Below are 53829 nucleotides of genomic sequence, written 5' to 3' on the forward strand. Positions count from 1 at the left end.
TGTCGTTCCCAGCGCCGGTCGAGATGTCGCCGGCCACGATCTCCTCGGCGACGCGGCCGCCCATCAACATCGCGAGCTCGTCGCGGAGCTGCTCCCGGGTCATCATGAACCGGTCCTGCTCCGGCAGGGTCAGGGTGTACCCGAGCGCCCGGCCCCGCGGGATCACGGTGATCTTGTGGACCTCGTCGGTGTTCGGGAGGACGTGCGCCACCAGCGCGTGCCCGCCCTCGTGGTACGCGATCAGCCGGCGCTCCTCCTCGCTCATCACGCGGCTCTTCCGCTCCGGTCCCGCCACCACGCGGTCGACCGCCTCCTCGACCTCCTTCATCGAGATGCCGGTCCTCGATCGCCGGGCCGCGAGCAGCGCCGCCTCGTTGATCACGTTCGCGAGGTCCGCGCCCGTGAACCCGGGCGTCCGGCGGGCGAGGATGCCAAGGTCGACTTCGGGCTCGAGCGGCTTGCCCTTCGCGTGGACCGCGAGGATCGCCTTGCGACCCTCGATGTCGGGCCGGTCGATCACGATCTGCCGGTCGAACCGTCCGGGCCGCAACAGCGCCGGGTCGAGGATGTCGGGACGGTTCGTGGCCGCCATCAGGATCACGGTGGAGCGCTGGTCGAAGCCGTCCATCTCCACCAGGAGCTGGTTCAGCGTCTGCTCCCGCTCGTCGTGGCCGCCGCCGAGCCCGGCGCCGCGGTGCCGTCCGACCGCGTCGATCTCGTCGACGAAGACGATCGCGGGGGCGCTCGCCTTCGCCTGCTCGAACAGGTCGCGGACCCGTGCGGCGCCGACGCCGACGAACATCTCGACGAAGTCGGACCCGGAGATCGAGAAGAACGGCACGTTCGCCTCGCCCGAGATCGCCCTCGCGAGGAGGGTCTTGCCGGTCCCCGGCGGGCCCATCAGCAGGACGCCCTTCGGAATCTTCCCTCCGAGCTTCTGGAACTTCTGGGGCTCCTTCAGGAACTCGATGATCTCCTCCAGCTCTTCCTTGGCCTCCTCGACGCCCGCGACGTCCTTGAACGTGACCTTCTTGGCCTGGCTCGACGACAGCCGGGCCTTGGACTTGCCGAAGGACAGGGCCTTGTTGCCCCCGCTCTGCATCTGCCGCATGAAGAAGATCCAGACGCCCAGCATCAACAAGATGGGCAGCCAGCCCAGGAGGGTGACCACGTAGGACGAGTCCTTGGGCTTGCGCGCGTCGATGGCAATGTTCGACTTGCGCAGGTCCTTGACCAGATCGTCGTAATCGGGAGCGTACGTGGTGAACCGCTTCTGCAGGCCGTCCGGGCCGGTTCCGGCGTACTCGCCGGCAATCTCGTTGCCCGTGATCGTGACCTTGCTGACCCGGCCGGCCTCGACGTCCGCCATGAACTGGCTGAACGAGATCTCGACCTGGTCCGGGCGGTTGGCGCTCAGGAACTTATAGAAGAAGAGGACCGCCAGGATGATGAGGGTCCAGAAGGCGATGTTCTTCAAAAGCGTATTCAACGGCTGGGGCTCCTTTGCAAGGCTTCAATATAGACCGAAACCGTCCGCCTTTCAATCCATGGATCGGGGGTCCACCCCCGCCGAGCGGGCACGGGACGCGGCGCGCCCGGGGCCGGCAGCCGGTCCAAAGGCTCCTAGTCGACGTACGTCAGGTACGGGAGGTTCCTGTACTTTCCCTGGTAGTCGAGCCCGTATCCGACCACGTGCCGATCGGGGACCTTGAAACCGACGAAATCCGGGCTGAAATCGACCTTGCGGCGGTGCGGCTTGTCGAGCAGCGTGCAGACCCGCAGCGATCGGGGACCGTAGAGCTGGATCTGCTCGCACAGGTAGGCCAGGGTCACGCCGGTGTCGAGGATGTCCTCCACGAGCAGGAGGTGCATCCCCTCGATGCGGAAGGACGAGGTGAACCGCAGGGACGTCGAGAAGACGATCTCGGTCAAGCTGTCGGAGCGGCGGGAGGCGACGCTCTCGACGAAGCCGACCTCCATCGGCAGCTGGATCTGGCGCGTCAGATCGGCCAGGAAGACGAACGCTCCCTTGAGGACGCCGAGGACGGAGATCTCCTGGCCCGCATAGGCCTCGGTGATCTCCTTGCCGATCTGCTGGACGCGCTCGGCGATCTCGGCCTCGGAACGCAGGATCTCTCGTGACAGCTTCATCCGGATGTCTTCTCCAGGACCAGGACGCGCCTGGTCGTCTCGGTGATCTTGAAGCGATCGTCGATTTCGTGTTCCATGACCCAGGCGATGCGATCGCCCGACAGCACCAGGGGGATGCGGCCGCGCTCGTCCACCGGCACCTTGCGATCGATCAGGAACGCCTTGACCTTGCGCGTCCCCGGCGACCCCAGCGGCACGAACCGATCGCCCGGGCGCCGCGGCCGGATGAGGAGCGGCCCGGGCATCAGATCGGCGTCCAGGTAGGCGCGCTCGCGGCCGGCGGTCCGGAAGTCCAGGCGCAACTGCTCGCGCGGCACGACCGAGGCCTTGAGCCCCAGGCCGAAGCCGGGCAGGACCACCTCGCCGGGCACCGGACAGAGAGCCTCGCGGGGGGAGGCCCCCCCGCCCGAAGGCGTGTCGCCGCTTTCCGCAGGGCGCCGGGCGATGCGCAGCTGGTCCCCTTGCATGTCGACGGCGGTGCCGCCGGGCAACGACACGTGGCCGCGCCGCCGTCTTTCCTCGAGAAGGCTCAGCGACCGCTCGACGTGCTGCAGGGCGATCCGGCGCAGATCGCCTCGGGCCTCGGCGAGGGCCAGCCTCAGGATGCGCCGCCTGATGGGCACCGGCAGCTCCTGCAGGGCCCGGCCCTCCAGGACCACGCTCTCGCCCCGCCGCGTGGCGATCTCGCGGTACTTGTTCGCGGCCAGCTCTCCCAGGAAGCCATCCTCGTCGCGCAGGAGATCGGCGGCGTGCGCCAGCGCTTCGACGACGTTCGGGTTGAATTCCCGCTCCAGGAGCGGGATCAGGCGCCGCCGCGCGCGGTTGCGCGCCAGGGACAGGTCGCGGTTGGTGGCATCCACGCGGTAGGACAGGCGCCGTTCCCGAAGGTAGGCGAGAATATCCCGGCGCCTGACGTCGATGAGCGGCCGGACGATCACGCCATCGACGACCGGGTACGTCCCGGCGAGTCCCCGCGGCCCCGATCCGCGCAGCAGGCGCAGCAGCAGGCTTTCCGCCTGATCGTCGCGGGTGTGGCCCAGCGCCACCTTTTGCGCCCCGATCTCGCGCGCCGTCTCGAGCAGGAAGCTCTGCCGCAGCTCGCGAGCCCGCGCCTCGCGCGACGACTGCCGTCCCTCGCGCGTCTGCCAGACCCGGGTCCCCAGGTGGCCGACGGTCACCGGCAGGCGCATGCGGGTCGCCATGCGCCGGACGAATTCGGCGTCCCGCGCCGACGCGCGTCCGCGCCAGCCGTGGTCCAGATGGGCGACGTGCAGATCGAGCTTCATCTCGGGCGCCAGGCGGCGCAGCACCGACAGCAGGGCCGTCGAGTCGGGGCCGCCCGACACGGCGACCAGCACCCGCTCGCGCGGGCGCAGCATGTCGTAGCGGGCGATGGTCCGGCGTGCCTGGCGCTCGACCGTACCGGTGACGTTCTTCATCGTGTCCCGATCATAGAGCGGCTCTCCGTCGCCGGCCAGGAGTACGCGAAGCCCGCGGGAGATCCATCAAGGGGCGTCTGGTAGCGGTGCAGGGATTCGAACCCCGGACTCCGCGGATATGAGCCGCGTGCTCTAACCATCTGAGCTACACCGCCTTGCAGCGTGACCGATGATTCTAGGGGAGGGTCACAACCCTGTCAACTGCGGCAAAAGCCAACCCCTCTCCAGTCGCGGGTGGCGGGGCGCAGCGCGGCGCGCCTCATGCTCACTCGCGAAGGCTGCTGACAGGCCATGCGCATTGGAAGGATATCGAATGCGCTTCGCGTGCGAGCATGAGGCACACCCCGGCACCCCGCCCCGTCCCGCAACTCGATGCAGGTGTTTCCCGTACGGTGGATCGAGGGGTGGCCTATAATTAGTTCGGTCTGCGAGGGGCTGCGGCGTGAAGCAATGCAAGGAGTGCTCCGTCGGCGAGGACGACGCCTACCTGCACAAGTGTCCCATCTGTCACAAGATGATCTGCGACGAGCACAAGTTCATGCGCAGCGGGCGGATCTTCTGCAGCGACTTCTGCGCCGCCTATTTTTTCCACGAGGGGGACGATGACGACTGACGGCCGCCCGGAGCGCGTCGCGCCACCCCGCCGAATTCTCGGGCGGGCTCCCGGGCAGGAAGCCGGCTGATGGCGTTCCCCGCGCAGCGCCCGAGGCGCCTGAGGCGGACCGGGGCGATCCGGTCGCTGGTCCGCGAGACCGACCTGTCGGCCGGGGACCTCATCCATCCGCTGTTCGTCTGCCCGGGGAAGCGGGTGCGGCGGGAGATCGGCTCGATGCCGGGGCAGTTCAATCTCTCGGTGGACGAGGCGGTGGCCGAGGCGCAGGAGGCGCGGTCGCTCGGAGTGCCGGCGGTCATCCTGTTCGGCATCCCGCCGTCGAAGGACGCGAAGGCCTCCGGGGCCTACGATCCGCACGGCGTGGTCCAGGAGGCGACCGCGGCGATCAGGAAAGGCGCCGAAGGGATGCTGGTGATCGCCGACGTCTGCCTCTGCGAGTACACGGACCACGGGCACTGCGGCGTCGTGCAGGGGGACGACATCCTCAACGACCCGTCGCTCGAGCTGCTGGCGAAAACCGCGGTTTCCCAGGCGCGCGCCGGCGCCGATATCGTGGCCCCGTCGGACATGATGGACGGCCGGGTGGCGGCGATCCGCCGGGCGCTCGACGCCGCGGGGTTCGACCAGGTGCCGATCCTGTCGTATGCCGCGAAGTACGCTTCGGCGTTCTATGGACCCTTCCGCGAGGCGGCGCAATCGACGCCGAAATTCGGCGATCGCCGCAGCCACCAGATGGACCCGGCGAACGTGCGCGAGGCCCTGAGGGAAGTGCGGCTCGACATCGAGGAAGGCGCCGACATGGTCATGGTGAAGCCGGCCCTTCCGTACCTCGACGTCATCCACCGCGTGCGGCAGGCGGTCGACGTGCCTGTGGCGGCGTATCACGTCTCGGGCGAGTACGCGATGCTGGTCGCCGCGGCGCGGAACGGCTGGATCGATCACGATCGCGCCGTCCTGGAATCGCTCGTCGCCATCCGGCGTGCGGGGGCCGACCTGATCGTCACCTACTTCGCCAAGGAGGCCGCGCGCCTGCTCGCGAAATGAACGCCCGTCCGGGCGCTCCCTTCAGGCCGTCACAAGGATCATGGGCAACGTCTCCCGCAGCCTCTTCGAGAAGGCCCGCCAGGTCATCCCGGGCGGGGTGAACTCGCCGGTGCGCGCCTTCAAGGCGGTGGGCGGCGACCCGCTGTTTTTCGCGCGGGGCCACGGCGCCATCCTTCAGGACGTGGACGGCAACGAGTACATCGACTTCGTCGGATCCTGGGGCCCCCTGATCCTGGGCCACGCGCACCCGGACATCGTGCGCGAGGTGCAGGAGGCGGCGACGCACGGCACATCGTTCGGCGCGCCGAACCCGCACGAGGTCGAGCTGGCGCGGCTGGTGGTCGAGACGGTCCCGGGCATCGAGAAGGTCCGCATGGTCAACTCGGGGACCGAGGCGACGCTGTCGGCGCTTCGGCTGGCCCGCGCGTTCACCGGGCGCGACCTGATCGTCAAGATGGATGGCTGCTACCACGGCCACGTGGACGCGCTCCTCGTGAAGGCGGGCTCGGGCGTCGCGACCCTCGGCCTCCCGGGGACGCCGGGAGTGCCGGCGCGGGTGGCGGAGCAGACGCTCGTCGTCCCCTACAACGACCTGGACGGGTTCGCGGCGCTGGCGAAGGAGCGCGGCAGGGAGATCGCCTGCGTCATCGTCGAGCCGGTGGCGGCCAACATGGGGGTCATCGCTCCCAAGCCCGGCTACCTGGAAGGCCTGCGCGAGATCTCCTCCCGGCACGGCATCCTCCTGATCTTCGACGAGGTGATCACCGGCTTCCGGCTGGCGCCCGGCGGAGCGCAGGAGCTGTACCGCATCGCTCCCGACCTGACGACCCTGGGGAAGATCCTGGGCGGCGGGCTGCCGATCGGCGCCTACGGAGGGCGCGAGGAGATCATGGACCGCGTGGCGCCGGAGGGGGACGTCTACCAGGCCGGAACGCTGGCCGGGAACCCGCTGGCGATGCGCGCCGGCATCGCCATGCTCAAGGGACTGCGCGCGCCGGGGGTGTACGCCGCCCTGGAGCGGCTGTCCGCCCGCCTGGCACGGGGCCTCGAGGCGGCGGCCGAGGAGTCGGGAACGCCGGCGCGCGTGACCCGCGTCGGTTCGCTCCTGACCCTGTTCTTCACGTCGCACGATCCGGTCGACTGGGAGAGCGCCTCCCGATCGGACACGCGCCGCTATGCGGCCTACTTCCGCCGCATGCTCGAGCGCGGCATCTACATGGCCCCCTCCCAGTACGAGGCGCTGTTCGTCTCCCTGGCCCACACGGACGAGCAGATCGAGACGACCATTGCCACGGCCCGCGACAGCCTGAAGGGCATGCGCTGGGGACCGCAGGCCTAGGAGCCTGTCCGAGTATTCGTGCGCGCTCCTGATCCGCGGCCGCAGGCGGCTATAATCCCGCGCGTGCTGGAGCTCTATCAGTTCGAAGGATGCCCGTTCTGCGAGAGGGTCCGCGTCGTCCTCGACGACCTGGGACTCGACTACGTCGTGCGGACCGTTCCCAGCCGCCATGCCCGGCGCGACCGGGTGGTCGCCGTCTCGGGCCAGACGCTCGTTCCGGTCCTGGTGGACGCGGATCGGGGCCAGGTCGTGGTCGAGTCGGACGCCATCGTGGACTACCTTAGAGAACACTACGGTCGAAAGGACGGTTGATGCCCGAGTTCATTTTCACGATGAAAGACCTGCGCAAGGTGGTCCCTCCGAAGCGCGAGATCCTCAAGGGGATCTGGCTGTCGTTCTACTTCGGCGCCAAGATCGGCGTCATCGGCCCGAACGGCTCGGGGAAGAGCTCGCTCCTGCGCGTGATGGCCGGCGAGGACCACGAGTTCATGGGAGAGGCGTTCCCGGCGAAAGGGATCCGGATCGGGTTCCTGTCCCAGGAGCCGCGCCTCGATCCGAAGAAGACGGTGCTCGGCAACGTCGAGGAAGGGGTCGCCGGGACGCGGGCGCTCCTCGACCGCTTCAACGCCATCAGCGACCGGCTCGGCCAGCCGCTCGAGGGGGACGAGATGGAGAGCCTGCTCGAGGAGCAGGCGAAGGTGCAGGACCAGATCGACCACGCCAACGCCTGGGAACTCGACCGCACGCTCGAGATCGCCATGGACGCGCTGCGCTGCCCGCCCCCCGACGCCGACGTCACCGCCATCTCGGGCGGCGAGAGGCGGCGCGTGGCGCTCTGCCGGCTGCTCCTGCAGCGCCCCGACCTCCTGCTGCTGGACGAGCCCACGAACCACCTGGACGCCGAATCGGTCGCCTGGCTCGAGCGCTTCCTCAAGGACTATCCCGGCACCGTCGTGGCGGTCACGCACGACCGGTACTTCCTGGACAACGTCGCCGGCTGGATCCTCGAGCTCGATCGCGGGGCGGGGATTCCCTGGGAGGGGAATTACTCCTCGTGGCTCGACCAGAAGAAGACCCGCCTGGCGCAGGAGGAGAAGGCGGCGGGCGCCCGCCAGCGGACGCTGGCCCGCGAGCTGGAATGGGTGCGCATGGCGCCGCGCGCCCGCCAGGCCAAGAGCAAGGCGCGCGTGAACGCCTACGAGCAGCTCCTGGCTCAGGAGATGGACAAGCTCCCGGAGACGGTGGAGATCTACATCCCGCCCGGCCCGCGGCTTGGTGGCGTCGTCGTCGAGGCGGACCGCCTGCGCAAGGGCTACGGCGATCTCCTGCTGTTCGACGATCTGTCGTTCAGATTGCCCCCCGGGGGGATCGTCGGCGTCATCGGGCCGAACGGGGCCGGCAAGACGACGCTGTTCCGGATGATCACCGGGCAGGAGACGCCGGACTCCGGCAGCCTGCGCGTCGGCGAGACCGTGAAGCTGGCCTACGTCGACCAGAGCCGGGACGTCCTCAAGGGCAGTCAGAACGTCTGGGAGGCGATCGCCGAAGGGAACGAGGTGCTGCAGCTCGGCAAGCGCTCGCTGAACTCGCGCTCCTACGTGGCGTCCTTCAACTTCAAGGGGCCGGACCAGCAGAAGCGGGTGCAGGACCTTTCAGGGGGGGAGCGGAACCGGGTCCACCTGGCCCGCATGCTGAAGAGCGGCGCCAACCTGCTGCTCCTGGACGAGCCGACCAACGACCTCGACGTCGACACGCTGCGGGCGCTCGAGGAGGCGCTCCTGGAGTTCGCCGGCTGCGCCGTGGTGATCAGCCACGACCGCTGGTTCCTCGACCGCATCGCCACGCACATCCTGGCGTTCGAGGGGGACAGCCGGGTCGTCTGGTTCGAGGGGAACTACCAGGACTACCAGGCGGACCACCGGCGGCGCCTCGGCGTCGACGCGGACCAGCCGCACCGCATCAAGTACCGCAGGCTGACGCACGACTGATCCGGGTCCCGGCCCCCCCGCGCCGCGCGGACCTCCCTGGGCTACTGCGTCGGCGCCGGATGCCCCAGGACGACGCCCACCACCACGAGGGCCAGCCCGGCGACCTGGATGAAGAACGACTTCTTGTTCTCCTGCCAGTTCTTCACCAGGAAGACCAGGCCGACCGGCGCCAGGAAGAGCACGCCCAGGCCCCAGACGACGCTCACCTTGAAGGCGTTGATGATGAGCATCACGCCCCCGACCAGCATCAGCACCCCTCCGAGCAGCAACAGGACGGCCGTCAGCATGGCGATTCCCCCATTCGAGCCTGCGATCACTGCCTGTGCGCGAACCACCCCCCGCGCGGAGGCTCAATCTTGTGATGGGGGAAGGGGAAGGCAACCGCCTGACGATCTTGTAACCTGCAAGTCGGCGTACGCCGGAACGCAGGGGTCGTGCGGGCAGGTCATGACGGCCGACGGGAGGTGTTCAGGGCTCCGTCCCCGGCCCGGTTCTCAGCTCAACGGCTCCAGCTCGACGCGGCGGTTCTCGGCACGGCCCGCCCGCGTGTCGTTGTCCGCTATCGGCTGCCTCGATCCATACGCCCTGGTCTCGAGGCGGGAGGCCGACACGCCCTTGCTGATCAGGTAGGCGCGCACCGCGTCGGCGCGCGCCTTCGAGAGCTGCCGGTTGAAGGCGGCCGCGCCGGTCGAGTCGGAATGGCCGGAGATCCCGATCACGACGCGGGGATTCGCCTTGAGAGATCGGGCGACCTGGTCGAGAACCCGCAAGGACTCGCCGTCCAGCCGGGCGCTGCCGGTGTCGAAATAGACCCCCTTCAGGACGAGAGCCCCGCCGCCGGTCGCCCGCCCGTGCTGCAGGAGCTGCGTCAGGGTCTCGCCGTCGACCCGCCCCGTCGGCCTCAAGGTGTGAGTGCGCTGAAACTCCATGAGGGCATCGCGCGTCGAGGCATCGACGACTCCACGCTCGTACGCCCCCGCCCTGAGGTGCCCGAGGCGCTTCAGAATCCCCTGCGCCTCCTCGATCGTCGCGGGCGAGGTGTAGACAAAGTCCGGCTCCACGGTGCTCGCGGCCGTGGCCCGGGCCGTCGCCCCGATGAAGCCGGCCGCCATGAAGCACAGGATGGTGCCGAGCAGCGCGCCTGGATTTTTCGGGTTCACCGGCGATCTCCTTGGTGTTGAGCCACGGCCCGGTGGCGCCTTGCGGCCCCTCGTCGCCACGTCGCCCGGGAGAACGAATTATAGACCGATCACCCCCGGCTCAGAGCTTCTCGAGCTGGGCGTAGCGCGGCAGGAGCTTCTTGGAGCCGTAGATCGAGAACGACACGGTCAGCTTCAGGCGCTCGCCGCTCCCCTCGACCCCGATCACCGTGCCGACACCGTATTCGGGGTGCTGCACCCGCGATCCCAGGCTGAACTGCGAGGCGGTCCCGGCCGCCGGAGCGGCTCCGGCGTCCTCCGGCAGAAGCTGCGACTCGTCGTCGCGGGTCCGCGCCGCGGCGCGGCGCCTGCCGATCGCCTCGGCGGCCCCCAGGATGCGGGCGGCATAGGGGGCGGCCTGGGCGTCCTCGTCCAGGGCGCTCTCGCGGAGCAGGCGGGACGGGATCTCCCGGAGGAAGCGGGACGCTTCGGCGGGCTTCGGCTCGCCGTACAAGCGGCGGGTGAGCGCCCGGGTCAGGATGAGGCGCGTCCGGGCGCGCGTCATGCCGACGTAGAACAGGCGGCGCTCCTCCTCGATGTCGTCGTGCTCCTCGCCGGATCGCGCGTGCGGGAAGAGGTTCTCCTGCAGGCCCGCGATGAACACGACGGGGAACTCGAGCCCCTTGGCCGAATGCAGCGTCATCAGCCGCACGCCCGAGGTTCCCTGCACGTTCTCGGTCTCGGACAGGAGCGCGGTGCGATCGAGGAAGGCCTTGAGGCCATCCTCGACACCGTCCCAGGCGGAGACGGCGGTGACCAGCTCCCGCAGGTTCTCGACGCGCGAGGCGGCGTCCCCGGGCGCGGTCTTCTCGAGATACGCCTCGAACCCGGTGCGCTCGATGATCGCCGCCGCCAGGCGCCCAGGGGTGTTCGTGGCGATCGAGGCGCGCAGGCCGCCCATCAGGTCCAGGAACGATTGAAGCGCCCTGGCGGCGCGCCCCGCGACGCGTCCCGCCTCCAGCGTCCTGCGCATCGCCCCCTCGAACGGCGCCGACGCCTCCCGGGCCACCTCGGCGACCACGTCGAGCGTCGTCCGGCCGATGTCCCGAGCCGGCACGTTGGCGATGCGGCGCAGGCTGACGTCGTCGCGCGGGTTCAGGAGGGCGCGCAGGTAGGCCAGGACGTCCTTCACCTCCTTGCGATCGTAGAAGCGCGTGCCGCCGACGATGATGTAGGGCACGCGGTGGCGCGCCAGGGTCTCTTCCAGCGCGCGCGACTGGGCGTTCGTCCGGTACAGCACGGCGATCTCCTCCAGTCCGTGCTCGCGCCGCAGCCCCTGGATCCGGCCGACGATGCGCTCCGCCTCGTGCCGTTCGTCCACGGCAGCCAGGAGCTCGAGCGGCGCGCCGGCGGGCGCGTCGCACCACAGGGCCTTGTCGATGCGGCTCCGGTTGTGGCGCACCACGGCGGTCGCCGCCTCGAGGATGTTGCCGGTGGAGCGGTAGTTCTGCTCCAGCCTGATGATGCGGGTGCCGTGGAAGTCCTCCTCGAACGACAGGATGTTGTTGATGTCGGCGAAGCGGAAACGGTAGATCGACTGGTCGGGATCGCCCACGGCGCACACGTTGCCGTGCGCCGCGGCCAGGTGGCGGATCAGCCGGTACTGGGGCCGGTTGGTGTCCTGGTATTCGTCCACCATCAGGTAGCGCACCTGCTCGGCGGCGGCGCGCGCCAGGTCGTCGCGCGCGGCGAACAGCTCGAGGGCCTTGCCGATCAGGTCGTCGAAGTCCATGGCGTCGCAGGCCTTGAGCCGCTTCTGGTAGAGCGCGTAGACCTTCGAGACCAGGTCGTCCTGCAGCCCCTCCTTGGCGCGCTCGAACGCCTCGGGGTCGAGCCCCTGGTTCTTGGCGCTGCTGATGCGGTTGCGGAACATCCGCGGGGTGAACGAGGCGTCGTCGATCGACAGCTCGGCCAGGCATTCCTTGACGAGCGCCGCCTGGTCGGACTCGTCGTAGACCAGGAAATCGTTCGAGAAGCCGAGCCGATCGGCGTGCCGGCGCAGGTACCGCAGGCACCAGGAATGGAAGGTGGACACCTGCGCGCCCCCCCGGTCGGCGCCGACCAGGCGCTCGACGCGCTCCTTCATCTCGCCGGCCGCCTTGTTGGTGAAGGTCACCGCCACGACCTGGTGCGGCGGGGCGAGGCCCCGGGCCAGGATATGGGCGAGGCGGTGCACGATGACCCGGGTCTTGCCCGACCCGGCCCCGGCCACGATGAGCAGCGGCCCCTCGGCGTGCTCCACCGCCTCCCGCTGCTGCGGGTTGAGCGGATCGAGAAGTGGATCCATGCGCGGATTATCGCACACCGCCGGGACGCGCCTGCGGCGTCCCCGGGGCGGCTCGCGCGCCTGACGCCTCCGTAAGCGAATGCGGGTTGACTGGTGTCGGGTCCGCGGATAGCCTCCGGGTGGACGGGTCCTCCCGGGAGACACGAGGTGACCATGCGCCGGATCGGGCTGCCATCGCTGGTGCTGCTGTCGCTGTTCTCCCTCGGGCTCCCGTCGGACGTTCCTCCCGGACGGGCGCAGCCGACCCTGAGAAAGCTGACCTATCCCGGACGATCATGGTCCCTGGTCGTCGATCTGCCCGGATTCGAGTTCGAGGAGCGGGCCACCCGAAAGGATCTGACGGGGATCCGCGTTTTCGGCGAGAACAAGCGAACGGGTGTGGTGCTCTCCATTTTTCTGGAGAAGGCCGAAGGCAAAGGGGGCGCAGAGACGTGCCGCGCCTTCTACTGGAGCCGCGCAAAACGAGCGACGCCTCGTCCGCAGGACGTTCGCTTCACCGAGCGGAAGAACATGGCCCTCGTCGAATACACCACCTCAGGATCGCCGGGCGAGGCGGTCCGGATGGACAACGTGAGCACTTACATGTCACACGACGGAGTGTGGATCGAGACCCATCTGTCGAAGGACGGCCGCATGGCCAGGGACCGTGTGGTCTTCGACACCATCGTGGATTCGGCGCGCATCGTGGAGATGGGCCGGGACTCGCGGGCGGGATCCATCGCTGTCTCCGCCCCTATCCCTCCGCCGGAGCCGTTCTTTTTTCAGGCTCCGGGGAAGGAGTGGGGCGTCCTCATCGAGGCTCCCGGTGCTGTTTTCGAGATGACGCCGCTCTACGAATTCGACAGAACGGGTCACGAGATCACGCAGCAGCGAGTCACGGGGAATCAATGGAATGGGCGGATCGAGAAGACCGGCCTGGTCCTCTGGGTCGCCCTCGCGACGGTCGATCGCATCGACGCGAACCAAGCCAGGGACCTCCTGTGGGAAACCTTCAAGCGCGGTGAGGCGGGCCAGATGACCGACATCACGCGCTTCGAGCGGGGCGAGTGGCCCATCGTGGAGTACCGAGTTCCGCTCGTCGACGGCAAGAGGGTGGATATCAAGAACACGCTCGCCTTCCTGGGGCGCGATGGAGTTGCAGGCATCATCATGATCTCCAAGGTGGACTATAGGCCGGAGGACGCCTCCGCCTTCGAGACGGTGATCGGATCCATCCGGATCGCGGAGCGCGCCCCTACTCCACCGTGACGGACTTGGCCAGGTTGCGCGGCTGATCGACGTCGCAGCCGCGCCGCAGGGCGATGTGGTAGGCGAGGAGCTGGAGCGGGAGGACGGCCAGGATCGGCGTCAGGAGGTCCGAGGTCCGCGGCACGGTGATGGTGCGATCGGCGCGGCGCGGCACCTCGTCGTTCCCTTCGTGGGTGACGGCGATGATCGCGCCGTCGCGCGCCCGGGCCTCCTCGAGGTTCGTCATCATCTTCTCGTAGAGCGTGTCGCCGAAGACCAGGGCGACCACCGGCAGGCTGCGATCGATGAGGGCGATCGGGCCGTGCTTCATCTCGCCGGCCGGGTACCCCTCGGCGTGGATGTAGGAGATCTCCTTCATCTTCAGGGCGCCTTCGAGGGCGATCGGGTAGTTGATGCCGCGCCCGAGGTAGAGGAAGTCCGACGCCCGGTGGTAGTCCTTGGCGATCTCCTCGATCTCGGCGTCCTTCGCCAGGACCTGCTCGATCTGCGTCGGCAGGTGGAGCAGGTTCTTGATGTGCTCCTTCGATTCCTCGAGGGTGAGGGCGCCGCGGGCCACCCCCAGGTGCAGGGCCTGCAGGAACAGGGCCGCGATCTGCCCCGTGAAGGCCTTGGTGGAGGCGACGCCGATCTCGGGGCCGGCGTGCGTGTAGATCACGCCCTGCGCCTCGCGGGTGATCATCGAGCCCACGACGTTGCAGATGGCGATCGTCTTGACGCCCCGGCCGCGCGCCTCGCGCTGGGCCGCCAGCGTGTCGGCCGTCTCGCCCGACTGGCTGATCACCTCGACCAGGTGGTCCTTCTCGAGGATCGGGTTCCGGTAGCGGAACTCGGAGGCGATGTCCACCTCCACGGGGAGCCGCGCCAGCCGCTCGATCAGGAACTTGCCGATCAGCGCCGCGTGCCAGGAGGTGCCGCAGGCGACCAGGTGGAGCTTCCGGCAGTTGCGGAACTCCTCCAGGGTGATCTCCATCTCGTCCAGGAAAATCTGGCCCGTGTCCTGCGAAACGCGGCCCAGAAGGGTATCGCGGATGGCGCGCGGCTGCTCGTAGATCTCCTTCAGCATGAAATGCTTGAAGCCGGCCTTCTCGGCCATGATCGGGTCCCAGGTGATGCGCTGCACCCGCTTGCTGATCGGCTGGCCGGCCGGGTCGGTGATCACGATCCCCTGTTCGGTGATCACCGCGACCTCGTGGTCGTCGAGGAAGAAGACGTCGCGCGTGTGGTGCAGGATCGCCGGGACGTCGGAGGCGACGAAGTACTCGTCCTTGCCGAGGCCCACGACCAGGGGCGGCCCGTTGCGCACCGCCACGATCTTCATCGGGTCGTGCGCCGAGACCACGCAGAAGGCGTAGCTGCCCCCCAGGCGCGCGACGGCGCGCCGCACGCCGTCCTCCAGCGACACGTCGCCGCCCTTGCGGTACTCCTCGATCAGGTGGGCGATCACTTCGGTGTCGGTCTCGGTCTTGAGGTGGTGGCCCTGGGCCGCGAGCTCCCGTTTCAGGTCCTTGTAATTCTCGATGATGCCGTTGTGCACCACCACGAGGTTGCCGGTGCAGTCGCGATGCGGGTGGGCGTTCTCCTCGGTCGGACGGCCATGGGTGGCCCATCGGGTGTGGCCGATACCGAAGGATCCCTCCAGGTTGACCAGGCGGAGGTTCTCCTCGAGGTCGCGGAGCTTCCCCGCGCTGCGCACGACCTGGATGGCGCCGTGGTTGATGACGGCGATGCCGGCGGAGTCGTAGCCCCGGTATTCGAGCCGCCGCAAACCGTCCAGAAGGACGGTGCTGACCTTCTTCTGCCCGACGTACCCGACGATGCCGCACATGACGGGCTCGAATATACGGCATCCGGAGCCCGGACGCCAAACGGGGGGTGAATGGGGCGGCGGGACGGCCTGGGGACCGGCTCCCGGAAGGCTAGTCCGATCGCCCGCCCTTGCTCTTGTGGCCCTTCCGCCGCGCCTGGGGGCCGAACCTCTTCACCCAGTCCTCCTTCACCACCTGCTCGGCGCGCGAGACGGCCAGGGCATACGGGGGGACGTCTTTCGTGATGGTCGAACCGGCGCCGATGAAGGCGCCCTTGCGGATTCGCACCGGGGCGACGAGCTGCGTGTCGCTGCCGACGAACACCTCGTCCTCGATGACGGTGCGCAGCTTCGAGACCCCGTCGAAATTGCAGGTGATCGTTCCGGCGCCGATGTTGGCCTTGCGGCCGACCTCGGCGTCCCCCAGATAGGTGAGGTGGTTGGCCTTGCTCCCGGTCGCCATGCGGGTCTTCTTGATCTCCACGAAGTTGCCGACGCGCACGTCCTCCTCGAGCTGGGTCTCGGGACGGAGGTGGGCGAACGGGCCGATCCGGCAGCCGCGCCCGATTCTCGACTGGGCGATGACGCAGTACGGAAGGATCGCGGTGCCGTCGCCGACGACCGAATCGGCGATGCGCGTGCCGGTTCCGATCACCACACCGCGCCCGATCTCCGTGGCCCCCAGGAGCATGACCCCGGGCTCGATGATCGTGTCCGGGCCCACTTTGACCTCCACGTCGATGTAGGCGGTCACGGGATCGAGGATGGTCACCCCCTCCTGCATCAGGGCGGCCGACTTGCGCCGGTGCAGGGCCCGGACGGCCGCCGCCAGCTCGCGCCGATCATTGACCCCCAGCACCTCTTCGGGATCGGGATGGCGGTAGGCGGCCACCTTGTGGCCGTCGCGCCGCAGGATCTCGACGAGGTCGGTCAGGTAGATCTCCTTCTTCGCATTGTCGGCCCGCGCGCGCTTCAACGGGTCCCACAGCCACTGGGCGTCGGAGCAGTAGATGCCGCAGTTGATCTCCCGCGTGGCCTTCTCCTCCGTCGTGGCGTCCGACTCCTCCACGATGCGCGACACGTCCCCGCTGTAGGTGCGCATGACCCGTCCGTACCCCTTCGGGTCGGAGACGACGGTGGTCAAAAGGCTCAGCGGCGCTCCGGAGGCGCGATGGAAGTCGAGGAACCCTTTCAGCGTGTCGGGGCGGAGGGCCGGCAGGTCGCCGTTGAGGATCAGGACGTCCCCTTCGTAACCGAGAAGCTGCGATTCCGCCGACAGGACGGCGTGCCCGGTGCCGAGCTGCGCGTTCTGATAGGCGAAGCCGATCCGCTTGTCCCCCTCGCCCACGGCGCGCCGCACCTCGTCCGCCTGGTTGCCCACGACGACGACGGTGCGCGCCATGCCCGCCGCCTTCGCCGCCTCGACCACGTGCCGGACCATGGGCCGGCCGGCCACGGCGTGGACGAGCTTGGAGGACTCCGACAGCATGCGCTTCCCGAGCCCGGCGGCGAGAACCATGGCGCACACGTCGCGACGGCGCGCGGCAACGGCCGGCCGGCGCACGTGGCGCCCCGTCAGAGCGGCCGCGCCGCCGGCGGCCGCGGCGCCGCGAAGAAAGGCCGAGCCCTGGATCGGCTTCCCCGGCACGCCGCCGGGCGCGGCGGCCGGACGGACCGCGTTCATGCTGTTCCGGATGGAGCCCGAGGGCCCATTTCCCTGGCTCCCGGGGTGCAGGGGACGGACCCCGGCAGGCAACGGTCTTGCCGACACGGAGGCAGGGAGGATGACCTGGCCGGGCCTCGGCGCCGACGCCCGCAGGGAGGTGACCAGGATTGCGGCGGGGCCGGGGGCTGCCGCGGGTCGTTTGCTGCGGGCCGATTTCCGGGAGGGGCGCGCCGCCCGGGACCGCCGACGTGACGGCGGCCGCGCCTTCTTCCGGCCGGGCCGTGCTTTCCTGCGCTTCATACCCATCCCTGGCCTGCGTCCCCCGGGGACCGCTACATCTCTTCCGGATGGATCAGGTTCTGGAAGTTCTCATCGTCACGCAACTGCTCGAAATCCGGATCGTTGCGCGCGTGGATGCGGTTCGTGATGTTCAGCTCGATCGCCTCTTTCAGGTGCTCCAGGGCCTCACGGCGCTCCCCTTTCTGCGCGAGCGTGGAGGCCAGGACGTAGTGCACCTTCTCGTCCTTGGGGCTGGTCTGCAGGGCGCGCTCCAGGAGCTTCACCGCCTCCTCGTAATTCGCCTCGTTCGCCTTCATGACTCCGTAATAGAAGTAATCCTCCGGCTTGCGCGGCTGCGGCTCTCGCCGGTCGGCCATGCCGTTGCAGATCCGGACGTACACCTGGGCCCGGTCGGTGAGCTCCTTCTCCTGCGGGAAGCCGGTGACCACCGCCTGGAAGTGCTCCAGCGCCTCGGGGTAGCTCTGCTTCTGCAGAAGGGAGACGCCCCGCTCGAACTCCTTGATCGCCTTCTCATGGATCATCCACGTGTTCGTGGGGGTCGTCCCCGCCGCCTTGTTGCTCTTCTTCGCTGCTGCCTTCTTCATCGTGTTGCCCCGCCCCTCCCGGGATCGTCCCGGATGGAAGGCCGCAAGTGGTTCGCGGCCGGTGGAAAAAAGATGTCCTCGAATGAGGGAAAAATGATTGGCGAAATAGGGATGCTAGCAAATGCTATCTTTATGTGTCAACGCACGTTCGGAGCCCGCGCATGGCCGCAAGGGGTGTGTTCATCGGGTTGGGGTCGAATATCGGCGATCGCCGTGCCCACCTGGACCGGGCCCGGAATGCCCTGGGGAAGGCGGGACTCAAGGTTTCGCAGCAGTCCTCGCTCTATCGCACGGATCCAGTGGAAGTTGTTGACCAGGAAGAGTTTATCAATCAAGTGGTCGGATGCGAAACGGGCCTGGGGCCGGAGGCCATCCTGGAGGTCTGCCTGGCAGTCGAGCGATCGATGGGGCGGGTCCGGACCCGGGACAAGGGGCCGCGGGTGATCGACCTTGACCTTCTCCTCTCCGGGAACGATATCCGATCCGGGGTGGCCCTTCAGGTGCCCCACCCCCGGATGCACCTGCGGCGTTTCGTTCTCGTGCCGCTGGCGGAGATCTCCCCGGGGGCCTGGCACCCCGTCCTCAACCTGACGGCGGCGGAATTGCTCGCGAAGTGCCCCGATCGATCCCGCGTGGAACGGGTGCTGCTATAATGCGCGGCTCTCTTCGGAAGATTAAGGATGAATTTCAAGTTCATCGCGGTCGAGGGCCCGATCGGCGTCGGCAAGACGAGTCTTGTCGATCTGCTGGTGGAGCGCTTCGAGGCGGCCCGCATCCTGGAGAAGGTCGAGAACCCGTTTCTCAACGACTTCTACCAGGATCGCCCGGGCGCCGCCTTCCAATGCCAGCTCTTCTTTCTCCTGAATCGCTTCCGCCAGCAGCAGGAGCTGGCGCAGGGGAGCCTGTTCCAGAAGACCCTGATCTGCGACTACATCTTCGCCAAGGACAAGATCTTCGCCTACCTCAACCTGGACGACTCGGAGCTGATGCTGTACGAGAAGCTCTACGGCGTCCTCGAGCCGCAGGTGCCGCACCCCGACCTGGTGATCTACCTGCAGGCCCGGGATGCCGTGCTGATGGAGCGCATCCGCTCCCGGCACCGGAACTACGAACGGGAGATCTCGGAGACCTACGTCGCCGAGCTGAATCGCGCGTACAATTACTTCTTCTTTCACTACAACAGGACCCCGCTCCTGGTCATCGACACGTCGGAGATCGACTTCGTGAAGAGCCGGGAGGACCTGGAGGAGCTGTTCCGGCAGATCGACACGATGCAGAAGGGCGTGCAGTACTACATCCCGCTCGGATCCGCGAAAGGACCGGGACTGGCACGCGCGTAGGACCGCGCGTCCTTCTGATCGCAGGCGCTTAACCCGTTCCCTCTACCGGCCGTGTCCGTGCCGGAGGGGAGAAGGAGGTCCGATGAACCGCCCGCCCAGGGCCCCGGCCATGCAGGGGCCGTCCGCGTCTTCCGAAAAAAAAGTGACCGTGCCGGAGCTGCGCGCCGCCAGGAGCGCCGGCCGCCGCATCGTCATGCTGACCGCCTACGACTACCCGACCGCCCGGATCCTCGAGGCCGCCGGCGTCGACATCCTCCTGGTAGGGGACAGCCTGGGGAACAACGTCCTCGGGTACGAAAGCACCCTGCCGGTCACCATGGAGGAGATGCTGCACCATACGCGCGCGGTGACGCGGGCGGCGCGGCGCGCCCTGGTCGTCTCCGACATGCCGTACCTGTCGTTCCAGACCGGCCGGCGGGACGCCATCAGGAACGCCGGCCGCTTCCTGAAGGAGGGGGGGGCGGCGGCCGTCAAGATCGAAGGCGGCCGCAGGCGCGCCCCCCTGGTCAGGGCTTTCCTCGACGCCGAAATCCCCGTCATGGGGCACATCGGCCTCACCCCTCAGTCGGTCCATCTGATGGGGGGCTACCGGGTGCAGGGGAAGAAGGCCGACCAGGCCCGCGCCCTCGTGGAGGACGCCGTGGCGCTCGAGGAGGCGGGGGCCTTCTCCCTGGTCCTCGAGGGGATGCCCGAATCGGTGGGCCGCATGGTGACCGAGGCGGTCGGCATCCCGACGATCGGAATCGGCGCGGGGCGCTTCTGCGACGGCCAGGTCCTGGTGATTCACGACATGCTCGGACTGGGAGAGGCGCCTCCGCCCCGGTTCGCGCGCCGTTACGCGGAGATCGGGCGGGAGATCGAAGATGCGGCGCGCCGCTTCATCGCGGACGTCCGGGCGGGCTCGTTTCCATCCGAGGCGGAGATCTACACCTCCCCGGAGGCCCTGGCGTCGGCGCGCGGGGCGGGACCCGGCACCCGGACAGGCTCCTAGGCCGATGCAGGTGATCGTCACCGCGCAGGCGATGCAGGCCTGGTCGCGCGCCGCGCGCGGGGCCGGGAAGCGGATCGGCCTGGTGCCGACCATGGGTGCTCTTCACCGGGGGCACCTGTCGCTCATCGAAAGGGCCCGGGCCGAATGCGGCGCCGTCGTCGTGTCGATCTACGTCAACCCGTTCCAGTTCGGCCCGGGGGAAGACTTCCGGGCCTACCCGCGCGATCCGGAGAAGGACGCCGCGATGGCGAGAACGGCCGGATGCGACGCCCTGTTCATTCCGCCGGACGAGGAGGTCCATCCTCCCGGCCACCGGACGTTCGTGGAGGTCCAGGGGATGCAGGACGTTCTCTGCGGCCGCAGCCGCCCCGGGCACTTCCGCGGCGTGGCGACGGTGGTGGCCAAGCTGTTCGCCATCGTGCGGCCGGACGCCGCCTACTTCGGTGAAAAGGATGCGCAGCAGGTGCGCATCCTCCGGAGGATGGAGCGCGATCTTAAAATGGGGGTCGAGATCGTCTCGTGCCCCATCGTGCGGGAAGAGGACGGCCTGGCCCTGTCGTCCCGCAACGCCTATCTGACCCTCGCCGAGCGCCGGGCCGCGCCGGTGCTCTATCGGGCGCTTCGCGCCGCGGCCGATCGCGCCCGCGCCGGCGAGACCGACGCCGCGCGCCTCGTCGCCCTGGTGCGCGACACCATCTCCTCCGAGCCGCTCGCCCGCCTCGACTACGCCGAGGCCGTGGACGGCGAGACGTTGGAACCGGCGACGGCCGCCGTCCCGGGCACGCTCCTGGCCGTCGCGGCCTGGTTCGGCCACGCCCGGCTGATCGACAACATCAGTTTCTAAACGCCCGTTCAGTCGTTGACAGGTTCCCTGGATCGTCGTACGTTCCAGGGCATCGCCGCATTCCTGCGCCGTCGCGCGCCCTCGAGGAGTGTTCCCATGCCCGCTCAACGTCGTTGTTCTGTTCGGGACATCCATCGCCTGCTTTTCGCCGCCGTCGTGATTGGCGCCACGGTCCTGGCCGCGGCTGCCGCTCTGGCCCAGAACTGCACCCCGCAGAACACCTGCACCGATCCGCGCGGCTGCCCCGACTTCCGCGTCGATCCCGGGGCGCTGCTGTACGTCCTCACCTTGGGGAATACTGCCATCGACAAGCGCACTTACGCACCGACCGACTGCTCGGTCGTCGAGGGGGAGGTCCCGGCCGGCACCAACGACTTCCTCTTGTTCAGCACCGCGATTACCAACTTCGGCCCGGGTGCGTTGACTCTCGGAAACCCTGCCGACCATCCGGAATGGTTCGACCTGGTCACCTGTCACGGGCATCCGCACATCAAGGAATACGCCGACTACCGACTCTGGACCGCCGACGGCTACAACCAGTGGATCGCCCTGCGCGCCGCCAATCCAGGGGCGTGCGCCCAGGACCTGCTCGACGCCAACCCGGCGATCGCGGCCCAGATGATCAAGGGGGGGAAGCGCGGATTCTGTCTCTACGACGTCCTGGCGCACAACGACCTGAGCACGGTGTCGAGAACCTGCACCGCCCCGCTCGACCCGCAGACTTATCTCGACTGCAATAACTCGGGCCTCAGTGTCTGCTGGCTGGACATCTACGAGCCGATACCCGGCATCGACGGCCAGTCGCTTCCCATCACCGATCTTCCGAACGGGAACTATGTCCTCGAGAACGAGGCGAACGCGCGCCACTTCTTCACGGAGACCGAGTACATCAACAACTCCGCGGCGGTCAGTTTCCGTTTGCACCAGGGCAAGATCGCCAAGAAACCGAAGCCTGCGATCCTGACGCCCTAGGCCTCGGACACTCTCCTGGGCCCCGGGCGACCACGAGGGGGCCCGGACGGTCCTAGTGCCTGATCTCCTGTTGCGTCGGCTCGAACCCGAGGCTCGAGACCGCGGGGGCGGCCGTGCCGCCGAAACGGTAGGAGTAGCCGGCCACCACGACGTAATCGGGGAAGGTCGCGTCGCCGGCGTTGCCGCTGTAAGGGTTCGGCAGCCGGTTGCGGAGAAGACCAATCGGCACGTTCACCGAATAGCTCGAGCGGCCGTGCGTGTACACGATGCCGGGCTCGACATAGGTCTCGTAGCCGGGGCGTCTCCAGCCATGGCTGGCGCCGACCAGGTCGTAGCGCGGCACGCCTTCGATCCGGAAGCCGATCGACACGGTCAGGGTCTCCTTGATGACGGGGAAGGAGGCCCCGGCCCGCGCCAGATACTGGTCGGGAACGGAGTTGTCGAGCAGGTCGGCGAAGGCCGGGTTGGCTCCCAGTCCGAGCCCGACGATGATCGATGGCGTGCCGTTGGTGTCGCGCGGGTTCGCCAGGTAGAAGCCCGAGCCGTAGAACGACACGTGCTTGAGGCTCTTGTAGGCCTGCGTCTCGAAGATGATTCCCCAGCCGCCGTCCCCGGGTTGAATCGACTGGTCCACGGCCTTGAGGGTGTCGTTCGTGGCGGTGATGTCGGGATACTCGTCCTTGGCATCGTGCTCGCCGGTGGGGGCCTTGATTCCGAGCGCGACGGACCAGTTGCCGCGCGGGTGCCTGACCGGATCGAGCAGCCAGTAGCGCGCCTGCGCGCTGACATCGCCGAGGCCGCCGGCATTCTGCTCGCGGCGCGGGCCGAGCGTCCCCATGGCCGGCGTCGGCAGCGACCAGGTCGCATTGACCACCGGGATCAGGCCGGAGACGGTGAAGCGCCGGGTGACGTTGTACGAGGCGCCCAGGTCGTAGATCTGCTGTGTGTTGGACACATAGTTGTTGGCCGACTGGCGCTGGTACTGGAACTTGGTCCCGTTGTAATGGTCGGTCGATTTCGCGCCGCGGTAGTTGAAGAAGAACTGCCATTCACCCGGCGCGAACACCACCTGATCCGCGGCGCCGAACACCGGTTCGTTGTTTCTGATGGCAATGCACCCCTGCGCGCTGGCCGTCCGCGCCGTCAGCAGCGCCGCCGACGCCAGCGCCAGGACGGCCGCGATTCGTATCGTTCGCATGAAAGGCTCCCGGGACGTCGTCCCTGTTCGTTAGTTCGCTTGCGTCGCTTCGACCGCCCGGACGGCGGTCGTTTCGCGAGGTGTCGGGGAGTGCAAGGCTCGGGCCAGGATCCCTCTCGCCGGTGCGGCGGGGCGCAGCAGCCGCGAGGCAATCAGCCGCAAACCACTGATGTGCCAAGGTGTCCAGCGATGTCGAGGGAGCCCGTCCGAGGGAAGCCGGCGGGCGATGGGCGGGCGCCTCGCATCATTTTTATGTGGCGCCCGGCGGGGGAGTCGTAACGGCTATGGGAAGCAGGTCCCCAGGAGCCGGTCGAATACTCGGCCAGGCTCCTAGGACACGTCGGAGAGGGCCTGCAGGTCCTGCTGGAGATGGCGGAAGACTGCGCGTGCGCGCGCCTCGGTGGCCGACATGCCGGGGGTGGTGTCGATGGCGTAGTGGGCGACCTTCAGCTTCTCGCGGCTGTCCATCTGGGCGCCGATGCGCGCCCGGGCCTCCTCCTCGGACAGGCCGTCCCGCCGGACGATGCGGTCGAGCTGGGTCCCCGGCGCGCAGTGCACCACGATGACCCGGTGGTAGTCGCGGTAGATCCCGGTCTCGATCAGGAGGGCGGCGTTGGAGACGGCAATCCTCCCCTGGCCGGTGTCGGCGAGCAGCTCGACGAGGTTGGCTTCCTCCTTGCGGATGAGCGGGTGCAGGATCGCTTCGAGGGCGGCGCGCCGCTGCGGATCGGAAAAAATGAGCCGCGCCAGCCTCGGGCGGCTGATCGAGCGGTCCGGGTTCAGGATCTCCTCGCCGAACGCCTGGATCACCGGCTGGTAGGCTGGGGCTTCCTTCTCCACCAGCCGGTGGGCGATCTCGTCGGCGTCGAGGATGGTCGCCCCGAGGGAGGCGAAGATGCGGGCCACGGTCGTCTTGCCGGCGGCGATCCCTCCGGTCAGGCCGACGCGCAGGACAAACGGCTTGCCGCGACCGTCGAGCGGCCCGGCCCGGGGAATTAGCGGCAAGGTCGTGCCGGAAGCGCGGTCGCGCCCCTGGGTCATTGCGCCACCAGCCGGCGGCGCAGCCGTGCAGCGCGCAGCGTGTTGCGCAGCAGGCAGGCGATGGTCAAGGGGCCGATGCCGCCGGGGACCGGTGTGAGATGTCCGGCCATGGCGGCCGCTTCGCCCGGGTGGACGTCGCCCACGAGGGTGTAGCCGCGCTCGCGCACCTGGCTCACGCGCGGCGAGTCGTTCCCGAAGAGGGCCGCCGCCGCGGCGGGATCGGCCACGCGGTTCACTCCGACGTCGATGACCGTCGCCCCCGCGCGGATGTGGTCGCGCCCCAGGAAAGCGGGGCGGCCGACGGCCGCGACGAGAATGTCCCCCTGGCGCGTGATGGCCGGCAGATCCCGGGTCTTCGAGTGGCAGACCGTGACCGTCGCGTCACGCTGCATCATGAGGATCGACAGCGGCCGGCCGACGATTTCGCTCCGGCCGACGATGACCGCGTGCTGTCCGGCGATCGGCAGGCGGTAGCGCTCGAGCAGGTCGACGATGCCGGCGGGCGTGCACGGGATCGGGGCGTCGAGCTTCATCAGGAGGCGCCCCGCGTTCAGGGGGTGCAGGCCGTCCACGTCCTTGGCCGGGTCGAGCGCCAGGATGACGGACACCCTGTCCAGGGCGCGCGGCAGCGGCAGCTGCACCAGGATACCGTCGAGGTCGGGGTCCTCGTTGAGCTGCCGGATGCGGGCCATGAGCCGCTCCTGGGGGGTGCCGGCCGGCAGCCGGACTTCCTCCGAGCGCATGCCCACCTCGAGGCAGGCGGAGACCTTGTTCCGGACATAGACCTGGGAGGCTGGATCGTCTCCGACGAGCACCGCGGCGAGGCGCGGCGCGGTGCCGGTCCGCTTCACCAGCTCGGCGACCTCCCGGGCGACTTCCCCCCGGATTGCCCGGGCCACCGCGGCCCCGTCGAGCAGTTCGGCTGCCACGCGATCTCACCCTCCCAGCGGCTGCCGGTGGAACAGGAACGACACGGAGTGCGTCTCGGAGCCGATCTGCAGGTACGAGAAGTTCAGCCGCAGCTCCTTCCACCTCGTTCGAAGCGGGCCGAAGACCAGAAGCCGCTCGATCGTCCGGCCCTTCGGGATCTCGGTGCTGCTGTCGAAGATCGCGGGGGCCAGCTGGTCGAAGACCCCTTCCGGGTCGCCGTCGCCGCGCGCGGCGGCGCGGTAGAGGTCGGTCAGGTCGATGGCGTACTCGGGCTCCTTCCTGTCGGTGAGCAGGACGACGTTGCCGGCCTGGAAGATCACGTCGGCCTTCGACTGGTTGTCGAAGGCCACCCGGACGGCGTGATAGATCTGCGGCCGTCCCGGAGGGACGGCGAACGGATCGGACGCTCCGGACGCGGCCTTGCGCAGGAAGGAGGCGCGGCTCTCGGGCTCGAGGAACTCCACGGTGATCGTCAGCCCCTTGATGGTGAAGCGGCTGGTGGCGGCCCCGGAGCCGGAGCCGACCGCCTTCCTCGAGTACGGTCCGGCCAGGATGCGGAATGGCCCGGTGTCCTTGGCGGCCGCCGGGGAGAAGCAGGCGACGCACACGATGAAGCCGGCGAGGATGGAATGCAGAGCGCGTCGCATGATGGCTACGTTAGCACATGCCCGAGAGCCCGGCCGAATGCACGGACACACTCCGAGCGCGAAGCGGTTTTCGGGTGGCGTGCGGTGGCCGGTGTCCGCGGGCCGCGGACCTCAGTGATTGGTCTCGATGATTTTCGGCGAGGCCTTGATGATGAAGACCTCTTCGCTGCCGTCGGGATTGATCTTCACGACGCGGTGCAGGAGGATTCTCTTGTTGTCCTTCACGGCCACGATGCTGTTGACGAAGATGTCTTCCGCGAGAGGCTCGTCCTTGGCCGACGGGGAAACCCGGGGCCTCAGGGGCTTGACGTTCCAACCATGCAGTTTCATCGAGGCGCCTCGCTCCGCGGCAACCGCCGCCACCTGACCCCCGCATCCACGAACCACTGTCTATATACTGGAATCACCCCGGCCAGTCAAGCACGCAATTCGTAAACAAATCCTTACACTTCTGTCGCTTGGAAATTGTCAAGCGGCGGGATGGAAGCCGTGTCGGGAGCCCCCGGACCGCCGCTTTGTTGGTATACTTTGAAATCGTTCCACGGGGAGGCCTCGGATGAAGAAGGCGGTCATCGTCAGCGCCTGCAGGACGCCCGTCGGCAAGTTTCTTGGTGCTCTCAAGGGATTCCAGGCGACCGATCTCGGTGCCCTCGCCGTCAAGGAGGCGGTGCGCCGCGCCGACCTCCGTCCCGAGCAGGTGGACGAGGTGATCATGGGGAACGTGCTGTCGGCCGGTCTCGGTCAGAATCCCGCCCGCCAGGCCGCCCTGAGAGGGGGCCTGCCGGTGACGGTCCCCGCCCTGACGGTCAACAAGGTCTGCGGATCCGGCCTGAAGGCGGTGGCCCTGGCGGCGCAGTCGATCCGGGCGGAAGACCACGAAGTCATCGTGGCCGGGGGCATGGAGTCGATGAGCAACGCTCCGTTCCTGGTGCGCGGCGCCCGTGAGGGGCTGCGGCTCGGGCACGGCGAGCTGGTCGATTCGATGGTCCACGACGGGCTCTGGGACGTTTACGAGAACTTCCACATGGGCTGCTGCGGCGAGGCGGTGGCTGAGCAATACGACATTCCGAGGCAGGCGCAGGACGAATATGCCCTGGGCAGCCACCGGAAGGCGATCGCGGCCATCGACGCCGGCAAGTTCAAGGCGGAGATCATGCCGGTCCCGGTGCCCCAGAGGAAGGGGCCGGCGGTCCTGTTCGACACCGACGAGTCGCCGCGGCGCGACTCCTCGATTGAGGCCCTGGCCAGGCTGAAGCCGGCCTTCAAGGAGGGCGGGACGGTCACGGCCGGCAACGCCCCCGGGGTGAACGACGGGGCGGCGGCCCTGGTCGTCATGTCCGGGGATCGGGCCGCGGGGGCCGGCAGGAAACCGCTCGGGGAGATCGTGGCGTACGCCAGCAGCGGGATCGAGCCGAAGATGGTGATGATGGCGCCGGTTGCGGCGGTGACCCGCGTGCTCGAAAAGGCGGGATGGCGGACCGACGAGGTCGACCTGTTCGAGCTGAACGAGGCCTTCTCGGTGCAGGCGGTGGCGCTCCTGCGCGAGCTGAAGCTGAAGCCCGAGCGGGTCAACGTGAACGGTGGGGCCGTCGCGCTGGGGCACCCGATCGGCTGCAGCGGGGCCCGCGTCCTGACGACGCTCCTGTATGCCCTCGCCGATCGCAAGGCGAAGCGCGGCGTGGCCGCTCTCTGCCTCGGTGGCGGGAACGCCGTGGCGATGGCGATCCGCGCCCTATGACCCAGGAGTGTGTCCGAGTATTCGGCTGGGCCGCGCGCATGGGGCTTGCGGTTCGGCGGGTTCATCGCCGACGACGAGCGACGCGGTACGCGGCCGCAATCCCCATGCTCCCAGGCTCCCGGCAGGGGGGAAGATGAGCCCAGGGCTGCGGACCATCGTCGTCGTGGGGGCCGGCCAGATGGGTCGCGGGATCGCCCAGGTGGCGGCCCACGCGGGCTACACCGTCGTCCTCCACGACGAGAAGAAGACCGCCCTCGACGCCGCCCTCGAGCACATCGGCGATCAGCTGGAGCGCCAGGTGCAGAAAGGGAAGCTCGCGCCGGCGGCTCGGACCGAGACGCTGGCGCGCCTTCGGCCGGCGACGGACGCCGGGGCGTTCGCCGCCGCCGATTTCGTCATCGAGGCGGTGAGCGAGAACCTGGCGATCAAGGCCCGCCTCTTCGAGTCCCTCGATCGGACGTGCCGGCCGGAGGTCGTCCTGGCGAGCAACACGTCCTCGATCTCGATCACCCGCCTCGCCGCGGCCACCCGCCGCCCTTCCCTGGTGATCGGCATGCACTTCATGAACCCGGTGCCGGTCATGGAGCTGTTGGAAATCGTCGCGGGCCAGGCGACGTCCGAGGAGACGATCGGGACGACCCGCGGGCTCGCGAAGACGCTGGGGAAGACGACGGTCCTGGCGCAGGACTACCCGGGTTTCATCTCGAACCGGGTGTTGATGCCCATGATCAACGAGGCCATCTTCGCGCTGTACGAAGGGATCGGCAGCCGGGAGGACATCGACACGGTCATGCGGCTGGGGATGCGACACCCGATGGGGCCCCTGGCGCTTGCCGACTTCATCGGACTGGACACCTGCCTGGCGATCCTGGAGATCCTCCACGCCGGCTTCGCCGATCCGAAGTACCGTCCCTGCCCGCTCCTCCGTCGCATGGTGGACGCCGGCCGGCTCGGACGCAAGTCCGGACGCGGGTTCTACGACTACGAGGCGGGCGGAGCGCCGGCATGACGCCGGACGCCCCGGTCGCGGCCCGGTCTCTCCGGGAACCGTCCGTTCCATCCGGCGTCCTTCCCGGCCCGATACCCTCCTTCATCGAGCGGATCCTGAGGTCCGAGAAGCTGGGCGACGACGTGGTGCACGTCGCATCGATCGCGGCGCAGGAGGCGTCCCACGCCCTCCTGTCGGCCCCCCTCCCCGTCCCGCTGCAGCAGGCGCTCTGCGATCTGGGGATCGACCGGCTCTTCAGCCACCAGGCCGAGGCGATCGACGCCGCGCGCTCGGGACGCGACGTGCTCACCGTCACTCCGACGGCGAGCGGCAAGAGCCTGGTCTACCTGCTCCCCACGCTCGAGGCCGCGCTCACCCGGCCCGGAGCGCGCGCGCTGTACCTGTTCCCGTACAAGGCCCTGGCGCAGGATCAGCTCCAGGGAATCGTGGAGCTGGCGGGCGCGACCGCGCGGCACGGGGGTGTCGTGCGGGGAGGTCACGGCCTGCCGGGCACCGGCCGGCCGGTCAGCGCCGCCATCTACGACGGCGACACGCCCGACTCGCGGAGGCGGAAGATCAAGGCCGAGCCTCCGGACATCCTGATCACCAACCCCGACATGCTGCACCTCGGCATCCTGGCGCACCATCAGGACTGGCGGGCCCTGTTCGAGAACCTGGACGCGGTGGTGGTGGACGAGCTGCACGTCTACCGCGGAATCTTCGGCTCGCACCTGCACCACGTCCTGAAGCGCCTTCTGCGCATCGCCGCGAACTACGGCAGCCGGCCTCGCTTCATCGCCTCCTCCGCCACGATCGCCAATCCCGGGGGCCTCGGGGAGGCGCTGTTCGGGCGCCCCTTCCTGGTCGTGGACAGGACCGGCGCGCCGCGCGCCGGGAGGCACCTGATGTTCGTCAACCCGCTCGGCGGCAGCCCGTACACCGCCGCCACCCAGCTGTTCGCCTGGGCGCTCGACGCGGGGTTCAGGACCATCGCCTTCACCAAGGCCCGGAAGATCACCGAGCTCCTGCACTCGTGGCTTCTGCAGTCGGCGCCGCGCTATGCCTCGCGGGTGAGCGCCTATCGCTCCGGCTACCTCCCCGAGGAGCGGCGGGAGATCGAGAGGCGCCTGCACGACGGCTCGCTGCAGGGCGTGATCTCGACCAGCGCGCTGGAGCTGGGGGTCGACATCGGCGGCCTCGACGTCTGCATCCTGGTCGGCTACCCCGGGAGCGTCGTCTCCACGTGGCAGAGGATCGGCCGCGTCGGCCGGGAGGACCGCCCGTCCCTGACCGTGCTCGTCGGCATGCCCGATGCTCTCGATCAGTACTTCATGGCGAACCCGGACGAGCTCCTGAACCGGGGGTTCGAAGAGGTCGTGTTCGATCCGGGCAACCGGGTGATCGCCCGGGCCCACATGCTGTGCGCGGGGGCGGAGCTCGGCCTGGAGCAGCCGCGGGACCGCGAGCTCTACGGGGAGATGTTCGGGCTGGTGGAGGAGCTCGAGCGCGAGGGGGCGCTGGCGCGGGACGCCGGCGGCGAGCGCTGGTACACCCTGCGCCGCCGCCCCCAGCGCGACGTATCGTTGCGCACGATCGGCGCGACCTACACGATCGTCGACGTCGGGGCCGACCGCGTCATCGGCACGCTCGACGCGGTGCGCGCCTTCCACGAGACGCACGCCGGGGCGATCTACCTGCACCACGCCCAGCAGTACCTGGTGCGCGACCTCGACATCGAGGCGCGCCGCGTGAGCGTGGTCCCCGTCGACGTGGACTACTACACCGAGGTCCGCGGCGAGAAGGAAACGGAAGTCCTGGAGGTCCTCGACCGGAAGCAGGAAGGCGCCCTCGCCGCCAGCCTGGGGCGGCTCGAGGTGACCGAGGAGCTGAGCGGCTTCGAGAAGCGGCGGCTGTTCGGCCGCGATCGCCTCGGGCTGTTCGACCTGTCTCTTCCGCCCCTGACCTTCGAGACCGTCGGACTGTGGATCACGCTGCCGGACGCCATCCGTGACAGCGTGGTCGAGAGCGAGGGCCACTTCATGGGCGGCATCCACGCCCTGGAGCACGCGCTGATCTCGCTCTTTCCCCTGATGGCGATCTGCGACCGCGGCGACATCGGCGGCATCTCGTACCCCCTGCATCCGCAGATCGGCCGGTCGGCCATCTTCATCTACGACGGGTATCCCGGCGGGTGCGGGCTGGCGGCCAAGGGGTTCGCAGGACTCGGAGACCTCCTGAAGAAGACCGCCGCCCTCCTGCGGGACTGCGCGTGCCCGTCGGGGTGCCCCTCCTGCATCCAGTCGCCGAAGTGCGGCAACGGCAACCATCCGCTCGACAAGGCAGCCGCGCTCCAGATTGCCGTGGCCCTGGGCGATCGGGCGGCGGGAACGGAGATGCAGGCCGCCGGGCCGATCCTCCCGGCGCGGCCGCGCCCGGAACCCCTGCCGCCGCGACCGCCCCTGCGGCTCATGGGCGGCGGATTCGACCACGAGCCACTGCCCACCCCGGTGCGGCGCGGGTCGTCGGGGGGCTCGCCCGCCGGCGAGCTGACCCTGTTCCTCGACGTGGAGACGCAGAGGAGCGCCGAAGAGGTCGGCGGCTGGCAGAACATCCCCGACATGAAGCTGGCGCTGGCGGTGACCTACAACCAGGTCAACTCCGAGTTCAAGACCCACTTCGAGAAGGACGTGGACCGCCTGCTGCTCGATCTCGCCATGGCGGACAAGGTGATCGGCTACAACATCGATCGGTTCGATCTCCTGGTCCTGAAGGGATACACACCATGGAACTTGACGCGCATCCGCACGTTCGACATGCTCGCCGACATCTACCGCAAGCTCGGCTTCCGCCTCAAGCTGGGAGACCTCGCCGAGGCCACCCTGGGGGTCGGCAAGAGCGGTGACGGCCTGCAGTCGCTCAAGTGGTGGAAGGAAGGCCGCCTCGACCTCATCGAGCAGTACTGCCGGCACGACGTGGAGGTGACGCGTGACGTCTATGTGTTCGGCCAGAGAAACGGCTACGTCCTGTATCGCGACCGTGACGGCAGGCCGCTCCGCCTTCCGGTGGAATGGAAATAGGGCGGCGGCCGGAACGGTTTCTTGATTAGCCCGCGCGAACGTGATAGAAAACGCGGGCTTGCGAACATCTCGTCCCCTCGAGAGCCGAGTCTTTTCACCGACCCAAAGGGAGATCCAGGGATGACGCGCACCGATTTGATTGAAGCGATCGCGCAGGAAACCGGCGGTGACCGCCAGCAGGCCAAGGGCTTCCTCGAAGGCTTCACCCGCATCATCGAGCGGGAGATGAAGAACGAAGGGGAAGTGCCGCTCGCCGGGCTGGGCAAGTTCAAAGTCGTGAAGCGCCAGGCCCGCACCGGCCGGAATCCGATGACCGGGGAATCGATCCAGATCCCCGCCAAGACGGTGGTGAAGTTCACCGTCGCGAAGGTCCTCAAGGACTCGATCAAGAAATAGACGATGCCGGCCGGCCCGGGAGCCGCGGTCCGCCTCCTCCTTCAAGACGTCTACCTGCAGGAGATGGTCCTCTCCCTGTACCGCGTCTACGCCCGGAGGCTGCGCGATGCAGGGGGAGAGCGGCTGATCGAGGCCTACCTAGGGGCCGAGGGGGAAAGGCGGAAACGGGTCCTCGCCTATCTTTCCGCGCAGGGTGTCTCCGCGTCCCCCGCCGTGCGCTCCGTGTTCGCCGCCCTGGGAAGCGCCTACGGCCGCGCCACGTCGATGCTCGGCACGCGCGTCATGCTCCGCATCGCGCTCTCCGCCAGCCGGAGCGCATCGAAGCAGGCGTGCGCCCGCCTCGGCGATCCGGCCGGCCCGGACATCGTCTACCTGTCGACCCTCCGCGCCCGCAACGAGGGGGAGCTCCTCGACGGGCTCACGCAGCACCTGATCGACACGGCGCCCCGTCGCCGCGCGGCCCGGCCTCATACCCGGTCGGGCCCGGAGTCCTAGTCGAGAATCACGCCCCGGGTGCCGGTTTCGATCGCCTCGTCGATCCGCACGCGCACCAGGCGGTTCATCCAGGCGGCGGCGTCGCGTCCTTCGAGATCGCATCCGAGATCGATGAAATTGTCGGTCAGCGCCCGCAGGCGACCATCCGGGCGGACCTCGTTGAGGGTCAGGGCGGTCCGGGTCCCCCCGACCAAGGAGCGGCGGAACCGAAGCGAGAGATCCTGCGCGAGACACCGCAGCCGGGCGCTCCGCTCCCTGATCACCTCCGGGCGGACGGGCGCCGGCAGCGCAGCGGCCGGCGTGCCGGGGCGCGCCGAGTACGAGAAGACGTGCAGGTAATTGAGCGGGGACGACTCGATGAAGCGGCACGTGCTCTCGAACTCGCCGTCGGTCTCGCCAGGGAAGCCGACGATGACGTCGGCCCCGAGGGCCATCCCGGGGATCCTCAGACGCAGGGACTCGACGACGCGGGCATAGTCGGAAGAGCGGTACGGGCGGCGCATGCGGAGCAGGACCGGATCGGAGCCGCTTTGCAGAGGGATCTGGAGGTGCGGGGCGAGGCGCCCGCCGCCTCCCGCCAGGAGCGCCACCAGGTCCGCGGTCACGGTCCTCGGCTCGAGCGAGTTGAGGCGCAGGCGACCCAGCCCCTGGATTTCGATCGCCCGCGCCAGAAGGTGATCGAGACGGGTGGGCGGGTCGAGGTCCCTGCCGTAGTCGCCGGTGTTCACGCCGGTGAACACGATCTCGCGGTAGCCGGCGTCGGTCAGGCGCCCGATGCGGCCGAGGACGTCGGCCGGCGGCAGGCTCCGGCTGGCGCCGCGGACCGACGGGATGATGCAGTAGGAGCAGCGCAGGTTGCACCCCTCCTGCACCTTGAGCAGGGCGCGCGTGCGGTCGCCCGGGCCGGGCGCAGGGTCGCATCCGGCGGTGGCGCCGAACGGGCCGAGGTCGAGGGCCTGGGAGGAGTGGTCCAGGAGTCCGAACGCCCTCGCGGCCAGGGCGGGGACCGTTTCGATCTGCTCGCGCAGGGGCACCACGTGGTCGACGCCCGCGACGGAGCGCAGGCCCGCCGGATCGCGCTCGGCGTAGCAGCCGGTTGCGATCAGGACCGCGCGCGGGTTGTCACCGCGCAGGCGCCGGGCGATCTGGCGCGCCTCGCGGTCGGCGCGGGCGGTCACCGTGCAGGTGTTCAGGACGACGAGGTCGGCGCGGTCCCCGGGGCGGTGGTCCGCGCCGCCGGCGGCCCGATCGAAGCCCAGGGCGCGCAGGCGCGTCTCGAGCGCGGACGAGTCGGCCTGGTTCAGCTTGCAGCCGAGAGTGACGATCCGGTAGGTCGGCACTAGTCCTTGCGACCGGCCTTGAGGGCGCGGTTCTTCTCCGTCACCTTGGCGGCCAGCCGCTCCTTGAATCGGCGCAGGCGGTGGCGCAGGCCCGGGTCGCGCGTCGCCAGGATCTGGACCGCGAAGATCCCGGCGTTGAGGGCGCCGGATTTGCCGATGGCCATCGACGCCACCGGCACGCCCCCCGGCATCTGCACGGTCGAGAGCAGGGCATCGAGGCCCTGCAGGGAGGAGGACGCCAGGGGCACGCCGATGACCGGCAGGGTCGTGTGCGCCGCCACCACTCCGGCCAGATGGGCCGCGTGGCCCGCCCCCAGGATGATCGCCCCGAAGCCCCGCTCCTCGGCGTGCCTTGCCAGATCGGCGGTCACGTCCGGCGTGCGGTGGGCCGAGGTGATATCGACCTCGTAGGGGACGCCGAAATCCTTCAGGACCTTGACCGCCTCTTCCATCACCGGGTAGTCGCTGTCGCTCCCCATGGCGATCCATACTTTGAGCTGCGGTGCCCCCGAGGATTCGGATGCCTTGCCCTTGCGCGCTCTGGCCACGGAAGTCCCCCCCGGTTCGCAGGGTGATGCGTCGCCGAGGGCGGGATTCTAGCAGAGACGGGGCGCGGCCCGGCCGAATACTCGGACAGGCTCCTACGCGGCGGTGTGCGGGGTCCGGCTGCGGATCGGCTCGGCGCAGTGGCAGCGCTCGAGCCGGCGGTTGCAGGCGAAGCAGAAGCCGTTTTGGGCGAAAAAGTCGGCCATCTCCTCCTGCCAGGCGTCGATGAAACCCATCCGCTCGTAATCGCTCATGCTGCTCAGCTCGAGGAGGATCCGGATGTTCTCGCGAGACTGGTGGTACGCCCTGAGGATCTCGAAAATCCTTCTCGTGTCTGCGGCGTTCTCCATCACGTTCTCCGTGTGATGCAGAAAGGATACCACGCGCCTCGCGGGAGTCCAGCGCGGCCCCCAAGGCCGCGCGGAGCGGGCGCAGCAGGAAGCGGGTCGGCTACTCGTGCCGCAGGGCCTCGATGGGATCCAGGCGCGCCGCCTTGCGCGCCGGATACCAGCCGAAGAACACCCCCACGAAGGCGGCGAAGCCGAAGGCGACGGCGACGGACGGGACGGTCACCGCCACGGGCCAGCCCGCGATCGCGGCGATCAGCCGGGACGCGGCGACGCCCAGGGCCACGCCGATCGCCCCGCCGACGATCGACAGGACGATCGCCTCCAGCAGGAACTGGCCGAGGACGTGGCGGGCCTTGGCTCCAACCGCCATCCGGATGCCGATCTCGCGCGTGCGCTCGCTCACCGAGACGAGCATGATGTTCATGATGCCGATGCCGCCCACGAGGAGGGAGATGGCGGCGACCGATCCGAGGAGGAGCGACAGCGTCCGCGTCGTCTCCTGGGCGGTCGCGGCGATCTCCTCCTGCGATCGCATCATGAAGTCGTCGTCCTCGCCCCGCGCGATGCGGTGACGCTGGCGCAGGAGCGTCCCGATCTCCTGCATGGCCTCGCCGATGCGATCGGGGGATCGCGCGGTCACCTGGATGAGGTTCAGCCGGTCACGGCCCAGGACCCGCTTCATGAGGGTCGTGTACGGCACCACGACCTGGTCGTCCTGGTCCTGGCCCATGGTGCTCCCCCCCTTGCGCTCGAGCACGCCGACGACCTTGAACGGGACGTTGCGGATGCGGATGATCGCGCCCAGCGGATCGTCGCCGGGAAAGAGATTGTCCGCGACCGAGTCGCCCAGAACCGCGACCTTGGTGCCCGCACGGACCTCCGCCTCGCTGAAGAACACCCCCCGATCGAGGTTCCAGGCCCGGATGTAGGGCCAGTCGACGTCGGCGCCGTTGACCTCGGTGGACCAGTTGTATTCGCCCGCGACGATCGGGGCCGCCATCCGCACGCCGGGAGAGACGTACGCCACCGAAGCGCACTCCGCCTTGATCGCGGCGGCGTCATCGGGCGTCAGGGAGGGGCGGGAGGCGAAGACGCGCGCCCCGCCCTGGGTCACGGCGCCGGGATAGACCATGATGAAGTTGGCTCCGAGCGACGAGATGTTCGACTGGATCGATTGCGACGCGCCGCTCCCGACCGCGCCCATGGCGATGACGCACCCCACGCCGATCACGATGCCCAGGATGGTGAGGGCCGAACGCATCGGGTTGCGGAGAATGGCGCGCAGTCCGACCTTGAGGATGCTGGTGGCGCGGATCAGGCCGATCTTCATGCGCTCTTCGACGCGGCGGTCCGCTCGTCGCTCAGGACCCGGCCGTCCCTGAGATGGATGACGCGGGCGGCGTGCCGGGCGACATCCGGCTCGTGCGTGATCAGGAGGATCGTCTTGCCCGCACGGTTGAGCTCATGGAAGATCGACAGCACCTCCTCGGAGGTGCGGGAGTCGAGGTTCCCCGTCGGCTCGTCCGCGAGCAGGACGGGCGGGTCCGTCATGAGCGCGCGGGCGATCGCCACGCGCTGCTGCTGTCCTCCCGAGAGCTGCGACGGGTGGTGCTCCTCCCGACCCGCCAGCCCGACGCGCTGAAGCGCGGCGCGCGCCCGGGCGCGCCGGCCGGAGGCGTCCAGCGTGGCGTTGCCGTAAAGGAGCGGCAGCTCCACGTTTTCCAGCGCCGACGTGCGCGGCAGGAGGTTGAAGTTCTGGAAGACGAAGCCGATCTTGGCGTTGCGAATCTCCGCCAGGGAGTCGGGCGACAGGCGTGAGACGTCCACGCCGTCGAGCAGGTACCGCCCGGACGTCGGCCGGTCCAGGCACCCCAGGAGGTTCATCAGCGTCGACTTGCCGGACCCGGAAGGCCCCATGATGGCGACCGATTCTCCGGCGCCGACCGCGAGCGACACGCCGTCCAGGGCCCGCACCTCGATCTCGCCCAGCCGGTAGACTCTCACCAGATCGACGATCTCGATCAAAACGGCCGCCTTCCCCCCCGTGCGGCGCCCTGGCCCACGCCCGGGAAGGAGCCGCCGCCCGCGGATTTCGAGGTGGCCAGTCCCACCGCGACGCGGTCCCCCTCGCGGAGATCCCCTTCGAGGATCTGGGTGAATCGCCCGTCGGTGAGGCCGGCCCTGACCGGAACCGGTCGCAGGACGCCATGCGGGCCGACGACGTGCACCGTCTGCTGGCGGGGATCGCGGGCCGGGGTCCCCGTCAGGGCCGCTGCCGCCCGATCGAGACCGGCCCCGCTCCGGGTGCCCTCAGCGGGCGCGGCCTCGGGAGTGCTGCGGCCGCCGGTGCGCTCCGTCTCGATCGGCTGGAACCGGAGGGCGGCGTTGGGCACCCTCAGGACGTCAGGGACGCTCGACACTTCGATGGTCACGTCGGCGGTCATCAGCGGCCTCAGCTTGCGATCCGGATTGGCGACGTCGACGATGACCGGGTAGGTCACCACGTTCTGGTTCTGCGTGGCGTTGAGGCGGATCTGGGAGATCTGCCCGGAGAAGGTCTCCTCGGGGTAGGCATCGACCGTGAAGCGCGCGGTCTGGCCGACCGCCGTCCGGCCGATGTCGGACTGGTCGACGTCGACCAGCACCCGCATCTTGGTCAGATCCTCGGCGATGGTGAACAGGGTCGGCGCCTGGAAGGAGGCCGCCACGGTCTGTCCGATGTCGTACTGCCGGGCGACGACGACTCCGTCGATCGGCGAGAAGATCCGGGCGTAGGACAGGCTGGTCTTCGCCTGGCGCAGGCCCGCGGCGGCCAGGTCCACCTGCGCCTGCGCCGAATCGAAAGCCGCCCGGGCCGCGTCGAACTCCGCGTCCGCTTCGAGCCCTTCCTCCTTGAGCCGCTCGCTCCGATGGAAGGCGATTTCGGCGTTCCGCTTCTGGACCTCCGCCTGCGCCAGTTCGGCGGTCCGCTGCTCGACCTGGGCCTGGAAGGGGGTCGGGTCGAGCTCGGCCAGGAGCTGGCCGCGTTTCACGGGGCTGTTGTAGTCGGCATGCAGCCGGGAGATGATGCCGGACACCTGGCTGCCGACCTGCACCGTCGTCACGGCGGAGATGGTGCCGGTCGCGGTCACGGTCTCGCTCACCGTGCCGCGGTCGACGCGCATCATCCGGTAGCCCCCGTCCTCGTCCTTGTCCCCCCGCTCCAGGTAGATGGCCGCGAGCGTCGCGACCGCGACGGCGGCGATCGATCCGATGATCAGGAGGCGGCGCATGCTGTGACCTCGGTCCCGATTGTGCGCCTGAGCGCGAGGCGAGGCAAGTCGGACCGGCGGGTCCCGGGGTGACGCCGGGAGCCCCCCGCGGCCGGAGGCGCGTGCCGCTCAACCGCCGGATTCGGCGGCGTCGCGGGCGACGTCGGTGCGGACCTGGCGGCCGTCGAAGTGGATCGCCTCGACGCCGCGGTAGCAGCGCTCCCGCGCCTGCGCGAAGGTGGCGCCCAGCGCCGTCACAGTCAGGACGCGGCCTCCGGCGCTGATGAACTTCCCATCCTTGACGGCGGTGCCGGCGTGGAACACCTCGACCCCCTCCAGGGCCTCGGCCGCCTCGATGCCGCTGATCGGCCGGCCGGTCTCGGCCTGCTCCGGATAGCCGCGCGACGCCAGGACGGCGCACACCGATCGGGCCTTCATCCACTCGATGGAGATCTCCTCCAGGCGGCCGTCGAGGGTCGCCTGCAGGACAGGAATCAGGTCGCTCTTCATGCGCCCGACGATCAGCTCGGCCTCGGGATCGCCGAAGCGGGCGTTGTATTCCAGGACGCGCGGCCCCTTCTTGGTCAGCATCAGCCCGACGTACAGGATGCCGCGGTACGGCCGGCCTTCTTCGGCCAGGCCGGCCACGGTCGGCACGAGGATGTCGTCCCGGATGGCGCGGAAGGTGTCGGCATCGATGTGCACGGAGGGGGAGTACCCTCCCATGCCGCCGGTGTTCGGGCCGGAGTCGTCGTCGCCCAGCCGCTTGTAGTCCTGGCAGGTGACGAGCGGCAGGACGCGCTCTCCGTCGGACAGGGCGAAGAACGACGCCTCGTGTCCCTCCAGGAACTCCTCGATCACCAGGCGGTCGCCGGCCACCCCGAAGCGCCTCTCGACCTGGATCATCTCGATGGCGGCCTCGGCCTCCTTCTTGTCCGCGGCGATGACGACCCCCTTGCCGCCGGCCAGGCCGTCGGCCTTGAACACCAGGGGAAAGTCGTCCTTGCGCTTCTTGAGGAGGGAGCGCGTCTCTTCGGCCGACATGGACACGTCGAACTTCGCCGTGGGGATCTTGTGCTTCTTCATGAAGTCCTTGGCGAACGCCTTGCTCGATTCGATCTCGGCGGCCGCCCGGGTGGCGCCGAAGATGCGCAGATCGCGCTTCTGGAACTCGTCGACGATTCCCAGCGTCAGCGGCAGCTCCGGGCCGACGACCGTGAGGTCGATGCGGATCTTCTCCGCGAAATCGGCCAGCTCGACGATGGAGGAGGGATCGATCGGGACCCGGTCGGCGAGCTTGGCCATGCCGACGTTCCCCGGCGCGCAGTAGAGCTCCTTGACCAGGGGGCTGCTGCGGATCTTCCAGGCGAGGGCGTGCTCGCGGGCTCCGCTTCCGACGACAAGAACCTTCATCGGGCCGTGCGTCCTCGGCGAAGGAAACCGCGGGGGAAACGACAGGCTCCGCGCACCGCTCCGCGCGGCAGAACATCAAATTATTCCACAGCGCTTTCCGCCGCGTCAACCTTGCCCGAATGGAGGTAGGGTCGGTTGACCCACTAGCGGCAGTTCTCGGGCAGTTCTCCGGGCTGTTGTTGACAAGTGAGTTGACCGCTCGCGTTTGACAAGTGATCTGTCCGCTTTTCTCTGGTTGACCTTCCTTTCAGGGAGAGACCGTAGCGGTGGCCTGGTGGGAGCTGTGGACGCCTGCGGGGTTCAGCAGGCGTCCAAGGCTCCTGTGGGCGCGTTTTCCAGCGTCCACAGGGCCGGCAGCTTCCACAGGCCGAACCCTGCGCGCTTTTCCTTCTGCGGTGAATCGGCCGAAACATTGTGGCCCTCGCCACACCGAATGCGTGCCGTCCAGATGCCGGCGAACCAGCACGCGCAGGGCGGCGCAGGTCCGGCGCCCGGTCTGCTTGTCCAACTGCAACCGCAGCTTGCCGAAGACGATGGTGTTGTCCTGGCCGACGACACGTTCCTCTTCGATGCAGAGGATCTGATCCAGGTCCACCCGGCCCAGGGGCACAAAAGCCGAACGGCGATCAACGTCTGACGTTCATCCGGAACCTGAGCCAGCCAGGCGTGCGGGCTGCCGTCCAAGTGCAACAGCTCGCCCCGGCACGGCCGCGGCTCCCGGCGTCGTCGGTGCCGCCCGCAGGACTTGTACTTCTTCACCAGCCCCGCTTCCTGCAGCGCCTTCTTCACGAAGCTATAGGACAGCTTGACCCCGTGCTCCCGTCTCGCGATCTCGTGGAAGTGCCGCACGTTGAATCCCGTGTAGCGCTCGCGGTACAACGACAGAACCCGCTCCACCGCCTCCAGCGGAGCCCGCTTCGGTGATGGCGTCTGCCGCCGTCGATCAAACAGCCCTCTGTAGCCGCTCTTCTGCCACCACCGCCGCCAGCGCCGCACCGTCCGAGGACTCACGTTCAGGATCTCCGCCACCTGCCACCACGTGTACTTCCCGCTCATCCCCTGCAAAATGACTTCCTGCCGTCTCATCGCTCGCTCCACGGCCTCCGCCGCGTACCCCATGGCCTCGCCCTCCAGGCCATGACGTATCACCGAGGTCCATCTCTGCGAGCGGCCAACTCATGTGCTACAAAAAACGGTCAAAGCATGAACTCTCTACAAGGCAGCAAGTATTCAGCAAGTATTCAGTTGACAGGAGTTCAGTCAGAGTGTATTAGACGAGCACACCACCCCCGCACTTGGGACCCGGGAAAAATCCAAGGATAGGGGAAACCGCAGTTGCTGGCTGCGGCACAAGGTTGAAGCCTAACCTCTTAAGACCCGCTCGGCGGTCCGCGGGAGGGTTGTGGCCAGCATCCGGAATCCTGAATCACTCATTCCACCGATCCTAAACCTTTGAAGGAGGCCACTCTATGCCATGCCCTTCTTCCCGGCTTGGGCTCTTGGTCCCGATTCTTTGCGTCATCGCATCCTTCGGAGTAGCTGAAGCGGCGGAGTATTTTGCCGACCCCAATCCACAAGTCCCCGCGTGCGCCTGCAATGATACCAATCCTGACTGCGGCACCTCGGATCTGCCTTACCGCTGCCTCGCCGACGCAGTAAATCGGACGCTAGCCGGAGATACGGTGACAGCCCGTACCGGCATTTATCCTGAGTGTCTGTCCATCAGCAAGAACGGAAGTGAATCGGAACGAATCACAATCCGGGCCGAGGTCACCGGCGAAGCCACAATCTCTTGGCCGGCCACCTGTATGCAGGGGGAGACGGTCGTTCTCGTGAATTCAACCTATGTGACTCTCCGGGGATTTAGAATCACGAATTCCGCTACAAACCTCATTGGACGAGGCTTGAGCATTCAGGGCGGCACTGACACACACAACGAGATTGACCAATGTACGATTCTCGATGCAACACGTGGAATAGAGTTCCTTTCCAGCGGTAATACTCTGACCAACGTTGCCGTGCGAAATAGCCAAGAGGCTGGGATCTATGTTTATGGAGGAACCAACAACAATACAGTCCAAGGCGGAGAGATCGCGTATAGCGGTTATGCCGGCATCTATGTTGGGTCTGCCACGCCTCCCACGCCTCAGGCAGCCAACAATCTGTTCAAAGGCATCGATATTCATGGGTCTGCTACAGGTTCTGGGATCGTCCTCAGCGGCGGAAATGCGACACAATTTGACGCGTGCCACATTCACAACAACGTCGGGAATGGCATCTTGGAAGGTTATTTCGCGGAAGGGACGATTATTCAGTTTTCGGAAATTGATCACAACCGGACAGGCGGCGGGCCGTCTGGCGGGACTCACGGCATGTACATGAAAGGTATGAAGGGTGCAATCAGGGGTAATTCGGTCCATCACAACGAATCGTGGGGAATCCAGCTCTGGGCGGCGCCGCAAGGTACGCCCACGCAGCACTACATCGTAGAGAACAACGACGTGTATGCGAACTGGGGAGGAATTGTTCTGGGAGGCGAATATGTCACGCCGCCCACCGGCACGTCGTGCCGTGACGTCCCTCAGTACACCGAGGTCCGCCATAATCTCGTACACGACAACATCGGCTTCGGCATGTGGTACTTGCTGGGCGCTTGCGGCCCGACTGGAGAATGCGTCGGCAATGACATCGGCAATGCCTTCCACCACAACACCGTGTATGCGAACCAGGAAGTCCAAGTCCTCGCAAGCTTTGCCAAAGACGACAGGGTTTCCATGCGTAATAACATCGTGATCGGGAGCTCGACGACCTCTCTCGTGCACGTCGAGAATTCGAACATCGATGCCAATTTTCTGGATGGAAACGCCTATTACAGGCCCGGAAGCGGATCGGGTGACAACTTGTTGTTCTCGTGGAACTCTTCGAGCTATTCTTTCGACCAGATTCACGCGTCGGGCGTACCACGGAACCCGGCGGGAACGTGCGTGGATGCAGGCGACCCTGCGACCATTCCGATGGAGTCTCATTCGATTTGGAGCGGCCTGGTCTCGATGGTCGACGCGACCGCGAAAGCGTGGGGCGCCCCGTATAAGAGCATGTGTCCTCCCGGGGGCGGGCTATGTGCCCATGATCGCCAGGGGGATTATCACTTGATCGTCGGTTCCGCGGGGATTACGGGCGGCGTGTGCTGTGGTGGCAGCAACGGCGGTCCGGACATCGACGACGAGACGGCGCCGGTGTGCACGCCATTGCCCGACTGCTCAGGCACTGGGGATGGTGTTGGCGCGGACTTCTATCCCGACGATGATTCGGACGGAGTAGCCAACCTGTTCGATTGCCCATCCGGTCCTGGCATCTGCGATGGCGATCCCTTCGAGCCGTCCACGCAGGAGTCGGCCTGCAGTGCATACCTTGGGGCCGGGTATGACCCTGGCGTCTATCCCGGCGCCCCCGAGGTATGCGACGGCAAGGATTCGAACTGTGACCTTAAGTTCAGTTCGACGGAAGAGCTGGATCTGGACCAGGACGGTCACCGCAATTCGTGCGGCGGTGACTGCGACGACAACGATCCCCAGGTGTATCCAGGAGCCGAACTCTGCGACGGGAAAAACAACGATTGCGACGACCCGAGCTATCCGGCCATCGGCGATGACGAGAAGGACCTCGATAACGATGGGCTTCTGAACTGCCGGTTCAATGAGTACGATGTCGACAACGACGGCATCCTTAACGATGCCGATGCCGACGATGATGGGGACAGTTTCGCCGACGCGGTCGATTGCGCACCGTACAATCCCCAGATCTACCCCGGGGCCGCCGAGACGTGCGATGGCCGCGATAACAACTGTGATGGATCGGTCGACGAGACGTTCTTGGATGCCGATGCCGACGGCCGGAAGGACTGCGTGGACAACTGCCCCAACGCCTCCAACCCAACGCAGAAGAACAGCGATTGCAGGGCTGACAACCTCCTGCACGTCTGCCTCGATCTCACGGGGGACGCCTGCGACACGTGCACCGACACCGACAGCGATGGCTTCGGCAATCCGGGGTTCCCGCTCAACACGTGTCCGCTCGACAACTGTCCGGCGACGAGCAATGCGTCCCAGACGGACACCGATGGCGATGGTTTCGGCGATGCCTGCGATCTCGACGACGACAACGACGCCGATCCCGACGCCACGGACTGCCAGCCCCTCAACGCCGCCGTCTCCCACAATGCGCTCGAGGATCTGGCGCACCTGGCGCTCTGCAAGAACCGTATCGACGACGACTGCGACGGTGTCATTGACTTCGACTGCGCCGTTCCCGTGACCACCCAGCTCGTGGAGCCTGGGGAGGGGAGTATCGTCGAGCAGGGCCAGGCGGATCTCGGACCCAACCCGGACGGGGACAACTACGAGAGGTTCCAGGAGACGCGGTCCTCGCCCAGCAAGCCGTACAAGCTCTCCGTCCTCTTCGTGATCGATGTTCCCACGAGCTTGATCAACGTCGCTCTTGATCTTCGCGTTGAGGCGCTACGGGCGAGCGGCTCGGGGGATCAGTTCCTGCTGCACTACGCCAAGAAGTCCTCGACCCAGAGCTGTCCGAGCCTGACAAACAACAATGGCTGGACCTCGACCGGGCTGACCATCACCGGGACGACCGAGCCCGCTCCACTGTTGCAGTCGAACCTGGGGACCTCCAGCACGACGCGCTGGTGCATCCGCCTGCAGGACGATTTGAGGACGAGCGACTCGACCCAGAACCAGGTTTGGGTCGACAGGTTGTTCCTGACGCCCCATCCTTCTTAAAGGCAGCGCCGTCGGGCCCGTCGCGGCGGAGGGCCCGGCGGCTGACTTTCGTCCGGTTTTGAATCTCGGGGCGTTCCCGGACATCAACGGCACGGGGCAGGCTCCCGGCGGCGTCGTCGACGCCTGCGGGCCACACTGGCTTTGGGAAGGTGAACGCCCCACCATTCGCGCCGCCTACCCACCTTCGACCGGGACGATATCCCCGCGGGCAAGGCCTCGGCAGCAGGCCATTCGCGTGGTATCGTGCCCATATGCCCCAGATCTCCGAAGCCTGCCGCGCGTTCCGTCGGCTGCACGAGTCGGGCTGCTTCGTCGTCCCGAATCCCTGGGATCTCGGCAGCGCGCGGCTCCTGGTCAACCTCGGTTTCAAGGCGCTGGCCACGACCAGCGCCGGGTTCGCCTGGACGCAGGGACTGCCGGACCACCACCTGTCGCTCGAGCAGGCGCTGCAGCATCTTCGCGTCATGGCCGCGGGAGTCAGCGTGCCGATCAGCGCCGACTTCGAGGGGGGCTTCGCCGTCGAGCCCGAGGCGGTCGGTCGCCATGTCGCCGCCGCGGCCCGGACCGGCATCGCCGGTCTCTCCATCGAGGATTCGACTCACGACGCGGCCCGGCCGCTCTTCGAGTTCACGCTCGCGGTCTAAAGGATCAGGGCCGCCCGGCGGGCGATCGACGCCAGCGGGACCGGCGTCCTGCTCACCGGTCGATCCGAGGGGTTCATCGCCGAGCGCCCGGATCTCGCGGAGACGCTACACCGTCTCGTCGCCTATGCCGAGGCGGGGGCCGACTGTCTCTACACGCCCGGCATCAGGAGCCGGGACGAGATCGCGGCGGTGGTGAGAGCGGTCGCGCCGAAGCCGGTCAACGTGCTGGCAGCGGGGGACTACACGACAGTGGCCGACCTCGCGGCCCTCGGCGTCCGTCGCATTAGCGTGGGTGGCGCGCTCGCGAGGGCGGCTTGGGCCGGCTTCTTCGGGGCGGCGAAGGAGATCGCCGAGCGCGGCACCTTCGAAGCGCTGGCGCGTGCCGTCCCCTCCACCGAGCTCAACGGGCCGTTCGGCAAAGCCTGATCGTCGTCTCATCCCGGTCCCCGGCGCGCGGCCTACAGTGGGTCGGCTCATTGCCGCGCGGCCCGCACGGCCGCGTGCGCCAGCACTGGGTGACCTCCGACGACGGCGGCCGCACCTGGAAGACGGCGTTCGACGGCACTTACTCGCCGCACCGATCCTCGAGGATTATGATGTAAGGGAAACACGAAAAGGAGACGAACATGAAGGTCGGAGTCATCGGTTCCGGCGACGTCGCGAAGACATTGGCGGGCGGGTTCCTGAGGCACGGCCACGACGTGATGATCGGGTCGCGGGAGCCGGCCAAGCTGGCGGCATGGGCCGGCGAGCATCGCGGCGCGCGCGCCGGGAACTTCGCCGACACGGCGCATCACGGTGAGGTCGTCGTGCTGGCGGTCAAGGGAGCGGCCGCCCTGGAGGCGCTGCGCGGCGCCACGCGCGCCCACCTCGCCGGGAAGACGGTCATCGACGCCACGAACCCGATCGCCGACGCCCCCGCGGCGAACGGCGTCCTTAAGTTTTTCACGAGCCTGGACGACTCCCTGATGGAGCGCCTGCAGCGGGAATTCCCCGACGCGCGCTTCGTCAAGGCGTTCAACTCGGTCGGCGCCGCGCTCATGGTCGATCCGAAGCTCCCCGGCGGCAGGCCGAGCATGTTCATCTGCGGCAACGACGAAACCGCGAAACGCACGGTGCGCGGCATTCTCGAACAGTTCGGCTGGGAGACCGAGGACATGGGGCAGGCCGAAGCGGCGCGCGCCATCGAGCCGCTCTGCATCCTCTGGTGCATTCCCGGCTTCCTCCGGAACGACTGGACGCACGCCTTCAAGCTGCTGCATCAGCGGTAGTCGGTCCCCCGCAACTCGAGGATGGGAAAGTCTCCGCAGCGCGGCTCCGAGGGCCGTCGAGGAATCCAGATATAATCGGCTGCTCGGAGCGGGGATCCATGGACGCACGGCTGGCGGCCCTCATCGACGAGATCCTGCGCTCCCTCTGGAGTGACAACCCGACCGCGGCGACGGCGGCCGGCGTCCACGAACACGATCATCGCCTCGTCGACTGCGCCCCCGAAGCCATCGAGGTCCGGCTCAAGCGCCTGGCGGCGCATCGGCGCGACCTGCAGCGGCTGGCCGGCTCGATTCCCGATCTCCGGCCGGACGAGGCGCTCGATGTCCGGGTTCTCCTGGACTCTCTCGAGGTCGACGAACGGCTCCAGCGCGAGGTGCGGGCGCCGTTCCGCGATCCGACCTACTATCTGGAAGAGATCCTCTACGGCATCTACCTCCTCGTCGAACGCCAGTTCGCGCCGCTGCCGGAGAGGGCGCAGTCGGCGGCCCGGCGCGCCCGGGAGGTGCCGGGCCTCCTGCGCCAGGCGCGCGCCAACCTGTCGGCCCCGGATGCGATTCCCCGGGAGTGGGTGATCGCCGCGCTGCAGCAGGTCGAGGGAGGGCTGGCGTTCTTCGAGGGGGCGAAGCGGGAGCTGGCCCCCCGGGCGGGGCCGTCGGGCGCCGAGCTGGACGGGGCGCTGTCCGCCGCGGCGGAGGCCATGCGCGAGTTCGGCGAGCACCTGCGCGCGCGCCTGCTTCCCGAGGCGTCCGGCCGGTTCGCCGTCGGCCGCAACCTGTTCGAGTTCCTTCTGCGCGCGCAGCACGGCATCGACCTGGACGCGGACGCCCTGCACGACTTCGGCACGGAGCAGGTGGCCCGCTGCCGGGAGCTCCTCGAGGACGCGGCGAAGTCCGTCGATCCAGCGCGCTCGTGGCAGGACCTGGTGGCCCAATGGAAGCACGATCATCCGACCGAGCAGGAATTCCTGGCGGAGTATGGCCAGGAGGTGGAGCGCGCCCGGGAGTTCGTCCGGTCCCGCCGCCTGGCCACGCTGCCCGAGGGGGAGCTCCTGCGCGTGGTGGAAACGCCGTCCTTTCAGAGGACGGTCACCCCGTTTGCGGCCTACATGGCGCCGGCCCCCTTCGAGAGCGCGAAGGAAGGGTTCCTCTGGGTCACGCCGCCCCCCGCGGCCGCCCCGCCCGAGGTGCGGTTGCGCATGCTGCAGGATCACCTGCGGCCCTCCATCCCGGCGACGGTCGTGCACGAGACGTATCCGGGGCACCACCTGCAGCTGTCGGTGGCGTGCCGCATCCCCTCGAGGGTCCGGCGCTTCTTCGGCACCTCGGTCCTGATCGAAGGCTGGGCGTTCTATTGCGAGCAGATGATGGCGGAGCAGTCGTACTACCAGGACCCGCGCAGCCGCGTGCTGCAGTTCAAGGACCAGCTGTGGCGCTCCTGCCGGGTGGTGATCGACGTCGGCATGCACACGCGCGGCATGACGACCGACGGGGCCGCGGACATGCTTCATGACGTCGCGCGGCTCGAGTCCCCGAGCGCGCGCGCCGAGGCGCTGCGCTACACCCGATCGCCCACGCAGCCGATGTCCTACGCGGTGGGGAAGCAGGCGATCCTGGATCTTCGGGAGGAGGTCAGGCGGCGGCTCGGCCCGGCCTTCGATCTCGGCGCCTTCCACGACGGCCTGCTGTCCTTCGGCTCGATTCCGATCGCGCTGATCCGCAGCCGGATGATCGGCGCGCCGGCTTGAGACCGATCGGGCTCGGCCTGGCGGCCCTGCTTTTCTGCGCGACGTCTGCGGCGGGCCAGCCCGTCATGGAACCCCATCCCCTGGGGGACGTGCCGCCGGACGATCCGCGCATGGAGTCGTACTCGCACGGCAACTACGTCCTGCGTGTCGCCGACTTCCTCTGGACGGCGGGCCTCCTGGCGGGGATCGCCTTCTCGGGGCTCGGCGCGACTCTGCAACGATGGGCGGAGGCGGTCACGCAGTCGCCCAACCTCAAAGTGGGGCTGTACGTGGTGCTGTTCACCCTCGTGATGTTCGCGGGGTCCCTGCCGCTCGCCCTCTACAGCGGCTTCGTCCGCGAGAAGAGCTACGGCTTCGCCAACCAGAGCCTGGCCGGCTGGCTCGGGGATTGGGGGAAGGCGCTCGCGGTCACCGCGGTCCTGCAGGCGCTCTTCTTCATCGTCGTCTACGCGGCCATCCGGGGGCTCGGCCGGAACGGCTGGGTGGCCGCTGCCTGCCTGGCGGTCGTCTTCCTCATCGTCACGCTCGCCGCGGCGCCGGTCTTCATCGCCCCCCTGTTCAACCGCTTCGAGCCGCTCAAGGACGCGACCCTGCGCTCGGACATCCTGGCATTGGCCCGGTCCCAGGGGATTCCGGCGGACGAGGTGTACGAGATGGACGCCAGCCGCCAGTCCAGCCACAACAATGCCTACGTCGCGGGCCTTCTCGGCACCGAGCGGATCGTGCTGCACGACACGCTCCTGCGCCGGTTCACGCCGCGCGAGATCCGCGCCGTGATGGGGCACGAGATGGGGCATTACGTCCAAAACCACATCTGGAGGTTCGTGGCCTTCCTGACGGTCTTCGTCTTCCCGGGGCTCTACCTGGTCGATCGCGTGTCGCGTCGCATCATCGAGCGCCGTCCGGCGCTGGGCATCCCGGCCCTGTCGGAGCCGTCGTCGCTTCCGGTCATTCTCCTGGTCCTGGCGATGCTGGTGCTTCTCGTCAGTCCTGCCCTCTCGGCCTTCAGCCGGATGCAGGAGCGCCAGGCCGACCTGTTCGGGCTCGAGGCGACCGGGGACCCGGCCGCCGCCGCGTCGGTCTTCCTGAAATTCGGGCGCTTCGACCTGTCGGAGTACCGCGTCCATCCCTGGATCGAGGCGCTCCTGTTCAGCCATCCGAGCCTCGAAAGACGGGTGGATCGTGCCCGGGAGTTCGCCCGCAAGCGGGGCATCACGGACGACGGTCCCTCAGTTGCCCCGTGATGTGACCATGCGGGTCGTCGGCGGGCGGGAACCCGCCCCGCCGTAGTAGAGGCTCAGCGCGTCGACGTAGGCGTCGGCGACGTTCTGCCGGTAGACCGGATCCGACAGCTGTCGGCTGTCGGCCAGGTTGCTCAGATTGCTGACCTCCACGAGGACCTCGACCGGGACCTCGCTGCAGCGCAGGACGGCCGGTACCCACGACCGGCGCCGTCGCACGATTCGCTCGCGCACCGGGTCGTACGGATGCACCGAAACGCCCGCCCGACGGAACGATTTCACCAGGGCGATGGCGAACTGGCGGGACAGGCCCTCCGACCGCTCCCGCTCGGCACGCGTGAACGACACGTAGGGGGCGTCCCGCGACTCGCGGGTGCGCGCATAGATCGGGCCGGTGTATCCGTAGCGGCCGCGACGGTACTGCTCGCCCGGGACGTAGACCATCGCCCCGCCGAGGCCAGGATGGCGGGCGTCGGCATGCAGGCTCGTGAACACCACCTTGAGGGGATCGCTTCCCTCCGCCACCAGGCGGCGGAAATAGGAGTTCGTCAGGTACCACCTCAGATTGACGCCGGCGTAAGGGTCCGACAGGGGAAACGGCGGATCGGTCAGGAGGACCTCCGCGCCGTTGCGGGTCAGCTGGACCGATTCCCGGATGCGATACCCTTCCACGCGATCCTTGATCGTCGTGAGCACGCGCGCCGCGGTGTCCTCCTCCAGCCGCGCCTTGATGCGGCAGAGAATGTCGTAGACGTACTCGTGCTCCGAGACGCCGTTGTGCGCGGCGCCGCGATCGCGGCCTCCGTGCCCTGCGTCCAGGATCACGGTGACGCCTTCCAGATTCCGGCTGCGCGTCTGGTTGATGTACCGGGCGGCCTTCTGCTGGCCCTTCTCCCAGGCTTGGCGCCGGGGGTCCTGTCCGGGCAGGTACTCGGGGAGCAGATCGTCGAGGGGGAGCTTCACCCGATGGCCGATCGGGATCCCGGTGAGATCCCTGATACCGCTCCGCGCCGCGATGGCCTGCGCCAGCTCGTTCACCTCCTGGCTGTCGACCCGCCCCGTGAAGCGCATCACGACCGAATAGAGCGCCTCGCCGCGTTTCAGCCGGTACGCTCCGAAGGCCCCGCCCTCGTCGGCGCCGTACGTGAGCTGTCCGCTGGCATCGGTCGCCGGCCCCCGCGGCGGCAGGGCAGGTGGTGCCGGCCCCGGCTCGGCCTCCGAAGGGACCTCGGTGAAATCGTCGCTGGACACTTCCCCCTCGGTGGACGGAGCGGCCTGGCCCGCGGAGGCCTGCGCCGCAGCCAGCCGGGCGAAGGGGGGCAGGAGCAGCCCGGCCGGCACGACGATCTCCTGGCCGCTGGAGGGGATCAGGCCGGGAATCCCGTTCCGGTCGGCGAGAGCCCCGAAGTTCTCCCCGCGGCCCGTCAGCCAGAGCGACAGGCTCCACAGGCTCTCCTCGGACCCCTCCTGCCGCCCCGCCCCCACGCGGTGGACCCAGTTTCCGTCTCGCGGGCCGTCTTCCGGGTAGAGATCCAGGAGGGCCTTCACCTTGTGCTCGTCGTTCAGGGACGCGTACGGGAGGATCACGGTCGCCCCGGCGGGGGGCAGGCGATCGCCGTTCCGGGAGCGGATCGACGCGAGCTCGCGCAGGTCCGCCAGGTACCTCTGCCCGATCGACGCGTAGGTGTCGCCGGGCCGGACGGGAACCTCCAGCGAGAGATCCCGCCCGTTCTGCAGGACCGCGCGCTCCTTCGGAAGCCCGGGCGCCGCTCCCGCGGCGCGCCCATTGGGGGCATCGAGCCGCTGCGCCCGCTGCGCCGCGGAGGGAGGCGCCGTGCCCGCCGCCGCTCCGGTCTCGGCGGCGGCCAGGCAGGCCGCGCACGCCGCGGCCAGGGCGAGCCGGACGCGCCGGTGCGGTCGAAGCGGCCGGTCCGGGCTCACGGGTTCCCTTCGAGAGGCGGCACGTGCCGTTGAAATTTCAGCTCTCCCTCGAGCGCGGCCGCGAGGCGCAGGACGGTCTCCTCGTCGAAGCGGCGCCCGATGATCTGGAGCCCGATCGGCAGGCGCTCGCGCGTCAGCCCGCAGGGGATCGAGATCCCGGGCAGGCCCGCGAGATTGATCGTGACCGTGTAGATGTCCGAAAGGTACATCGCTAGGGGGTCGTCGGTCTTGTCGCCGAAGCGGAAGGCCGGGGTCGGCGTGGTCGGCGTCAGGATGGCGTCCACCTTCTCGAAGGCCCGCTCGAAGTCACGGCGGATCAGCGTCCGCACCTTCTGCCCCTTGAGGTAGTAGGCATCGTAGTACCCGGAGGAGAGGACGTACGTGCCGAGCATGATGCGCCGCTTCACCTCGGCGCCGAACCCCTCCGTGCGCGTGCGGACGTACAGGGGACCGAGCTGCCGCGCGCCCGGGGCGCGGTGCCCGTAGCGCACGCCGTCGTATCGCGCCAGGTTGCTGCTCGCCTCGGCGGTCGCGATGATGTAATAGGTCGGTATGGCGTACTCCGTGTGCGGCAGGGAGATCTCCTCCAGGCGCGCGCCCAGGCCTTCGGCGAGGTGGAGAGCCGACCGCACCGAGGCGTCCACCTCCTTGTCCATGCCCCCTTTGAAGTACTCGGCCGGCACGCCGAGGCGCAGTCCCGAAGCGCCGCGCCGCAGGCCCGCCAGGTAGTCGGGGACATCCACGTCCGCCGAGGTCGAGTCGTGGGGGTCGTGTCCGGCGATGACCTGCAGGACGCGCGCCACGTCCTCGACCGTCCGCCCGAACGGTCCGGCCTGATCGAGCGACGACGCGAACGCCACCAGTCCGTAGCGCGACACGCGGCCGTAGGTCGGCTTCATGCCGGGGACGCCGCAGAACGCCGCGGGCTGGCGGATGGACCCACCGGTGTCGGTGCCGAGCGCCGCCGGGACCTCGCGCGCGGCCACCGCCGCAGCCGACCCGCCGCTCGATCCGCCCGGCACGCGGTCCGGCGCCCAGGGGTTCGAGGTCTTCTCGAACGCCGAGTTCTCGGTGGAGGATCCCATCGCGAACTCGTCCATGTTGGTCTTGCCGAGGAGGACCGCGCCCGCGCCCCGCAGGCGCGCCACGCATGTGGCGTCGTAGATCGGGACATGGTTCTGGAGAATGCGGGAGCCGCATGTGGCGGGCGCTCCGCGGGCGCACAGGACGTCCTTGACGGCGATCGGCACGCCGGCGAGAGGCCCTGGCGTGCGCCCCTCCGCCCGCTCACGGTCGACGCGCGCGGCCTCCCGCAGGGCCTCCTCCTCGAGGAGAATGCGGAACGCCTTGAGACGCGGCTCGAGGGCGCGGGCCCGCTCGAGGTGGGCGCGGCACACCTCGACGGCGCTCGCTTCTCCCGAGGCGACGAGGGAGCGGATCTCGCCGATCGTCCGGCCGGTGAGCCCGCTCAACCGATCACCTTCGGGACCTTGAAATGGACGCCGTCCGACTCCGGGGCGTTCGCCAGCGCCTCCATGCGCGGAATCGAGGGAACCAGGACATCGTCGCGCAGCGCCAGCGCGCCGCTCTCGATCGAGGTGGTCGGCTCGATGGCCGAGGTGTCGAGCTCGTTCAGTCGAGCCACGTAGTCGAGGATCGAGCTGATCTGGCGGGTGAAGCGGTCGATCTCCTCCTCGTTGAATTCGAGGTTGGCCAGCTTCGCGAGATGCAGGACTTCGTTCCGGGTGATCGCCATGGCGGGGGAGCCCCGCCGGCGATTATACCCGAGTCATTGTGGTAGCCTTCCGGCCATGAGCCGAACGATTGCGGTGAATGAGGCGCGCGCCGACACCCGAGGCATGGTCCGGGCCGCGGCGGCGGTCCTGGTCCTCCTCGGCGCGGCCCCCGTAGCGAAGCCCGCCGTGGAGCCCGAGGCGCCCGTCGGCGCGGTGCGGATCACCATCGAGACGATCGCCGTCGACCGCCGGGGCACTCAGTCCCTCGGCACGGACGTGGCCGATGTCTTCTCGGGCAGCTCCGGGGTGCTGAAGAAATCGGCCACCCTCATCAGCCGCACCGGGGGCGAGGCGCGCGAAATGGTGGAGCTGACGGCCCGCCTGAGCCCCACCCTGTCCCCGGAAGGAGGCTGCGCCCTCCACATCGAGACCGAGACGCGCAGCGTCCTGGCCGGAGCGAGAGCCGGCGCCCGGCCGCGCCCGCCCGACCGGGTGCGCGCCGCGGTGGTCCTGAAGCCCTTCGAGGAGAAGATGGTCGAAGCGTATTCGTCCACCGTCACCCAGGGCAGGCTCGCCTTCCGGGTGCGCTGCGGGACGCCCGATGCGGATCAGGGGCCCGAGTCGCAGTTCGCCGAGTTCGTGCTGTCCGTGTCCCGGGGCGAAGGGGACCAGGAGCCGAAGCCGATGAAGAGCAACCGGCTGCGGGCGCTGATCGGTCACGAAGCGGGCAACCATTTCTCCTTCAACGTGACCCTCGATCCGGACGCCTCCGGCGCCCGGCGATACCGCAAGGAAGAGGTGGACGTGAGCCTGACACCGGTCCTCATCTCGGGCGGCCGCATCCAGGTCGAGGTCACCCTCCACGGCGAGCTGGCCACGGTGAGCGCCGCCGCCCCGCCCGCCGCCCACCCCTTCTCCCACACCGACACGCTGGTCCTCTCCCCGGGTCAGACCCAGAGCCTCGACATCGACGTCCATTCGTCGACGGATGAGGAGGGGTGGTCGCGCGTGCGGTATCGGCTGGGAGTCACGGCCGCCTTCTAGGAGCCTGTCCGAGCAGTCGGCCGGGCCGCGCGTCCGCAGGGTGTTGTTCCTTTGGAAAATGCCCGACGACCGTGGAGGCGCCTGATCGGGGATGAGGCGCTGGATCGGGCCTGAGTCCGTGGGCGGACAGTTCGAGGGCCTGGTCGAGGCGGAGGCTTCGGCGGACTCGCCGATCGGGCGGCCCGTTGGCTCGCT

General features: G+C 68.5%; 46 protein-coding genes, 1 tRNA gene and 1 pseudogene. 22 read left to right on the plus strand and 26 right to left on the minus strand.

What is annotated here, in order from left to right:
- The 4 genes from ftsH to VGV60_06875 all read right to left on the minus strand — a co-directional run.
- The coding region (ftsH, locus tag VGV60_06860) for an ATP-dependent zinc metalloprotease FtsH (protein HEV8700976.1) at positions 1–1489 on the minus strand (1489 nt) is incomplete at its 3' end.
- Positions 1490–1623: 134 nt separating this feature from the next.
- On the minus strand, positions 1624–2151 hold the full coding sequence (gene hpt / locus VGV60_06865; GenBank protein HEV8700977.1) for a hypoxanthine phosphoribosyltransferase: 528 nt from the start codon (positions 2149–2151) through the stop codon (positions 1624–1626).
- Entirely contained in the window at positions 2148–3590 is a 1443-nt protein-coding gene (gene tilS / locus VGV60_06870) for a tRNA lysidine(34) synthetase TilS (GenBank protein ID HEV8700978.1), read from the minus strand. Before tilS ends, hpt begins: the two co-directional genes overlap by 4 nt.
- Before the next feature lie 78 nt (positions 3591–3668).
- Positions 3669–3745: transfer RNA gene (locus tag VGV60_06875), tRNA-Met, on the minus strand.
- A gap of 287 nt (positions 3746–4032) precedes the next feature.
- Here VGV60_06875 and VGV60_06880 point away from each other — a divergent pair.
- The 5 genes from VGV60_06880 (at position 4033) to ettA (ending at position 8574) form a co-directional block, all read left to right on the plus strand.
- Entirely contained in the window at positions 4033–4203 is a 171-nt protein-coding gene (locus VGV60_06880) for a hypothetical protein (protein HEV8700979.1), read from the plus strand.
- A 69-nt stretch (positions 4204–4272) separates the two neighbouring features.
- Positions 4273–5247, plus strand: a complete 975-nt coding sequence (gene hemB / locus VGV60_06885) for a porphobilinogen synthase (protein ID HEV8700980.1) — start codon at positions 4273–4275, stop codon at positions 5245–5247.
- A 40-nt stretch (positions 5248–5287) separates the two neighbouring features.
- A complete protein-coding gene (gene hemL / locus VGV60_06890; GenBank protein HEV8700981.1) occupies positions 5288–6586 on the plus strand; it encodes a glutamate-1-semialdehyde 2,1-aminomutase in 1299 nt (432 codons plus the stop codon).
- 63 nt (positions 6587–6649) lie between these two features.
- A complete protein-coding gene (locus VGV60_06895; GenBank protein HEV8700982.1) occupies positions 6650–6898 on the plus strand; it encodes a glutathione S-transferase N-terminal domain-containing protein in 249 nt (82 codons plus the stop codon).
- Positions 6895–8574 (plus strand): energy-dependent translational throttle protein EttA, encoded by a 1680-nt coding sequence (gene ettA, locus VGV60_06900; protein HEV8700983.1) that lies wholly within the window; start codon positions 6895–6897, stop codon positions 8572–8574. The genes VGV60_06895 and ettA overlap by 4 nt, the downstream gene beginning before the upstream one ends.
- A gap of 41 nt (positions 8575–8615) precedes the next feature.
- Here ettA and VGV60_06905 read toward each other — a convergent pair whose 3' ends face one another.
- From VGV60_06905 to VGV60_06915, 3 genes are all read right to left on the minus strand, one after another.
- Positions 8616–8861, minus strand: a complete 246-nt coding sequence (locus VGV60_06905; protein HEV8700984.1) for a hypothetical protein — start codon at positions 8859–8861, stop codon at positions 8616–8618.
- A gap of 207 nt (positions 8862–9068) precedes the next feature.
- The gene (locus VGV60_06910) at positions 9069–9734 is read right to left on the minus strand and encodes an OmpA family protein (GenBank protein ID HEV8700985.1); all 666 of its coding nucleotides are present in this window, start codon (positions 9732–9734) and stop codon (positions 9069–9071) included.
- A gap of 100 nt (positions 9735–9834) precedes the next feature.
- Positions 9835–12060, minus strand: a complete 2226-nt coding sequence (locus VGV60_06915; GenBank protein HEV8700986.1) for a UvrD-helicase domain-containing protein — start codon at positions 12058–12060, stop codon at positions 9835–9837.
- A gap of 147 nt (positions 12061–12207) precedes the next feature.
- Between VGV60_06915 and VGV60_06920 the strand changes: the two genes are divergently transcribed.
- Positions 12208–13308 carry a hypothetical protein gene (locus VGV60_06920; GenBank protein HEV8700987.1) on the plus strand — a complete coding sequence of 367 codons (1101 nt, stop codon included), beginning with the start codon at positions 12208–12210 and terminating at the stop codon, positions 13306–13308.
- On the opposite strand, the gene glmS is transcribed toward VGV60_06920, so the two are convergent.
- The 3 genes from glmS to VGV60_06935 all read right to left on the minus strand — a co-directional run bounded on the left by glmS (position 13295) and on the right by VGV60_06935 (position 17662).
- Positions 13295–15133 carry a glutamine--fructose-6-phosphate transaminase (isomerizing) gene (gene glmS / locus VGV60_06925; GenBank protein ID HEV8700988.1) on the minus strand — a complete coding sequence of 613 codons (1839 nt, stop codon included), beginning with the start codon at positions 15131–15133 and terminating at the stop codon, positions 13295–13297. The genes VGV60_06920 and glmS overlap by 14 nt on opposite strands.
- A gap of 91 nt (positions 15134–15224) precedes the next feature.
- Positions 15225–16631 carry a bifunctional UDP-N-acetylglucosamine diphosphorylase/glucosamine-1-phosphate N-acetyltransferase GlmU gene (gene glmU / locus VGV60_06930; GenBank protein HEV8700989.1) on the minus strand — a complete coding sequence of 469 codons (1407 nt, stop codon included), beginning with the start codon at positions 16629–16631 and terminating at the stop codon, positions 15225–15227.
- Positions 16632–17110: 479 nt separating this feature from the next.
- Entirely contained in the window at positions 17111–17662 is a 552-nt protein-coding gene (locus tag VGV60_06935; protein ID HEV8700990.1) for a tetratricopeptide repeat protein, read from the minus strand.
- 161 nt (positions 17663–17823) lie between these two features.
- Between VGV60_06935 and folK the strand changes: the two genes are divergently transcribed.
- The 5 genes from folK (at position 17824) to VGV60_06960 (ending at position 21809) form a co-directional block, all read left to right on the plus strand.
- Positions 17824–18315: a 2-amino-4-hydroxy-6-hydroxymethyldihydropteridine diphosphokinase gene (gene folK / locus VGV60_06940; GenBank protein HEV8700991.1), complete on the plus strand. Its 492-nt coding sequence runs from the start codon at positions 17824–17826 to the stop codon at positions 18313–18315.
- Positions 18316–18342: 27 nt separating this feature from the next.
- Positions 18343–19002 (plus strand): deoxynucleoside kinase, encoded by a 660-nt coding sequence (locus VGV60_06945; GenBank protein ID HEV8700992.1) that lies wholly within the window; start codon positions 18343–18345, stop codon positions 19000–19002.
- A gap of 82 nt (positions 19003–19084) precedes the next feature.
- A complete protein-coding gene (gene panB / locus VGV60_06950) occupies positions 19085–19993 on the plus strand; it encodes a 3-methyl-2-oxobutanoate hydroxymethyltransferase (protein ID HEV8700993.1) in 909 nt (302 codons plus the stop codon).
- A gap of 4 nt (positions 19994–19997) precedes the next feature.
- Entirely contained in the window at positions 19998–20837 is an 840-nt protein-coding gene (panC, locus tag VGV60_06955) for a pantoate--beta-alanine ligase (protein HEV8700994.1), read from the plus strand.
- A gap of 96 nt (positions 20838–20933) precedes the next feature.
- A complete protein-coding gene (locus VGV60_06960; GenBank protein ID HEV8700995.1) occupies positions 20934–21809 on the plus strand; it encodes a lysyl oxidase family protein in 876 nt (291 codons plus the stop codon).
- 52 nt (positions 21810–21861) lie between these two features.
- Here the strand turns inward: VGV60_06960 and VGV60_06965 are convergent, their stop codons facing one another.
- The 5 genes from VGV60_06965 to VGV60_06985 all read right to left on the minus strand — a co-directional run bounded on the left by VGV60_06965 (position 21862) and on the right by VGV60_06985 (position 25955).
- Entirely contained in the window at positions 21862–23007 is a 1146-nt protein-coding gene (locus VGV60_06965) for a hypothetical protein (GenBank protein HEV8700996.1), read from the minus strand.
- Between the two features lie 330 nt (positions 23008–23337).
- Positions 23338–24048: a dephospho-CoA kinase gene (gene coaE, locus VGV60_06970; GenBank protein HEV8700997.1), complete on the minus strand. Its 711-nt coding sequence runs from the start codon at positions 24046–24048 to the stop codon at positions 23338–23340.
- A complete protein-coding gene (locus VGV60_06975; protein HEV8700998.1) occupies positions 24045–24977 on the minus strand; it encodes a bifunctional 5,10-methylenetetrahydrofolate dehydrogenase/5,10-methenyltetrahydrofolate cyclohydrolase in 933 nt (310 codons plus the stop codon). Before VGV60_06975 ends, coaE begins: the two co-directional genes overlap by 4 nt.
- A 6-nt stretch (positions 24978–24983) precedes the next feature.
- Positions 24984–25625, minus strand: coding sequence for a hypothetical protein (locus VGV60_06980; GenBank protein ID HEV8700999.1), 642 nt, complete (start codon positions 25623–25625; stop codon positions 24984–24986).
- Between the two features lie 111 nt (positions 25626–25736).
- On the minus strand, positions 25737–25955 hold the full coding sequence (locus tag VGV60_06985; protein ID HEV8701000.1) for a hypothetical protein: 219 nt from the start codon (positions 25953–25955) through the stop codon (positions 25737–25739).
- A 226-nt stretch (positions 25956–26181) separates the two neighbouring features.
- Here VGV60_06985 and VGV60_06990 point away from each other — a divergent pair, with 226 nt between their 5' ends.
- The 5 genes from VGV60_06990 to VGV60_07010 all read left to right on the plus strand — a co-directional run bounded on the left by VGV60_06990 (position 26182) and on the right by VGV60_07010 (position 32319).
- A complete protein-coding gene (locus VGV60_06990; GenBank protein ID HEV8701001.1) occupies positions 26182–27363 on the plus strand; it encodes an acetyl-CoA C-acetyltransferase in 1182 nt (393 codons plus the stop codon).
- Positions 27364–27496: 133 nt separating this feature from the next.
- On the plus strand, positions 27497–28372 hold the full coding sequence (locus VGV60_06995; protein ID HEV8701002.1) for a 3-hydroxybutyryl-CoA dehydrogenase: 876 nt from the start codon (positions 27497–27499) through the stop codon (positions 28370–28372).
- Positions 28369–31428: a DEAD/DEAH box helicase gene (locus VGV60_07000; GenBank protein HEV8701003.1), complete on the plus strand. Its 3060-nt coding sequence runs from the start codon at positions 28369–28371 to the stop codon at positions 31426–31428. The genes VGV60_06995 and VGV60_07000 overlap by 4 nt, the downstream gene beginning before the upstream one ends.
- 120 nt (positions 31429–31548) lie before the next feature.
- Positions 31549–31824 (plus strand): HU family DNA-binding protein, encoded by a 276-nt coding sequence (locus VGV60_07005; protein HEV8701004.1) that lies wholly within the window; start codon positions 31549–31551, stop codon positions 31822–31824.
- Between the two features lie 3 nt (positions 31825–31827).
- Positions 31828–32319, plus strand: coding sequence for a hypothetical protein (locus tag VGV60_07010; protein ID HEV8701005.1), 492 nt, complete (start codon positions 31828–31830; stop codon positions 32317–32319).
- Here the strand turns inward: VGV60_07010 and VGV60_07015 are convergent.
- The 8 genes from VGV60_07015 to VGV60_07050 all read right to left on the minus strand — a co-directional run bounded on the left by VGV60_07015 (position 32316) and on the right by VGV60_07050 (position 40338).
- The gene (locus tag VGV60_07015; protein ID HEV8701006.1) at positions 32316–33659 is read right to left on the minus strand and encodes a MiaB/RimO family radical SAM methylthiotransferase; all 1344 of its coding nucleotides are present in this window, start codon (positions 33657–33659) and stop codon (positions 32316–32318) included. The two genes, VGV60_07010 and VGV60_07015, sit on opposite strands and share 4 nt — an antisense overlap.
- On the minus strand, positions 33659–34207 hold the full coding sequence (gene purE / locus VGV60_07020) for a 5-(carboxyamino)imidazole ribonucleotide mutase (GenBank protein ID HEV8701007.1): 549 nt from the start codon (positions 34205–34207) through the stop codon (positions 33659–33661). The genes VGV60_07015 and purE overlap by 1 nt, the downstream gene beginning before the upstream one ends.
- Before the next feature lie 93 nt (positions 34208–34300).
- Positions 34301–34555: a hypothetical protein gene (locus VGV60_07025; GenBank protein ID HEV8701008.1), complete on the minus strand. Its 255-nt coding sequence runs from the start codon at positions 34553–34555 to the stop codon at positions 34301–34303.
- Positions 34556–34655: 100 nt separating this feature from the next.
- Positions 34656–35885, minus strand: coding sequence for an ABC transporter permease (locus tag VGV60_07030; GenBank protein ID HEV8701009.1), 1230 nt, complete (start codon positions 35883–35885; stop codon positions 34656–34658).
- The gene (locus tag VGV60_07035; protein ID HEV8701010.1) at positions 35882–36580 is read right to left on the minus strand and encodes an ABC transporter ATP-binding protein; all 699 of its coding nucleotides are present in this window, start codon (positions 36578–36580) and stop codon (positions 35882–35884) included. The genes VGV60_07030 and VGV60_07035 overlap by 4 nt, the downstream gene beginning before the upstream one ends.
- Positions 36577–37827, minus strand: a complete 1251-nt coding sequence (locus tag VGV60_07040) for an efflux RND transporter periplasmic adaptor subunit (protein ID HEV8701011.1) — start codon at positions 37825–37827, stop codon at positions 36577–36579. Before VGV60_07040 ends, VGV60_07035 begins: the two co-directional genes overlap by 4 nt.
- A gap of 108 nt (positions 37828–37935) precedes the next feature.
- Positions 37936–39219, minus strand: coding sequence for a phosphoribosylamine--glycine ligase (purD, locus tag VGV60_07045; protein HEV8701012.1), 1284 nt, complete (start codon positions 39217–39219; stop codon positions 37936–37938).
- Positions 39220–39519: 300 nt separating this feature from the next.
- Positions 39520–40338 carry a helix-turn-helix domain-containing protein gene (locus VGV60_07050; protein HEV8701013.1) on the minus strand — a complete coding sequence of 273 codons (819 nt, stop codon included), beginning with the start codon at positions 40336–40338 and terminating at the stop codon, positions 39520–39522.
- A gap of 689 nt (positions 40339–41027) precedes the next feature.
- Here VGV60_07050 and VGV60_07055 point away from each other — a divergent pair.
- The 5 genes and pseudogenes from VGV60_07055 (at position 41028) to VGV60_07075 (ending at position 48916) form a co-directional block, all read left to right on the plus strand.
- Positions 41028–44012 carry a right-handed parallel beta-helix repeat-containing protein gene (locus VGV60_07055; protein HEV8701014.1) on the plus strand — a complete coding sequence of 995 codons (2985 nt, stop codon included), beginning with the start codon at positions 41028–41030 and terminating at the stop codon, positions 44010–44012.
- A gap of 251 nt (positions 44013–44263) precedes the next feature.
- Positions 44264–45082: pseudogene (locus VGV60_07060) on the plus strand (isocitrate lyase/phosphoenolpyruvate mutase family protein).
- A 200-nt stretch (positions 45083–45282) separates the two neighbouring features.
- Complete coding sequence (locus VGV60_07065) at positions 45283–45927, plus strand: NAD(P)-binding domain-containing protein (GenBank protein ID HEV8701015.1); 645 nt, start codon at positions 45283–45285, stop codon at positions 45925–45927.
- A 98-nt stretch (positions 45928–46025) separates the two neighbouring features.
- Positions 46026–47672, plus strand: a complete 1647-nt coding sequence (locus tag VGV60_07070) for a DUF885 domain-containing protein (GenBank protein HEV8701016.1) — start codon at positions 46026–46028, stop codon at positions 47670–47672.
- Positions 47669–48916 (plus strand): M48 family metallopeptidase, encoded by a 1248-nt coding sequence (locus VGV60_07075; protein ID HEV8701017.1) that lies wholly within the window; start codon positions 47669–47671, stop codon positions 48914–48916. The genes VGV60_07070 and VGV60_07075 overlap by 4 nt, the downstream gene beginning before the upstream one ends.
- Here the strand turns inward: VGV60_07075 and VGV60_07080 are convergent.
- From VGV60_07080 to gatC, 3 genes are read right to left on the minus strand one after another with little or no spacing between them, the layout of a single operon-like run.
- Positions 48902–50854 carry an N-acetylmuramoyl-L-alanine amidase gene (locus VGV60_07080; protein ID HEV8701018.1) on the minus strand — a complete coding sequence of 651 codons (1953 nt, stop codon included), beginning with the start codon at positions 50852–50854 and terminating at the stop codon, positions 48902–48904. The two genes, VGV60_07075 and VGV60_07080, sit on opposite strands and share 15 nt — an antisense overlap.
- On the minus strand, positions 50851–52326 hold the full coding sequence (gene gatA, locus VGV60_07085) for an Asp-tRNA(Asn)/Glu-tRNA(Gln) amidotransferase subunit GatA (protein ID HEV8701019.1): 1476 nt from the start codon (positions 52324–52326) through the stop codon (positions 50851–50853). Before gatA ends, VGV60_07080 begins: the two co-directional genes overlap by 4 nt.
- Entirely contained in the window at positions 52323–52610 is a 288-nt protein-coding gene (gene gatC / locus VGV60_07090) for an Asp-tRNA(Asn)/Glu-tRNA(Gln) amidotransferase subunit GatC (GenBank protein HEV8701020.1), read from the minus strand. The genes gatA and gatC overlap by 4 nt, the downstream gene beginning before the upstream one ends.
- 55 nt (positions 52611–52665) lie before the next feature.
- Between gatC and VGV60_07095 the strand changes: the two genes are divergently transcribed.
- Complete coding sequence (locus tag VGV60_07095) at positions 52666–53634, plus strand: hypothetical protein (protein HEV8701021.1); 969 nt, start codon at positions 52666–52668, stop codon at positions 53632–53634.
- Positions 53635–53829: the final 195 nt, after the last annotated feature.

The organism is Candidatus Polarisedimenticolia bacterium (genome assembly GCA_036001465.1).
Lineage (GTDB): Bacteria > Acidobacteriota > Polarisedimenticolia > Gp22-AA2 > Gp22-AA2 > Gp22-AA3.

Coding starts and splice junctions, on each gene's coding strand:
- glmS (HEV8700988.1), bottom strand. CDS start 15,133: ATGTGCGGCATCGTCGGGTACGTCGGGCAGAAGAAGGTCAGCACCGTC.
- VGV60_06945 (HEV8700992.1), top strand. CDS start 18,343: ATGAATTTCAAGTTCATCGCGGTCGAGGGCCCGATCGGCGTCGGCAAG.
- folK (HEV8700991.1), top strand. CDS start 17,824: ATGGCCGCAAGGGGTGTGTTCATCGGGTTGGGGTCGAATATCGGCGAT.
- VGV60_06935 (HEV8700990.1), bottom strand. CDS start 17,662: ATGAAGAAGGCAGCAGCGAAGAAGAGCAACAAGGCGGCGGGGACGACC.
- gatC (HEV8701020.1), bottom strand. CDS start 52,610: ATGGCGATCACCCGGAACGAAGTCCTGCATCTCGCGAAGCTGGCCAAC.
- VGV60_07000 (HEV8701003.1), top strand. CDS start 28,369: ATGACGCCGGACGCCCCGGTCGCGGCCCGGTCTCTCCGGGAACCGTCC.
- hemL (HEV8700981.1), top strand. CDS start 5,288: ATGGGCAACGTCTCCCGCAGCCTCTTCGAGAAGGCCCGCCAGGTCATC.
- glmU (HEV8700989.1), bottom strand. CDS start 16,631: ATGGTTCTCGCCGCCGGGCTCGGGAAGCGCATGCTGTCGGAGTCCTCC.
- VGV60_06990 (HEV8701001.1), top strand. CDS start 26,182: ATGAAGAAGGCGGTCATCGTCAGCGCCTGCAGGACGCCCGTCGGCAAG.
- purD (HEV8701012.1), bottom strand. CDS start 39,219: ATGAAGGTTCTTGTCGTCGGAAGCGGAGCCCGCGAGCACGCCCTCGCC.
- VGV60_06960 (HEV8700995.1), top strand. CDS start 20,934: ATGCCCGCTCAACGTCGTTGTTCTGTTCGGGACATCCATCGCCTGCTT.
- VGV60_06915 (HEV8700986.1), bottom strand. CDS start 12,060: ATGGATCCACTTCTCGATCCGCTCAACCCGCAGCAGCGGGAGGCGGTG.
- VGV60_07095 (HEV8701021.1), top strand. CDS start 52,666: ATGAGCCGAACGATTGCGGTGAATGAGGCGCGCGCCGACACCCGAGGC.
- VGV60_07025 (HEV8701008.1), bottom strand. CDS start 34,555: ATGGAGAACGCCGCAGACACGAGAAGGATTTTCGAGATCCTCAGGGCG.
- coaE (HEV8700997.1), bottom strand. CDS start 24,048: ATGACCCAGGGGCGCGACCGCGCTTCCGGCACGACCTTGCCGCTAATT.
- VGV60_06965 (HEV8700996.1), bottom strand. CDS start 23,007: ATGCGAACGATACGAATCGCGGCCGTCCTGGCGCTGGCGTCGGCGGCG.
- VGV60_06980 (HEV8700999.1), bottom strand. CDS start 25,625: ATGCGACGCGCTCTGCATTCCATCCTCGCCGGCTTCATCGTGTGCGTC.
- VGV60_07040 (HEV8701011.1), bottom strand. CDS start 37,827: ATGCGCCGCCTCCTGATCATCGGATCGATCGCCGCCGTCGCGGTCGCG.
- VGV60_06995 (HEV8701002.1), top strand. CDS start 27,497: ATGAGCCCAGGGCTGCGGACCATCGTCGTCGTGGGGGCCGGCCAGATG.
- hpt (HEV8700977.1), bottom strand. CDS start 2,151: ATGAAGCTGTCACGAGAGATCCTGCGTTCCGAGGCCGAGATCGCCGAG.
- VGV60_07010 (HEV8701005.1), top strand. CDS start 31,828: ATGCCGGCCGGCCCGGGAGCCGCGGTCCGCCTCCTCCTTCAAGACGTC.
- VGV60_07055 (HEV8701014.1), top strand. CDS start 41,028: ATGCAGGGGGAGACGGTCGTTCTCGTGAATTCAACCTATGTGACTCTC.
- VGV60_07065 (HEV8701015.1), top strand. CDS start 45,283: ATGAAGGTCGGAGTCATCGGTTCCGGCGACGTCGCGAAGACATTGGCG.
- VGV60_07030 (HEV8701009.1), bottom strand. CDS start 35,885: ATGAAGATCGGCCTGATCCGCGCCACCAGCATCCTCAAGGTCGGACTG.
- VGV60_06985 (HEV8701000.1), bottom strand. CDS start 25,955: ATGAAACTGCATGGTTGGAACGTCAAGCCCCTGAGGCCCCGGGTTTCC.
- VGV60_07005 (HEV8701004.1), top strand. CDS start 31,549: ATGACGCGCACCGATTTGATTGAAGCGATCGCGCAGGAAACCGGCGGT.
- hemB (HEV8700980.1), top strand. CDS start 4,273: ATGGCGTTCCCCGCGCAGCGCCCGAGGCGCCTGAGGCGGACCGGGGCG.
- VGV60_06905 (HEV8700984.1), bottom strand. CDS start 8,861: ATGCTGACGGCCGTCCTGTTGCTGCTCGGAGGGGTGCTGATGCTGGTC.
- VGV60_07070 (HEV8701016.1), top strand. CDS start 46,026: ATGGACGCACGGCTGGCGGCCCTCATCGACGAGATCCTGCGCTCCCTC.
- tilS (HEV8700978.1), bottom strand. CDS start 3,590: ATGAAGAACGTCACCGGTACGGTCGAGCGCCAGGCACGCCGGACCATC.
- panC (HEV8700994.1), top strand. CDS start 19,998: ATGCAGGTGATCGTCACCGCGCAGGCGATGCAGGCCTGGTCGCGCGCC.
- VGV60_07050 (HEV8701013.1), bottom strand. CDS start 40,338: ATGGGGTACGCGGCGGAGGCCGTGGAGCGAGCGATGAGACGGCAGGAA.
- panB (HEV8700993.1), top strand. CDS start 19,085: ATGAACCGCCCGCCCAGGGCCCCGGCCATGCAGGGGCCGTCCGCGTCT.